The organism is Blautia sp. BCRC 81119 (assembly GCF_003184505.1).
In the GTDB taxonomy this organism is placed as follows: Bacteria; Bacillota; Clostridia; order Lachnospirales; family Lachnospiraceae; genus Blautia_A; species Blautia_A fusiformis.
This window is the reverse complement of record NZ_QJHD01000010.1, coordinates 1-57671: the sequence shown is the minus strand read 5'-3', so window position 1 is coordinate 57671 and position 57671 is coordinate 1. Positions and strand designations below refer to the sequence as shown.

The 57671-nt window shown below is 44.3% G+C and carries 55 protein-coding genes and 1 pseudogene (1 of these 56 running past the window's edge); 50 read left to right on the top strand and 6 right to left on the bottom strand.

What is annotated here, in order from left to right:
* The 27 genes from gltX to feoB all read left to right on the top strand — a co-directional run.
* Positions 1–642 carry the 3' portion of a glutamate--tRNA ligase gene (gltX, locus tag DMI82_RS07840; RefSeq protein ID WP_015524432.1) on the top strand. It extends 813 nt beyond the left edge of the window, so the window shows 642 of its 1455 coding nt (coding positions 814–1455); its start codon lies off the left edge, out of view; its stop codon occupies positions 640–642.
* Complete coding sequence (locus DMI82_RS07835) at positions 629–2491, top strand: ATP-dependent helicase (protein WP_330409222.1); 1863 nt, start codon at positions 629–631, stop codon at positions 2489–2491. The genes gltX and DMI82_RS07835 overlap by 14 nt, the downstream gene beginning before the upstream one ends.
* Positions 2488–3036 (top strand): 4'-phosphopantetheinyl transferase family protein, encoded by a 549-nt coding sequence (locus DMI82_RS07830; RefSeq protein WP_110103006.1) that lies wholly within the window; start codon positions 2488–2490, stop codon positions 3034–3036. Before DMI82_RS07835 ends, DMI82_RS07830 begins: the two co-directional genes overlap by 4 nt.
* A gap of 17 nt (positions 3037–3053) precedes the next feature.
* A complete protein-coding gene (locus DMI82_RS07825) occupies positions 3054–4202 on the top strand; it encodes a YncE family protein (RefSeq protein ID WP_022426373.1) in 1149 nt (382 codons plus the stop codon).
* Between the two features lie 84 nt (positions 4203–4286).
* Positions 4287–5219 (top strand): stage III sporulation protein AA, encoded by a 933-nt coding sequence (spoIIIAA, locus tag DMI82_RS07820; RefSeq protein ID WP_110103005.1) that lies wholly within the window; start codon positions 4287–4289, stop codon positions 5217–5219.
* Positions 5204–5722, top strand: a complete 519-nt coding sequence (locus DMI82_RS07815) for a stage III sporulation protein AB (RefSeq protein WP_158526436.1) — start codon at positions 5204–5206, stop codon at positions 5720–5722. The genes spoIIIAA and DMI82_RS07815 overlap by 16 nt, the downstream gene beginning before the upstream one ends.
* 58 nt (positions 5723–5780) lie before the next feature.
* On the top strand, positions 5781–5975 hold the full coding sequence (spoIIIAC, locus tag DMI82_RS07810; protein WP_021650700.1) for a stage III sporulation protein AC: 195 nt from the start codon (positions 5781–5783) through the stop codon (positions 5973–5975).
* 15 nt (positions 5976–5990) lie between these two features.
* The gene (locus tag DMI82_RS07805; protein ID WP_110103003.1) at positions 5991–6377 is read left to right on the top strand and encodes a SpoIIIAC/SpoIIIAD family protein; all 387 of its coding nucleotides are present in this window, start codon (positions 5991–5993) and stop codon (positions 6375–6377) included.
* Positions 6374–7516 (top strand): stage III sporulation protein AE, encoded by a 1143-nt coding sequence (locus DMI82_RS07800; RefSeq protein WP_110103002.1) that lies wholly within the window; start codon positions 6374–6376, stop codon positions 7514–7516. The genes DMI82_RS07805 and DMI82_RS07800 overlap by 4 nt, the downstream gene beginning before the upstream one ends.
* Entirely contained in the window at positions 7513–8085 is a 573-nt protein-coding gene (locus DMI82_RS07795) for a stage III sporulation protein AF (RefSeq protein WP_158526435.1), read from the top strand. The genes DMI82_RS07800 and DMI82_RS07795 overlap by 4 nt, the downstream gene beginning before the upstream one ends.
* Complete coding sequence (locus DMI82_RS07790) at positions 8051–8365, top strand: stage III sporulation protein AG (protein ID WP_021650696.1); 315 nt, start codon at positions 8051–8053, stop codon at positions 8363–8365. The genes DMI82_RS07795 and DMI82_RS07790 overlap by 35 nt, the downstream gene beginning before the upstream one ends.
* Before the next feature lie 11 nt (positions 8366–8376).
* Positions 8377–9201 (top strand): SpoIIIAH-like family protein, encoded by an 825-nt coding sequence (locus DMI82_RS07785; RefSeq protein WP_110103000.1) that lies wholly within the window; start codon positions 8377–8379, stop codon positions 9199–9201.
* 87 nt (positions 9202–9288) lie between these two features.
* Complete coding sequence (locus DMI82_RS07780; protein WP_022426368.1) at positions 9289–10878, top strand: peptide chain release factor 3; 1590 nt, start codon at positions 9289–9291, stop codon at positions 10876–10878.
* 80 nt (positions 10879–10958) lie between these two features.
* On the top strand, positions 10959–11345 hold the full coding sequence (locus tag DMI82_RS07775; RefSeq protein ID WP_015524453.1) for an Asp23/Gls24 family envelope stress response protein: 387 nt from the start codon (positions 10959–10961) through the stop codon (positions 11343–11345).
* Between the two features lie 32 nt (positions 11346–11377).
* Positions 11378–11854, top strand: a complete 477-nt coding sequence (gene nusB / locus DMI82_RS07770) for a transcription antitermination factor NusB (protein ID WP_015524454.1) — start codon at positions 11378–11380, stop codon at positions 11852–11854.
* Complete coding sequence (gene xseA / locus DMI82_RS07765) at positions 11851–13056, top strand: exodeoxyribonuclease VII large subunit (RefSeq protein ID WP_022426367.1); 1206 nt, start codon at positions 11851–11853, stop codon at positions 13054–13056. The genes nusB and xseA overlap by 4 nt, the downstream gene beginning before the upstream one ends.
* A complete protein-coding gene (gene xseB, locus DMI82_RS07760; protein WP_021650691.1) occupies positions 13056–13274 on the top strand; it encodes an exodeoxyribonuclease VII small subunit in 219 nt (72 codons plus the stop codon). The genes xseA and xseB overlap by 1 nt, the downstream gene beginning before the upstream one ends.
* Positions 13264–14151: a polyprenyl synthetase family protein gene (locus tag DMI82_RS07755; RefSeq protein ID WP_044960972.1), complete on the top strand. Its 888-nt coding sequence runs from the start codon at positions 13264–13266 to the stop codon at positions 14149–14151. The genes xseB and DMI82_RS07755 overlap by 11 nt, the downstream gene beginning before the upstream one ends.
* Positions 14152–14173: 22 nt before the next feature.
* Entirely contained in the window at positions 14174–16060 is a 1887-nt protein-coding gene (gene dxs / locus DMI82_RS07750) for a 1-deoxy-D-xylulose-5-phosphate synthase (protein WP_182465472.1), read from the top strand.
* An 84-nt stretch (positions 16061–16144) separates the two neighbouring features.
* Positions 16145–16954, top strand: a complete 810-nt coding sequence (locus DMI82_RS07745) for a TlyA family RNA methyltransferase (RefSeq protein WP_021650688.1) — start codon at positions 16145–16147, stop codon at positions 16952–16954.
* A gap of 23 nt (positions 16955–16977) precedes the next feature.
* On the top strand, positions 16978–17838 hold the full coding sequence (locus DMI82_RS07740) for an NAD(+)/NADH kinase (RefSeq protein WP_015524460.1): 861 nt from the start codon (positions 16978–16980) through the stop codon (positions 17836–17838).
* A gap of 16 nt (positions 17839–17854) precedes the next feature.
* A complete protein-coding gene (argR, locus tag DMI82_RS07735; RefSeq protein WP_021650687.1) occupies positions 17855–18316 on the top strand; it encodes an arginine repressor in 462 nt (153 codons plus the stop codon).
* Positions 18317–18358: 42 nt separating this feature from the next.
* On the top strand, positions 18359–20044 hold the full coding sequence (gene recN, locus DMI82_RS07730; protein WP_110102999.1) for a DNA repair protein RecN: 1686 nt from the start codon (positions 18359–18361) through the stop codon (positions 20042–20044).
* A 150-nt stretch (positions 20045–20194) separates the two neighbouring features.
* The gene (spoIVB, locus tag DMI82_RS07725) at positions 20195–21400 is read left to right on the top strand and encodes a SpoIVB peptidase (RefSeq protein ID WP_110102998.1); all 1206 of its coding nucleotides are present in this window, start codon (positions 20195–20197) and stop codon (positions 21398–21400) included.
* A 324-nt stretch (positions 21401–21724) separates the two neighbouring features.
* Positions 21725–22531 carry a sporulation transcription factor Spo0A gene (gene spo0A, locus DMI82_RS07720; protein WP_015524464.1) on the top strand — a complete coding sequence of 269 codons (807 nt, stop codon included), beginning with the start codon at positions 21725–21727 and terminating at the stop codon, positions 22529–22531.
* Between the two features lie 58 nt (positions 22532–22589).
* On the top strand, positions 22590–24035 hold the full coding sequence (gene glgA, locus DMI82_RS07715) for a glycogen synthase GlgA (protein WP_015524465.1): 1446 nt from the start codon (positions 22590–22592) through the stop codon (positions 24033–24035).
* A 409-nt stretch (positions 24036–24444) separates the two neighbouring features.
* On the top strand, positions 24445–26823 hold the full coding sequence (gene feoB / locus DMI82_RS07710) for a ferrous iron transport protein B (protein ID WP_110102997.1): 2379 nt from the start codon (positions 24445–24447) through the stop codon (positions 26821–26823).
* A gap of 10 nt (positions 26824–26833) precedes the next feature.
* Here the strand turns inward: feoB and DMI82_RS07705 are convergent, their stop codons facing one another.
* Entirely contained in the window at positions 26834–27709 is an 876-nt protein-coding gene (locus DMI82_RS07705; protein WP_110102996.1) for a LysR family transcriptional regulator, read from the bottom strand.
* 171 nt (positions 27710–27880) lie between these two features.
* Between DMI82_RS07705 and DMI82_RS07700 the strand changes: the two genes are divergently transcribed.
* From DMI82_RS07700 to DMI82_RS07690, 3 genes are read left to right on the top strand one after another with little or no spacing between them, the layout of a single operon-like run.
* Positions 27881–29347 carry a UbiD family decarboxylase gene (locus DMI82_RS07700; RefSeq protein ID WP_110102995.1) on the top strand — a complete coding sequence of 489 codons (1467 nt, stop codon included), beginning with the start codon at positions 27881–27883 and terminating at the stop codon, positions 29345–29347.
* Entirely contained in the window at positions 29344–29913 is a 570-nt protein-coding gene (locus tag DMI82_RS07695) for a UbiX family flavin prenyltransferase (protein ID WP_173733886.1), read from the top strand. Before DMI82_RS07700 ends, DMI82_RS07695 begins: the two co-directional genes overlap by 4 nt.
* Positions 29898–30278 (top strand): prenylated flavin chaperone LpdD, encoded by a 381-nt coding sequence (locus DMI82_RS07690; protein ID WP_110102993.1) that lies wholly within the window; start codon positions 29898–29900, stop codon positions 30276–30278. The genes DMI82_RS07695 and DMI82_RS07690 overlap by 16 nt, the downstream gene beginning before the upstream one ends.
* A 122-nt stretch (positions 30279–30400) precedes the next feature.
* On the opposite strand, the gene DMI82_RS07685 is transcribed toward DMI82_RS07690, so the two are convergent.
* The gene (locus tag DMI82_RS07685; protein ID WP_092070399.1) at positions 30401–31774 is read right to left on the bottom strand and encodes an MATE family efflux transporter; all 1374 of its coding nucleotides are present in this window, start codon (positions 31772–31774) and stop codon (positions 30401–30403) included.
* 277 nt (positions 31775–32051) lie between these two features.
* Between DMI82_RS07685 and DMI82_RS07680 the strand changes: the two genes are divergently transcribed.
* The 3 genes from DMI82_RS07680 to DMI82_RS07670 all read left to right on the top strand — a co-directional run bounded on the left by DMI82_RS07680 (position 32052) and on the right by DMI82_RS07670 (position 35390).
* A complete protein-coding gene (locus tag DMI82_RS07680; RefSeq protein WP_110102992.1) occupies positions 32052–33542 on the top strand; it encodes an AAA family ATPase in 1491 nt (496 codons plus the stop codon).
* 225 nt (positions 33543–33767) lie between these two features.
* Positions 33768–34799 carry a LacI family DNA-binding transcriptional regulator gene (locus DMI82_RS07675; protein WP_110102991.1) on the top strand — a complete coding sequence of 344 codons (1032 nt, stop codon included), beginning with the start codon at positions 33768–33770 and terminating at the stop codon, positions 34797–34799.
* An 87-nt stretch (positions 34800–34886) separates the two neighbouring features.
* On the top strand, positions 34887–35390 hold the full coding sequence (locus tag DMI82_RS07670) for a gamma carbonic anhydrase family protein (protein WP_059086860.1): 504 nt from the start codon (positions 34887–34889) through the stop codon (positions 35388–35390).
* Positions 35391–35497: 107 nt separating this feature from the next.
* Here DMI82_RS07670 and DMI82_RS07665 read toward each other — a convergent pair whose 3' ends face one another.
* A complete protein-coding gene (locus tag DMI82_RS07665; RefSeq protein WP_021650672.1) occupies positions 35498–36880 on the bottom strand; it encodes an alanine/glycine:cation symporter family protein in 1383 nt (460 codons plus the stop codon).
* Between the two features lie 216 nt (positions 36881–37096).
* Entirely contained in the window at positions 37097–38005 is a 909-nt protein-coding gene (locus tag DMI82_RS07660; RefSeq protein WP_059085489.1) for a LysR family transcriptional regulator, read from the bottom strand.
* A 114-nt stretch (positions 38006–38119) separates the two neighbouring features.
* Between DMI82_RS07660 and DMI82_RS07655 the strand changes: the two genes are divergently transcribed.
* The 3 genes from DMI82_RS07655 to DMI82_RS07645 all read left to right on the top strand — a co-directional run bounded on the left by DMI82_RS07655 (position 38120) and on the right by DMI82_RS07645 (position 42846).
* A complete protein-coding gene (locus DMI82_RS07655; RefSeq protein ID WP_021650670.1) occupies positions 38120–39424 on the top strand; it encodes an NCS2 family permease in 1305 nt (434 codons plus the stop codon).
* A gap of 15 nt (positions 39425–39439) precedes the next feature.
* Positions 39440–41176: an adenine deaminase C-terminal domain-containing protein gene (locus DMI82_RS07650; RefSeq protein ID WP_092070388.1), complete on the top strand. Its 1737-nt coding sequence runs from the start codon at positions 39440–39442 to the stop codon at positions 41174–41176.
* Between the two features lie 203 nt (positions 41177–41379).
* Positions 41380–42846: a sensor domain-containing diguanylate cyclase gene (locus DMI82_RS07645; RefSeq protein ID WP_110102990.1), complete on the top strand. Its 1467-nt coding sequence runs from the start codon at positions 41380–41382 to the stop codon at positions 42844–42846.
* Between the two features lie 90 nt (positions 42847–42936).
* Here the strand turns inward: DMI82_RS07645 and DMI82_RS07640 are convergent, their stop codons facing one another.
* Positions 42937–44322 (bottom strand): MATE family efflux transporter, encoded by a 1386-nt coding sequence (locus tag DMI82_RS07640; RefSeq protein WP_110102989.1) that lies wholly within the window; start codon positions 44320–44322, stop codon positions 42937–42939.
* 572 nt (positions 44323–44894) lie between these two features.
* Here DMI82_RS07640 and DMI82_RS07635 point away from each other — a divergent pair.
* From DMI82_RS07635 to DMI82_RS07570, 14 genes and pseudogenes are all read left to right on the top strand, one after another.
* Positions 44895–46361 (top strand): aminotransferase class I/II-fold pyridoxal phosphate-dependent enzyme, encoded by a 1467-nt coding sequence (locus tag DMI82_RS07635; RefSeq protein WP_015524484.1) that lies wholly within the window; start codon positions 44895–44897, stop codon positions 46359–46361.
* Between the two features lie 5 nt (positions 46362–46366).
* Entirely contained in the window at positions 46367–47221 is an 855-nt protein-coding gene (gene speE, locus DMI82_RS07630; protein WP_015524485.1) for a polyamine aminopropyltransferase, read from the top strand.
* A gap of 3 nt (positions 47222–47224) precedes the next feature.
* Complete coding sequence (gene speB / locus DMI82_RS07625; RefSeq protein ID WP_110102988.1) at positions 47225–48082, top strand: agmatinase; 858 nt, start codon at positions 47225–47227, stop codon at positions 48080–48082.
* Between the two features lie 42 nt (positions 48083–48124).
* Positions 48125–49384, top strand: coding sequence for a saccharopine dehydrogenase family protein (locus tag DMI82_RS07620; RefSeq protein ID WP_022426348.1), 1260 nt, complete (start codon positions 48125–48127; stop codon positions 49382–49384).
* Positions 49384–50601, top strand: coding sequence for a carboxynorspermidine decarboxylase (locus tag DMI82_RS07615; protein WP_092070382.1), 1218 nt, complete (start codon positions 49384–49386; stop codon positions 50599–50601). The genes DMI82_RS07620 and DMI82_RS07615 overlap by 1 nt, the downstream gene beginning before the upstream one ends.
* 315 nt (positions 50602–50916) lie before the next feature.
* Positions 50917–52437, top strand: coding sequence for a putative basic amino acid antiporter YfcC (gene yfcC / locus DMI82_RS07610; RefSeq protein WP_021650661.1), 1521 nt, complete (start codon positions 50917–50919; stop codon positions 52435–52437).
* A gap of 32 nt (positions 52438–52469) precedes the next feature.
* Complete coding sequence (gene iadA, locus DMI82_RS07605) at positions 52470–53618, top strand: beta-aspartyl-peptidase (protein ID WP_110102987.1); 1149 nt, start codon at positions 52470–52472, stop codon at positions 53616–53618.
* An 84-nt stretch (positions 53619–53702) separates the two neighbouring features.
* Positions 53703–54737 carry an alcohol dehydrogenase gene (locus DMI82_RS07600; protein WP_015524494.1) on the top strand — a complete coding sequence of 345 codons (1035 nt, stop codon included), beginning with the start codon at positions 53703–53705 and terminating at the stop codon, positions 54735–54737.
* Between the two features lie 27 nt (positions 54738–54764).
* Positions 54765–55127 carry a hypothetical protein gene (locus DMI82_RS07595; protein WP_110102986.1) on the top strand — a complete coding sequence of 121 codons (363 nt, stop codon included), beginning with the start codon at positions 54765–54767 and terminating at the stop codon, positions 55125–55127.
* Between the two features lie 646 nt (positions 55128–55773).
* Positions 55774–55929 (top strand): annotated as a pseudogene (locus DMI82_RS20650) (SymE family type I addiction module toxin); the annotation flags it as partial.
* Positions 55930–56139: 210 nt separating this feature from the next.
* A complete protein-coding gene (locus DMI82_RS07585) occupies positions 56140–56331 on the top strand; it encodes a DUF6440 family protein (protein WP_110102984.1) in 192 nt (63 codons plus the stop codon).
* Positions 56332–56395: 64 nt separating this feature from the next.
* The gene (locus DMI82_RS07580) at positions 56396–56743 is read left to right on the top strand and encodes a DUF2116 family Zn-ribbon domain-containing protein (protein WP_110102983.1); all 348 of its coding nucleotides are present in this window, start codon (positions 56396–56398) and stop codon (positions 56741–56743) included.
* A 63-nt stretch (positions 56744–56806) separates the two neighbouring features.
* Positions 56807–56998, top strand: coding sequence for a DUF6019 family protein (locus DMI82_RS07575; protein ID WP_110102982.1), 192 nt, complete (start codon positions 56807–56809; stop codon positions 56996–56998).
* A 21-nt stretch (positions 56999–57019) separates the two neighbouring features.
* Positions 57020–57400 (top strand): DUF4825 domain-containing protein, encoded by a 381-nt coding sequence (locus DMI82_RS07570; RefSeq protein WP_110102981.1) that lies wholly within the window; start codon positions 57020–57022, stop codon positions 57398–57400.
* A gap of 25 nt (positions 57401–57425) precedes the next feature.
* Here the strand turns inward: DMI82_RS07570 and DMI82_RS20155 are convergent.
* On the bottom strand, positions 57426–57671 hold a 246-nt coding region (locus tag DMI82_RS20155), incomplete at its 5' end, for a hypothetical protein (RefSeq protein ID WP_207657400.1).

Sequence of the window (57671 nt, the reverse complement as noted above, 5' to 3'; positions counted from 1 at the left end):
ACAGAGGCAGTGATTAACTATGTTGCACTCCTTGGATGGAGCCCGGCAGACAACCGTGAGATCTTTTCTCTTCCGGAGCTTGTGGAGGCATTTGATTATCATCATATCAACAAATCACCGGCAGTTTTTGACATTGCCAAGCTGAAATGGATGAATGGTGAGTATATCAAGAAGATGGATCCGGAGGCATTCTATGAGAGAGCACTTCCGTATCTGAAAGAAGTTCTGAAAAAAGACTTTGATCTTAAGAAGATCGCAGGAATGGTTCAGACCAGAATTGAAGTATTCCCGGATATTCCGGAGCTTGTAGATTTCTTTGAGGCAGTTCCGGAGTATGACAGTGCGATGTACCGTCACAAAAAGATGAAAACAACAGAGGAGACTTCTCTTGCAGTTCTCAAGGAAGTGCTTCCGGTACTGGAAGCGCAGGAGGATTATACCAATGATCCGCTGTATGCATCTTTAAGCGCTTTTGTAAAGGAGCACGGATATAAGAATGGTTATGTTATGTGGCCGCTTCGTACAGCAGTATCCGGCAAGCAGATGACACCGGCCGGTGCAACAGAGATCATGGAGATCATTGGCAAGGAAGAGACACTGAAACGTGTACATGCAGCAATCGAAAAGCTTGAAAATAAATAAGAGTGTGATCGATAATCCAGTTATGAAACGAAATCCATCTCAGAAAAGGGCGATCGCCCACCTGTCAGGACCTATGATGGTTCTGGCAGGCCCCGGTTCGGGGAAAACTTCCGTCATAGTAGAAAGAACAGCACATATGATCCAGGAAGGGAAGATACCGGCTTCCTCTGTTCTTGTTGTGACTTTTTCCAGGGCAGCAGCAGTGGAAATGAAAGAACGGTTTCTGAAATTTACCGGTGTTCAGCGAACCGGCGTTACTTTCGGGACTTTTCACGGAGTGTTTTACGGGATCCTCAAACAGGCTTATGGTCTGAATGGAGGAAATATCCTGTCAGAAGAAGAAAAATATGCGATCTTAAGAGAACTGGTGGTAAACTGTGCTGCAGAACAGTCCCAGGAAGGGGATTTTGTGGAAGATATTGCCAAGGAGATCAGTGTTGTAAAAGGTGGAAGGATCTCTCTGGAACATTATTATTCTTCCTGCTGCCCGGATGAAGTATTCCGACAGATTTTTCAGGGATATCGAAAAGTCCTGAATGAAAGAAGAAAACTTGACTTTGATGATATGCTGTTAAGCTGTTATGAACTTCTGAAAAAGCGAAAAGATATCCTGTCTGCATGGCAGAAGAAGTTTCACTATATTCTGGTGGATGAGTTTCAGGATATCAATCATCTTCAGTATGATATCGTGAAGATGCTGGCAGCACCGGAGAACAATCTGTTTGTGGTGGGAGACGATGATCAGTCTATCTATCATTTCCGTGGCGCTCACCCGGAGATCATGCTGAATTTCCCGGAAGATTTTAAAAATGCGGAGACGGTGATCCTGAATATCAATTACCGGTGCAGTGGAAATATCTTGGATACAGCCATGAAGGTGATCGATCATAATGAAAACCGTTATGTGAAAAAACTTTCCACACCAAATGAACCGGGAGAGCCGGTGCAGATAAAAGAATTTCGAAATCCCAGAGACGAATATATGGCAGTTGCAGGCCTGCTGCGGAATCGGATGGAAGAAGGGGATAATATTGAAGATACAGCGCTGCTTTTCAGGACTAATCAGGAAGCCGAAGGACTGGTCGCTGCGTTGATGGAGTATGGGGTTCCTTTCACTATGAAGGAAAAACTGCCCAACCTGTTCCGACACTGGATCTGCCGGAATATGATCGCTTATTTGAAAATGGCAGAAGGAGACCGGAGCCGCAGTACATTTCTGGAGATCATGAACCGGCCAAACCGATACATAGCCAGAGACGCTCTGACAGAAAAAAACATTGATTTTAAAGCATTGGGAGAGTTTTACAAAGACAAGGACTGGATGTGTGACAGGATCACAACGATGGAGACACATCTTCGGATCTTAAAGACTATGGCCCCTTATGCAGCCATTAATTTTATCCGGAATGGCATGGGATACGAAGAATACTTGCAGGAATATGCAAGGTATCGTAAAATAAAACCGGAAGAGCTTATGGAAACCCTGAACCGGATCCATGAAAGTGCCAGAGGAATGAAAACATTGGAAGAATGGATGGCCTATATGGACGAGTATACCAGAAAGCTGGAAGAACAGGCGAAGAAACAGGATGTGAAACGGGAAGGAGTGGTGATATCCACTCTTCATGCGGTCAAAGGTCTGGAATATGACAATGTATATATCATGAATGTAAATGAAGGCAGCATGCCTTATCGGAAGGCAGTCCTGGAGGCACATCTGGAGGAAGAACGGAGGCTTTTCTACGTTGGTATGACACGGGCAAAGAAGAAACTCTGCCTGTATTATGTAAGACAGCAGTATGAGAAGGAACGGGAACCGTCCCGTTTTCTTGAGGAGGCCGGATTATGAATGGGATTATTTATTATACGAAGATCAGAGATGAATATAACAGCAAGAACATGGAGCATATGATCGGGGAAAAGCTTCTGGAAATCGGACTTGAGCGGGAATTTGGACGGAAGCTTGCTTTTGAGCCTCGGTCAAAGGGGGAACATGGGAAACCGTTTTTTACCCTGCTTCCAAGAATTCATTATAATATCACACATTCCGGAAAATATGTGATGTGTCTGTTTGCCGGAGAAGAGGTGGGCATTGATGTGCAGATCCACAAGAAGGTAAATTACGAACGGCTCCTTGAAAGAATGGTGCCGGCAGATATGATACGGGAAATCCTGGATGCAGATGATATGGAGAAAGCCTTTTTTGCCCAGTGGGTTTTGAGAGAGGCATATATCAAATGGACCGGAGAGGGACTGTCCAGGGATCTGCGTACGATTTCCATGGATAAGGGAAATTACATAATGCTGGAGCTGGAACCGGGATACAGTGGTGCGATCTGGTCCAGAGACAGCCTGGAATTACGATTTGAATACGAAGACATCATTTTGAGATAGCAAATAGAGACGATGAAATGAACAAAGAGATGAAACACAGCTTCAGGATTTTCATTCTGAAGATCCTGGCAGTTGTTTTTGTGCTGTGCATATGTTATTTTTTATATGCATTTGTTTACCGTGCAAAAACTGAGCTGCCCACAAAAGCTGTGGTGACAAACCGAGGTGCTGCAGTGTATACACTGCGGGGACAGAAACAGATGCTTTCCCAGAAAGAGGATTTTTCTTATTTTGCCTTTGATGGGAGAGAAAAAGAGAAGGAATATGGAACATATGTCATTCCCGGGCTGAAGAATACCAGGACGCTGCTCACAAAAAAAGGTGCCACTCCTGCCATGTGTACATCCATGACGCCTCAGGGACTGGCGGTTACAGAGGATTATGTGCTGGTCAGCGCTTACTGCAGCACACAGAAACATAATTCGGTCATTTATGTGATCGATAAGGAAAAGCATAATTTTATTAAAGAAGTGATACTGCCTGGACAGCCTCATGTGGGAGGACTTGCCTATGACCCGGAGCATAAGTTATTATGGTATTCCTCCAATATCAACGGGATCGCACAGGCAGTGAGTATAAAGATGGATACAATAGAAGCCTACGATTATGATGACAGCCATCTGCCGGTGGATACTTTCCAGATAGTCAGTCTTTATGGGATCGTGAGAGATTCTTTTATGACCTTTTATGAGGGGTGTCTGTATGTAGGCTGCTTTGAAAAATATAACGAAAGTGTAATTGCACGATACGGAGTTGACGAAGAGGGAAAACTGATCAATACCATGGACGAGAAACTGGGCATGGATTTTGAAATGGCAGTTCCGTTGGATTATTCCACCATATCGGAGCAGGTTCAGGGAATTGCTTTTTATAATGATAAGCTTTTGATCTCTCATTCTTTTGGAATCCTGCCATCCAGGCTGGTATTTTATGAACAATCCGATAAGCGTTTGTATGTAAACGAGAATTCTGCCAGAACTTATCGTTTTCCGGAACGACTGGAACAGATCGTGGTGGAGGGTGACAGTCTTTATGTGATGTTTGAATCCTGTGCCTATGCATACCGTGCGTCCTCCGTAAATATTGTGGATCGGGTCCTGAAGCTGAATCTTTCGAAGATGGAGACCTATGACGAAGAAGAAAGTCTTTTTTTTCTGTCGGAATAAAGAAAAAACGAGAGAGCATCAAAAAAGACAACAGGTACTAAATCCGGCATGTCCGCAATATATTTAAGTGTAAGAGGTGAAAACATGGACGCAAACCAGATCCAGAACCTGTTTGCCAGTAATGTCCGCCAGCTTCTGGTGGATGCAGACCTTGATTATGATAAATTATATGAGATACGTCTCCGCGTAGGAAGACCTCTGTTCCTCACTTATGATGGGGGAGAATGTTTCCTCCGGCAAAAAGATACAGAACCTTATCTGGTTACGCGGGAAGATCTTAAGGAAACACTGGAGTATGTCAGCGGTTATTCCCTGTATGCTTATGAAGATGAGATTCGCCAGGGGTTTTTGAGTGTACAGGGTGGGCACCGTGTAGGAGTTACCGGAAAGGTGATCCTGGACGGAAACCGTATCCGTGGGATGAAATATATTTCCTGCATCAATGTCCGTCTGGCACATGAGATCCAGGGATGTGCAGAAGAAGTGCTGCCATATATCCAGACAAGAGAGCAGATCATGCATACCTTGATCGTCTCTCCGCCCAGATGTGGGAAGACCACGCTTCTTCGGGATATCATCCGGCAGATGAGTAATGGATGGGGAAATATTTCCGGTGTTACGGTAGGAGTAGTCGATGAGCGCAGTGAGCTGGCCGGATGCTATCAGGGGATCCCTCAGAATGACCTTGGAATGCGTACGGATATCCTGGACGGCTGTCCGAAAGCAGAAGGGATGCAGATGCTGATCCGGTCAATGTCGCCGGTTGTGGTTGCTGTGGATGAACTTGGAAAAGAAGAAGATTTCAAGGCTGTGGAATCAGTTATCCACTGTGGATGTCGTCTGATCGCAACTGCACATGGAGCTTCCATGGAAGAAACATTATCCCAGCCGTTTTTGCGGAAATTGTGGGAAGCGCGGGTTTTCCAGAGATATATTTTTCTGGGAAAGCATGAACGTGCAGGAATCGTGGAAGGAATCTATGATGAAAACGGGAAATGCCTATGTACCGGATTGTAGGATGTATTCTGGTAGTGGTTGCAGGAGCCGGAATGGGATTTTCCGGAAGTATGAGACTTTCGGAGCAGATTCGTATACTGGAAAAACTGCTTCAGATGGTGATCTGCCTGAAAGGCGAGATCCGCTGCGGGAATGCATCACTGCCGGATGCTTTTTATGGAGCAGCAGGAAGAATGAATGGAAAATACAGAGAGTTTCTCATCAGTGCCGCGGACAGGATGAAAGCGGGAACAGGAGAAAAACTTTCACAGATATGCAGGGAATGTGCGGAAAGCGCCCTGAAAAAAAGCTGCCTTACCCATGGGGAAAAGGACGCTTTTTTTTCTTTCGGAGAATATCTGGGCTATATGGATCTGGAAATGCAGATGCGACAGCTTTCCCTGTATGAAAATAATCTGGAAGCAGAGATTTTGAAGCGGAAAGCGGAGGTTTCCGGAAAGAAAAAACTGTACCAGGGAATTGGGATTCTTGGAGGCCTGCTGCTTGCGGTTCTCCTGGTATAGTATTGTTTATCAGACAGTAGTAAGAAGGACAGGCTTTCAGAAGAAAAGGAGGGATCATTTGGAGGTCAGTATCATATTTAAGATCGGTGCAGTAGGGATCCTGGTCTCTGTTCTTTCTCAGATCCTGAAACATAGCGGAAGGGAGGAACAGGCTTTTCTGGTGAGTTTTTCAGGACTTCTTTTAGTACTGTTCTGGATCGTGCCGTATATTTATGAACTTTTTAAAAATATCCAGCAGCTTTTTGTACTGTAGGGGAGGGAAAGAACCGTGGATATTCTGAAGATTTCTGTTCTGGGAGCGGCAGGGGTTCTTCTGGGGATTCTTCTGAAAGACCGCGCACCGGAGTATGTAAGCCTTGTTACGATGGGAATAGGTCTTGTGATACTGGGATTAGTGGTAGGGAAGATCAGCTATCTGTTCCAGTCCCTGGAGAGACTGAAACAGAGTCTCCCGATTGATGGAAGCTATATCACTACTTTGCTGAAGATGATCGGGATCACCTATATCGGACAATTTTCATCCGGTATATGCAGAGATGCAGGATATTCCTCCACTGGTGCACAGATCGAACTGTTCTGCCGGTTATCTGTAATGGTTTTAAGTATGCCGGTTCTTCTGGCACTGCTGGATACTATACAGGGATTTCTTGCATGAAAAGATATTGGTCAGAGATTTGTGCAGCCCTGTTTCTGGCTGTAGTTATAAACTGTTTTGGCGGTGTGATCGTTTATGCTTCTTCGGCGGAACAACAGATCACAGATCAGATGGAGCTTACCAACCTGCAGTCCATGGTAGATGAGATGCTTGGAGAAAAAACATTTTCTGTTACAGAAGCGTTTCACAGACTGTTGTCAGGGGAAGAGGTGCTTTCGGAGGAGAGTGTGCGGGAATTTTTGCACAGTCTCCTTTTTTATGGCATTGAAAGAGAAAAAGAGCTGATCGTGAAGTTACTGCTTCTGCTGTTGTTCGCTGCCGTTTTTTCCGGGTTTGCCGGTGCCTTTGATAACGGGCAGGTGGGAGAGATCAGTTTTTATGTGGTGTATCTTCTTGTTTTTACTCTTCTGATGAACAGTTTTTCCGGTTTGAGTGCATCACTGCTTTCAATGCTTGCGTGGATCACGGAGTTTATGAAGGAACTCTCACCGGTGTATTTTATGGCAGTGGCAGCAGCGTCAGGTGCATCCAGTGCAGCTGCTTTTTATCAGGGAGTACTGCTTCTGGTGTGGCTTTTTCAATGGATCCTGGAACGAGTACTGCTTCCCGGAGTGAGTTTATATATTCTTCTGAGATTTGTGAATCATCTTTCCAGGGAAGAAATGCTGGGAAAAATGGCTGAGCTGATCGAGACTGTGATTTCCTGGGGGCTTCGGACATTACTTGGAGTGGCAGCAGGACTGCAGGTGGTGCGTGGGCTTGTAGCTCCGGTAATGGATTCTCTGAAGCGGAGTGCTGTGGGAAAAACTGCAGGTGCTCTTCCTGGGATTGGGAGCGCGGTAAATGCAGTTACGGAACTGGTCCTTACCACAGCTGTTCTTGTAAGAAACAGTCTGGGCATTGCGCTTTTACTGGTGATCCTGGCGGTGGGGGCGGGGCCATTGGTCCGATATGGACTTTTGTCACTGACCTATCGCTTTCTGGCGGCTGCGGCGCAGCCTGTATCAGACAAACGGCTGGTAGAAGCCTTTGGCACCATGGCAGAGGGATGTGCACTTCTGATGAGAATCCTGTTTACTGCGGAAATTTTATGTATGCTTACATTTCTGATCCTGATGGCAGGAGGAGGCTTGGGATGAGAACAGAACTTTATCAGTGGATGAAAAGCCTGGCTTTTTTTCATGTACTTACTACAGCACTTCTGCATATTCTGCCTGATAAGCGTTATGAGCAGTATATACGGCTGTTTATGGGGCTTCTGTTGGTGCTTTTGATCTGTACGCCTATATTTGCCGTAGTGGGAAAAAGTGAAGAACTTCTGTCCGGATTCAGCAATAATTATGGGAGAGAAGAACAGGTACGTATGAAGACAGAAGCAGAAGGAATAAGGGAAACATTTCTTAAAGGAGCATATGAACAGGAGTTGAAGGATCAGGTTCAGGGTATCCTCAGGAAAGAAGGGGTTTTTTCGGCAAAAACAGAAGTAGATATGGAGAAAGAGCTTCAGCTGACCATAACACTTTATGGAACAGTCACAGAAAAACAGAGGGAGGCGGTGAAAAATGAGCTCGAAAGAATCTGCGGACTCAGGAAAGGACAGTATCAGATCCTGGCTTCTGAGGATGGGATGGAAGGAGTGGGGAGTTTTCCTTCTTCTGGGAATCCTTCTTCTGGTGGCAGGACTTCCGGTAACCCGAAAGAACAGTAAAACAGCAGAGGATCAGAATGCGGAGAAAACCCGCCTGGAGAGCCGCCTTGAGGAACTGCTTTCCAATGTGGAAGGAGTCGGAGAAGTGGAAGTGATCATTATGACCGGGGATGAGGGAAATACGGAAAACTTTTCCATAAGCAGCAAAAATGAAGTTACCGGTGTGCTGGTGGCGGCTCAGGGAGCAGGCAGCGCAGTGACAGTCCAGAATATTCAGCAGGCAATTATGGCATTATTTCAGATCGACGCTAATAAAATTAGAATAATGAAAATGAAATGAGGAGAGTAGAAGTGAAAAAGATCATGAAGAAAAATCAGGTAATCATCACCTCGCTGGCCATTCTCATTGCTGTGGCCGGATATCTGAATTTCGCAGATGTGGATCTGGGATTTAAGGATAAGGAGACGAGTACAGACAGCAGCAGTATCCTGGATGATGTGGATTATGACCTGACCGATGAAACAGCCCTTCTGGATGAGAACGGGGCAGATGGCACAACCCAGTCGGAGGTGATGGATACCGCATCCCCGGGCGAGGCCGTACTTACCGGTGCTTCGGATTTTGCAGCACAGGCAAAAGTCAGCAGGGAGCAGGTGCGTTCCCAGAACAAAGCGGACCTGCAGGCGATCATCAGTAATAAAGACATCAGCGATGAGGAAAAACAGAATGCCATTAACACAATGGTTTCCATGACAGATCTTACAGAAAAAGAGGCGGCTGCAGAGCTTCTTCTGGAGGCGAAGGGCTTTGAAAATGTGATCGTAAATCTGACGGGTGAAACTGCGGATGTTGTGGTGCCGGATGCAGATCTGGAGGATGCAAAACGTGCACAGATCGAGGATATTGTAAAGAGGAAAACCGGTGTGGCAGCAGAGAGCATTGTGATCACGCCTCTAAGTCAAAGTAAAAATGCATCGGATGTCATAAATACTGCAGATGAAGCTGAAAAAAATACGGGAGGTGCAGAGGATAATGCGGAAAGTACAGGTGAGGAGGTGCAGGATACCGCTGCATCTGTGGAAAGCGATCCGGCGGATCAAACATCTGAGGACGCAGAGACGGCTGCAGATATCCAGAACGATCAGACTATTGATACAGAGGGAATTTACGACTGAATTGCCTTGACAGCAAAGCCTTGTCTATACTAGAATAGGAAAGGTTATAGTAAAATAGAGATATCAGAGAATATACAGGAGGCTCACGTGTCGAAGTATACGAAAGAAATAGAAAAAAGAAGAACATTTGCCATCATCTCTCATCCGGATGCTGGTAAAACAACATTAACAGAAAAATTTCTGCTGTATGGAGGGGCCATCAATCTGGCCGGAAGTGTAAAGGGTAAGGCTACGGCCCGCCATGCAGTATCAGACTGGATGGAGATCGAGAAGGAAAGAGGTATTTCCGTTACTTCATCCGTTCTTCAGTTCCATTATGACGGATATTGTATAAACATTCTGGATACACCTGGACATCAGGATTTCTCCGAGGATACCTACCGTACATTGATGGCTGCGGATTCAGCAGTTATGGTCATCGATGGATCCAAGGGTGTTGAGGCACAGACCCGTAAGCTTTTCAAGGTCTGTGTTATGAGACACATTCCGATCTTTACTTTTATCAATAAGATGGACAGAGATGCCAACGATACTTTTGATCTTCTGGATGAGATCGAAAAAGAGCTTGGTATTGCAACCTGTCCGATCAACTGGCCAATCGGCTCCGGTAAGAAATTCCGGGGTGTGTTTGATCGTAATACAAAGAAGATCCTTACCTTCTCCGATACACAGAAGGGCACCAAGGAAGGTGTGATAGAAGAGATTGATATTAATGATCCCCGTGCAGATGAGGTCATGGATCCTGAGCAGAAAGAGCAGCTGATGGAAGAAATCGAGCTTCTGGATGGCGCAAGTGCGGAGTTTTCTCAGGAAGAGGTCAGCAAAGGACAGCTGACACCGGTATTTTTCGGTTCTGCTCTTACCAACTTTGGTGTGGAAACATTTCTGGAGCATTTCCTGAAGATGACCACTTCTCCGCTTCCGAGAACTGCAGACTGCGGACCGGTAGATCCTATGAGTGATGATTTTTCAGCCTTTGTATTTAAGATCCAGGCGAATATGAACAAGGCTCACAGAGACCGTATCGCATTTATGAGGATCTGTTCAGGCAAGTTTGATGCGACCAAAGAGGTTTATCATGTGCAGGGAGACAAGAAGATGCGACTTCTTCAGCCGCAGCAGATGATGGCAGAATCCCGTCATGTTGTGGAGGAGGCTTATGCAGGTGATATCATCGGTGTCTTTGACCCGGGTATTTTTTCTATTGGAGATACCATCTGCGCACCTGGAAAGAAATTTGCCTTTGAGGGGATCCCGACCTTCGCGCCGGAGCATTTCGCACGTGTGCGTCAGATCGATACCATGAAGAGAAAACAGTTTGTAAAAGGTATCAACCAGATCGCTCAGGAAGGTGCAATCCAGATATTCCAGGAGTTTAACACCGGTATGGAAGAGATCATTGTGGGTGTTGTAGGTATCCTGCAATTTGATGTCCTGAAATACCGTCTGGAGAATGAGTATAATGTAGATATCCGCCTGGAAACACTTCCATATGAGCATATCCGCTGGATTGCCAACAAGGAGACTGTAAAAGTAGACAAGATCGTGGGAACTTCTGATATGAAGAAAGTCACAGACCTTAAGGGAAATCCGTTGCTGCTCTTTGTCAATGCATGGAGTGTTGGCATGGTTGAGGACAGAAACCCTGATCTGGTACTGACAGAATTCAGTAAATAAGCCCTTTTATTTCATAACTTTTTTTGATATAATAGTATAAAATTACGAACAAAAATATTATATCCGTAGGAGGGTTTCCCATGGCAGAAAAAAGAACAACATATAAGATACAGGATTTGGGCGGAATCGGTGAAGTTCACATTGCAGATGAAGTTGTTGCAATCGTTGCAGGACTTGCAGCAACAGATGTGGATGGAGTTGCTTCCATGGCAGGAAATATCACCAATGAGCTGGTAAGTAAACTTGGAAAGAAGAATCTGTCCAAGGGCGTGAGAGTAACCATTCTGGAAGGAGTCGTTACCGTGGATCTGTCATTGAATATCGAGTATGGCAGAAACATTCTTGAGACAAGCAAGAAGGTTCAGGAGAAGGTTAAATCCGCTATTGAGAATATGACAGGGCTTGAGGTTGCAGATGTAAATATTCATATTGCCAGCGTGGATATGGAGAACGAAAAAGGAAAGTAAACCTTTCCTTTTTTCCGTCTTAGGAGGAAATTATGAGAAGAAGAGAACAGAGAGAACATGTATTTAAACTTATGTTTATGACAGAGTTTAATTCAGAAGAAGAGATGACAGAACAGCTCTCTCTTTATTTTGAAGGTCTTGGAGAACTTTCAGAACAGGACCAGGAATATATGAAGAAGAAGTACGCACATGTGAAAGAACATCTGGAAGAGATCGATGCACAGCTGAACAGTGCAAGCCGTGGATGGAAGACAAAGCGTATGAGCCGTGTGGATCTTGCGGCACTTCGTCTAGCAGTATATGAGATGGAATATGATGCAGACGTACCGACAGGAGTAGCTATCAACGAAGCGGTAGAACTTGCCAAAAGATTTGGCGGAGATGCTTCCGGCTCCTTTGTAAATGGAGTACTGGGTAAGATCGCATCTGAGAAGGATGAAAAGAAAAACGAGGAGGAGACTGCTGACACAGAAGAGAAGGCAGCAGAAGCCCCGGAAGAGAACGCATGAGAAATGTCTATTCTGTCGGTCAGGTAAACCATTATGTCAAAAATATGTTTACCCAGGATTACTTTCTCCGGAAAGTCTATGTAAAGGGAGAGGTATCCAACTGTAAATACCATACCAGTGGACATATTTATTTTTCCCTGAAGGATGAAACAGGCACATTAAGCTGTGTGATGTTTGCGGGACACCGTAGGGGTCTTGCTTTTCGCATGAAGGACGGGGATAAGGTAGTTGCAGGCGGAATTGTAGACGTATATGAGAGAGACGGGCGTTATCAGCTTTATGCAAAAGAGATCACACTGGAAGGTGCTGGTGCCCTCTATGAACGGTATCTGGCACTGAAACAGGAACTTGAGGATATGGGGATGTTTGCACAGGAATATAAGCAGCCCATTCCTCATTTTATTCATACCCTTGGCGTGGTGACAGCACCTACTGGTGCAGCAGTACAGGATATCCGCAATATTGCAGGCAGAAGGAATCCATATCTGCAGGTGATCCTTTATCCGGCACTTGTGCAGGGAGAGGGAGCGGCGCAGAGTATCGTAAAGGGAATCCGGATGTTGGATAAAGCAGGGGTGGACGTGATCATCGTCGGCCGTGGAGGTGGCTCTATTGAAGATCTCTGGGCCTTTAACGAGGAGAGCGTTGCCCGTGCTATTTTTGAGTGCAGGACACCGGTGATCTCGGCAGTGGGACATGAGACGGATTTTACCATTGCGGATTTTGTAGCAGACCTGCGGGCACCTACACCATCTGCTGCAGCAGAGCTGGCAGTGGATGATTTTCGCAGTGTTCTGGAGAGCTTTCATATGTACGGAGACCGTCTGCAGCGTGCCATGAACAGTAAGACAGAACTTTTTGCCGCAAAACTTAAGGCCTATGAGAACAGATTCCAGTATCTGAGCCCGGAGTCCATGTTACGTGAAAAACGTCAGTATGCATCGGAGCTGGAGGAATGCCTGCGTTCTTCCATGGAACAAAAGCTTACAGAGAAAAGACATGAACTGGCAATATGGATCCAGCGGTTTGAGGGACTTTCTCCATTAAGAAAGCTAAATGGAGGATATGCATTTGTGTCCGACTCAGACGGACATGCGGTGACAGAGATCAGTCAGATAAAAAAAGGTGACAGGATCTCCATTGCAGTAACCGATGGAGTCATAGAAGCAGTTGCGGATCGCATCAGGAAGGAAGAGCGATAATGGCAGAAGCAAAGAAAGAAGAGAAATCCATAGAAGATACTTTTGGGGAGCTTGATCTGCTTGCCCGGAAGCTGGAGGATAAAGAAACACCTCTTGAGGAGTCTTTCCGCCTCTACAGACAGGGAATGGAGCTCCTAAAGGATCTGAACGGAAGACTGGATACTGTAGAAAAAAAGATGCTTCAGATGAATGAGGATGGGACATTTCGTGAATTTTAAGGAAGAACTGAAAAGAAGAACAGAAGAAGCAGAACATGTGATCCGGGAATATCTTCCGGAAGAATCCGGTTTTGCAAAAACCATGGCAGAGGCCATGAATTACAGTATGACGGCAGGTGGAAAGAGACTCCGCCCGATCCTGATCAGGGAAACCTACGAGCTGTTTGGAGGAAAGGATAAGCTTTGTGAGCCTTTTATGGCGGCTATGGAGATGATCCATACACATTCGTTGATCCATGATGATCTCCCTGCACTGGATAACGATGATTACCGAAGGGGAAGGCTGACCACACATAAAGTATACGGAGAGGCCATGGGCGTTTTAAGCGGTGTGGCACTCCTTAACAGAGCTTATGAAGTGATGCTTTCCGCCTTTGATCTGACCGAGGATAAAGACCGTGTGATAGCCGCCATGCGGATCATTGCAGATAAGACCGGCATCAACGGTATGCTTGGTGGACAGAGTGTTGATGTGGAGAATGATGGGAAACCTCTGGAACACAAGATGCTGGATTATATTTACAAAAACAAGACCTCCGCATTGATCGAGGCTTCCATGATGACCGGTGCTGTGCTGGCAGGGGCATCTGAGAAAGAACTTAAGGTTGTGGAGCAGGCTGCAGAAAACATCGGGCTGGCTTTTCAGATCCAGGATGATATCCTTGATGTGACCAGTACCCAGGAGGAACTGGGAAAACCGATCCACAGTGATGAAAAAAACAACAAGGTTACCTATGTAAGCCTTGTTGGAGCCCCGGCAGCAGCCAGCAGGGTTAAAGAACTTTCTGACCATGCGGTAGAACTTTTAGACGACCTTGACAGGAAGAACGGATTTCTGGATCTTCTTGTGGAAAGTCTTGTCAGCCGCAGGAAATAGAAAGAACAAAGGAAGGGTACAAATGATTCTGGAAAAAATTAAAAAGCCAAATGATATTCATAAAGTTTCATTGGAGGATTTTCCGCGCCTTGCCGAGGAAATCAGGAGCTTTTTGATCCAGAGTGTAAGTGAGACAGGTGGCCATCTGGCATCCAATCTGGGTGTGGTGGAGCTGACTCTTGCTCTGCATAATGTGCTTGATCTTCCACAGGATAAGCTGATCTGGGATGTGGGACATCAGGCTTATACACATAAAATCCTTACAGGAAGAAAAGACGGCTTTAAGGATCTTCGTAAAGAAGGAGGTTTAAGCGGTTTTCCAAAAAGGAATGAAAGTGACTGTGATTCGTTTGATACCGGACACAGTTCCAATTCCATTTCCGCAGGACTTGGCTATGTCCGTGCCAGAGACCTGATGGGAGAGAAATACCATGTGGTTTCCGTGATCGGAGATGGTGCGCTTACCGGTGGGATGGCTTATGAAGCATTGAACAATGCGGCTGAGCTGAAGACTAATTTTATTATTATCATCAATGATAATAACATGTCTATTTCCAAGAACGTAGGAGGAATGTCCACCTATTTAAGCGCTCTGCGTACAGCTGAGACTTATACAGGAATGAAGATCGGCGTGACAAAAACACTCAAAAAGATTCCCCATGTTGGAACCGCCGTGGTAGATACGGTCCGAAAGACCAAGAGCAGCATCAAGCAGCTGATCATTCCCGGAATGCTTTTTGAAAATATGGGGCTGACTTATCTGGGACCGGTAGATGGCCATAATATGCGCCAGATGATGAAGCTTTTTAATGAGGCAAAGAGAGTGGAGGGACCGGTTGTTGTCCATGTCCTTACAGAAAAAGGCAGAGGCTATGGACCGGCATCTTCCCATCCGGAGCGTTTTCACGGAACAGGTCCTTTTGACATCCAGAGTGGCAGACCTCTTACAGCAAAAACAGCGCCGACATATACAGATCATTTTTCCGGTGCAATATGTTCTTTGGCAGAGAAGAACAAAAAAGTAGTTGCTATTACAGCTGCTATGCCAGATGGAACCGGACTGAACCGATTCCGGAAGAAATTCCCGGAGCGTTTTTTTGATGTGGGTATTGCGGAAGAACATGCAGTAACCTTTGCGGCAGGCATGGCACTTGGGGGAATGATCCCGGTTTTTGCGGTATATTCTTCGTTCCTGCAGAGAGGGATCGATCAGATCCTTCACGATGTATGTATGCAGGATCTTCATGTGATCTTTGCCATTGACAGGGCAGGATTTGTCGGAGCAGATGGTGAAACACATCATGGATGCTTTGATTTATCCTATCTGTCCATGATTCCCAATATGACAGTTATGGCTCCCAAGAATGGAAAAGAGCTTGAGGAGATGTTGAAATTTGCAGTAGAAGAGCTGGATGGTCCCTGTGCGATCCGATATCCGAAAGGATCGGCATGTACCGATATGGAAGAATGTCATGAGCCACTTAAGAAGGGAAGAAGTGAAGTGATCACTCCAGGCAGTGAGATTGCAGTTCTCGGGGTTGGCAGCATGGTTTCTGTCTGTCAGAAGGTCTGTGAAGAGATAAGAGATCACAAAATAGCAGGAGCTACGTTTGTCAATGTCCGTTTTGTAAAGCCTCTGGATACAGAGCTTCTTGATCGGCTTTCGCAGAACCACAGTCTTTTGGTCACTGTGGAGGAGAATGTAAAAAGCGGTGGGTTCGGAGAACATGTATCTGCTTATATGGAAGCCTGTCATCCGGAAGTAAGAGTTCTTCCACTGGCAATACCGGATCATTTTATTGAGCATGGAACGGTGGACCGTCAGCGAATGAAAATAGGTTTAAATGTACAGGGAATCCTGGATGCGGTAGAACAGAGCTGGGAAAATCTTGTGAATAACAGAAAATAAAGGACATAGCCTTTGCAGAAGAATACGAAGCTGTGAGGCATTTTACAGCCCGGCACATAAAGAGCCGGGCTGTTGGAGGATAATATGAAAAAAAGACTGGATATCATGATGGTGGAACAGGGACTTGCACCGTCACGCGAAAAAGCAAAAGCGTATATCATGGCCGGGGAAGTATATGTCAACGGTCAGAAGGAAGACAAGGCTGGCTCCATGTTTGCTGAGACTGTCAAGCTGGAGGTAAGAGGAAAGACTCTTCCTTATGTCAGCAGAGGCGGACTGAAGCTGGAAAAAGCCATGAAAAATTTTGGCGTGACACTGAAGGATAAGGTGTGCATGGATGTAGGCGCATCCACCGGTGGTTTCACAGATTGTATGCTTCAGAACGGAGCGGTCAAAGTCTATTCCATTGATGTGGGATATGGACAGCTGGACTGGAAACTCAGGAATGATCCAAGAGTTGTATGCATGGAAAAAACAAATATCCGCTATGTGGTACCGGAAGATCTGGAAGGTCCGGCAGCATTTTCTTCGATCGATGTTTCTTTTATCTCCCTTACAAAAGTGCTTCTTCCTGTAAGAAACCTTCTCACAGAGGACGGAGAGATCGTATGTCTCATCAAACCTCAGTTTGAGGCCGGCAGAGAAAAAGTCGGAAAAAAAGGCGTTGTCCGTGATCCGAAGGTCCATGAAGAAGTCATTGAGAAAGTCAGAGATTATGCCATGAGCATTTTTATGGAGCCCTGTCATCTTTCCTTTTCTCCCATCAAGGGACCTGAAGGAAATATTGAATATCTCCTTCATCTGAAAAAACATCCGGAAGGAACAGAAGTACCTGTGAGTCTTGACGTATCCGTAGAGGATGTGGTAAAGGAAGCCCACGGACAGCTGGACTGATGTTTGGAAAGGACTGAAGCAATATGGACAGATTTTATATAATTCCAAACAGTGCCAAGGATCCGGAACTGACATTTTCTAATAGGATCATTGCCTATCTGGAGAAGCATGGTGCCAGGTGTCATGTGCAGAAGATCACCGAAAAAATGGAAGGACCGTATCATTATACGGACCCGGATGGGATTCCGCAGGATACACAGTGCATTATTGTACTGGGTGGAGATGGAACACTTCTGCAGGCTGCAAGGGATGTGGTGCATCTGGATATCCCTCTTCTTGGAATCAATCTGGGAACTCTGGGATTTCTTGCCGAGGTGGATAAAAATTCCGTGTATCCGGCTCTGGATCGGCTTCTGTCAGATGACTATGAGCTGGAAGATCGTATGATGCTGGAAGGAAAGATCTATCGTGGAGAAGAACTTATTGGAAAAGATATCGCATTAAATGACATTGTGATCGGAAGAGAAGGACATCTCCGTGTGATCCGTTTCAAGAATTATGTTAATGATGCATATATGAATTCATACAATGCAGATGGTATCATCATTTCCACTCCGACCGGTTCTACCGGATATAGTCTGTCAGCGGGAGGTCCCGTGGTTTCTCCCAGTGCCAGTATGATGATCATGACCCCCATCGCTCCCCATACCATGAACACCCGAAGTATCATTCTTTCCGGGGAAGAGGCAGTTACAGTAGAGATCGGTGAGGGAAGACATAATACCATTGAGAAAGCGGTGGCCTCTTTCGACGGGGATACCCAGATATCCATGGTCACCGGTGACCGGATCGTGATCCGGAAAGCCACAGTCAGGACAAAAATCCTCAAGCTGAACCATCTGAGCTTTGTGGAGGTTCTGAGACAGAAAATGAGTAACAGCTGATGCAGGAGGTTCAATTTTGAAAGTAGCAAGACATGAAAAAATTATCGAACTGATCCGTCAGTACGAGATCGATACACAGGAAGAACTTGCAGCAAGACTGAATGAGGCCGGTTTTAAGGTTACGCAGGCTACCGTATCCAGAGATATCCGTGCTCTGAAAATGACAAAGGTTGCAGGCAGCAACGGAAAGTCCAGATATGCGATCCTGGAAGAACATACACCGGATGTGTTAAGTGATAAATATTCCAGAGTTTTGAAAGATGCAGTGATCGCTATGAACATCGGACAGAATATCGTAGTGGTAAAAACAATTCCGGGAATGGCCATGGCGGCAGCAGCAGCTCTTGATGCCATGAAATGGCCGGAAATCCTGGGATGTATTGCCGGAGATGATACCATTATGTGTGTGGTGAAAACCTCTGAACAGGCACCGGGTGTAGTTCAGAAGCTTGGCGGGATCTTATCCAGAGGAAAATAAAATGACAGAATATGTAAATGCTTTATACCAGAAAGGAAATCAATGTTAGTACATCTGCATGTAAAAAATCTTGCACTGATAGAGGAATCAGAGGTGGAATTCGGACCAGGCTTAAATATCTTAACTGGTGAGACCGGAGCCGGAAAATCCATTCTGTTAGGATCCATACAGCTTATCCTGGGTGGAAAAACTTCCAGAAGCATGATTCGTGAAAATGCTTCCTATGCCCTGGTAGAGTTGCTGTTTCAGGTTGAAAACACGAAAGCCAGAGAGTCCCTTGCGGCGCTTGACATCTATCCGGAAGACGGACAGGTGCTGATGTCCCGCAAGATCATGGACGGCAGAAGTATCAACAAGATCAACGGAGAGACAAGTACTGTCAGCCAGATGAAAGCAGCAGCAGCCTGTCTTCTGGACATTCACGGACAGCATGAGCATCAGTCACTTCTTTATGGAGACCGCCAGCTGGCTATTTTGGATGTATATGGAAAGGAACAGATCCTTCCTGCCAGGGAGAAGGTCCGGAAAGCTTATCAGGAGTATCGGGACTGTGTGGATCAGCTGAAAGCACTGGATATGGATGAGGAACAGCGCAACCGTGAAAAAGCCTTTCTGGAATTTGAGATCAATGAGATCGAGGAGGCAGCTCTTATTCCGGGAGAGGACGAAACACTGGAGGATCGCTACCGGAAGCTGAGCAATGCCAGAAGGATCATGGAAACAGCACAAATGGTTCGTGGGATGACCGGATATGAACAGGGCGCCGCAGATATGACCGGAAATGCCCTGAAAGAGTTTTCAAGAATTGCAGATTACGATAAGGATCTTGCACCTTTACAGGAAGCTCTTATGGAAATCGATTCACTTCTCAGTGACTTCTGCCGTGATCTGTCCTCTTATATGGATAGTTTGACTTTTGACGAAGAAACTTTTTTTGAAACAGAAAAAAGACTGGATCTGATCAATAGTCTGAAGGCAAAGTATGGACAGACGATCCATGAAATTTTGTCTTATCAGAAGGAACAGCAGGAAAAATTAGAAAAACTTCAAAGATTCGAAGAAAATTTCCGGTTACTGAAAGAAAAACTTATGCAGGCAGAAAAGATTCTTGAGGAAGCTTCGCATGAACTTTCAGAGATCCGGAAAAAATACAGTAAACAGCTGGATGAAAAGATTATCGAAGGATTGAAGGAACTGAATTTTGAGGATGTGGATTTTTCTATCCGTTTTGACCGCAGAAAAAATTATACAGATAATGGTTATGATGCGGTGGAATATGAGATTTCCACAAATCCAGGTGAGAGCAGAAAACCGCTGGGACAGATCGTATCCGGTGGTGAGCTTTCCAGGATTATGCTTGCCATCAAAGCGATCCTTGCAGATAAAGATCAGATCGATACATTGATCTTTGATGAGATCGATACAGGGATCAGTGGGCGTACTGCACAGAAGGTCTCTGAAAAAATGGCAGTGATCGGACAGCACAGGCAGGTGCTTTGTATCACACATCTTCCACAGATCGCAGCAATGGCAGATACCCATTTTGAGATTGAGAAACATGTAGAAGGAACAGAAACCATCACCCAGATCCATCCTCTGGAAGGAGAGGAATCTGTTCGTGAGCTTGCCAGACTTCTGGGCGGTGCCCAGATCACGCCGGCTGTTCTTGGAAATGCAAGAGAGATGAAGGAATTGGCACAGCAACAAAAAAATACAAGACTGAAATAATTTATACGTTACATACTAAGAGAGGACGACCGAAAGGTCAGTCCTCTTTTTTAACCGAATCAAGTCAGTTTCCTGCTTCAGTTGCGAAAAGCAATAAGCAGTGGGTGGGGATTTGCTTGTATCAGAAAATTACAAAGGATGTGACGTAAGATGAACAGAAAAAGAAAATACCGATGTTGGCTCCTTGTATTTCTTGCGCTGGATCTGATTCTGATGGGATGGCTGGGCTACCGGCTTCTGGACAGAAAGATCCCGGATCAGATCCTGGTGGATCATGAGGACAGCCGGGAAGTAGCCAATCTTCTTAAACGCCCTTTTATCAGCTTTGATGATGCGATCACCGTTTCAGGAAAAGACAGCTATAAGTTGCACTGCAGACTCTTGGGAGTGATCCCTTTTAAGGATGTGAAGGTAAAAAATATAACTGCAAAAGAAGTATATGCAAGCGGAGATGCAGTAGGTATTTATATGCAGACGAAAGGAGTTCTGATCATTGATACAGGCGAGATCCTTTCGGAAAGTGGTGAGATGGAAGAACCGGCCCGGGACATTGTAAAGCCGGGAGATTATATTGTGGCTTTTGATCAGAACCGGATCCAGTGCAAGCAGGATCTTCTGGAGGATCTTGCAGATCTTTGCGGAGAATCTGTAACACTGAAGGTCCGCCGGGGAAAAGAGACGATTCCCCTGTCCCTGACGCCGGTGAAAGATGAGAAAGGAAAATACAAGCTTGGCATCTGGGTGAGGGACGATACACAGGGAATCGGAACCCTGACTTATGTGGACGAAAATGGAGGGTTCGGTGCTCTTGGTCACGGGATCAGCGATGTGGATACCGGCGAACTTTTAAGTATCGCAGATGGAAATCTTTACAACGCCCAGATCCTGGGGATCCGGAAAGGAGAAAAAGGAAATCCCGGAGAACTATCTGGTCTGATCCGATACGAAGCTGACAATATCCTGGGTGAGATTTCCGAAAACAGTAAAAACGGCATTTTTGGAACTGTGGATGCTGACCAGGTGAAAAATCTGGATCTGAAGAAGATTCCTGTAGGTTACAAACAGGATCTGAAAATTGGACCCGCATCTGTTCTCTGCTGCACAGACGGCGAAGTAAAAGAATATGCCGCAGAGATCACCAGGATCGATATGAACCATGAGGATTCTAATAAGAGCTTTGTGATCCAGATCACAGATAAAGAACTCCTGGAAAAAACAGGTGGGATCGTTCAGGGAATGTCTGGAAGTCCTGTGCTTCAGAACGGAAAACTCTTTGGTGCCGTGACGCATGTATTTGTGCAGGATTCTACCGGCGGATATGGGATTTTTATTGAAAATATGACAGGCAATGCATAATCTGCAGTTGAGGTAAGAGGCACAAAAACATGGAAAAAGTCCGGGAAAAGTGCCTCTTTTTTATATGGGGAAAAATGCCGGATACAGATTGAAATACCTGCATTTTGGTGAATTTTGTGATATATAAGAGAAAAAATGTCGAAAAATATCGTACGAAAGTGTGATAAAATAACTATTTTTATCTTGATTTTACTACAGGATTTCCACTATAATAATTTTGTCGCCAGCAAGGGGAAAGCGCAGGCAGCTAACAGTGTCGGTTACTGCCGTGGTGACAGGGGGTATGTCTGGAAACCCAAGGAGATAGAAGTTAGGAGGGTCCTCATGGACAAATTAAATGTTGCAATTGCTGATGATAACGCGAAAATGACAGACATGCTCGGTCAGATGATCGAAGAAGATAAAGACCTTGAACTGGTCGGAAAAGCACACAACGGAGAAGAAATCTGTAACATAATCAAAGATAAGGAGCCGGATGTGGTGATTCTCGACATCATTATGCCGAAGATGGACGGCCTTTCCGTTATGGAGAAATTTTCCCATAACGCAAATGTCAAAAAAGTTCCAGTGTTTATCGTATTATCTGCAATTGGACAGGAGAGGATTACAGAGGATGCATTCAGTCTTGGAGCAGACTATTATGTTTTGAAGCCTTTTGACAACACCACACTTTTAAACCGGATCAAACATATTCGGAAGATTGGGGACAGAAGAGTGCGGGAGATTGCAAGGCCAGGTATCACAGAAACCAAAAAGCCTCAGCCGGAGAGGAATCTGGAAACCGATGTGACGAATATCATTCATGAGATCGGAGTTCCGGCACACATCAAGGGGTATCAGTATTTAAGGGATGCGATCATTTTGTCTGTCAATGACATGGAAATGCTCAATTCCATTACCAAGGTATTATATCCAACCATTGCGAAACGCCATCAGACAACACCGAGCAGAGTGGAGCGGGCGATCCGACATGCGATCGAGGTGGCATGGAGCCGGGGAAAGATGGATACCATTGATGAATTGTTTGGATATACTGTAAGCACCGGAAAAGGGAAACCCACGAATTCTGAATTTATAGCACTGATCGCAGATAAAATCAGACTAGAATATAAAAATCGGTCTTTAAATTAGATGAATTTTGGAGTATAATCATAAATAAAAACGGGTGTACCCAGGGAGGGGAATACAGATGAAAAAAATTCTGTTTGCTACATCAGAAGCAGTACCTTTTATCAAAACAGGAGGGCTCGCTGATGTTGCCGGCTCACTGCCTAAGTGCTTTGACAAAAAATATTTTGATATACGCGTGATCTTACCGAAATATGCCTGTATGAAACAGGAATGGAAAGACAAAATGGAGTATGTGACCCATTTTTATATGGATCTGGGATTTAAGAACTGCTATGTAGGCATTATGCAGATGCAGTATGACGGGATCCAGTTTTACTTCATTGACAATGAATATTATTTCAGCGGTCCGAAACCATATGACAGTGCACCATGGGATCTTGAGAAATTTGCTTTCTTTTCCAAAGCTGTGTTATCGGTTCTTCCGGTGATCGGATTCAGACCGGATATCATCCACTGTCATGACTGGCAGACAGGACTTGTTCCGGTTTACCTTCACGATTCTTTCCAGGAGAATGAATTCTTCCGTGGAATCAAGACTGTTATGACAATACATAACCTGAAATTTCAGGGTGTATGGGATGTTAAGACTGTTAAGGATATCACAGGCCTTTCCGATTACTACTTTGCGCCGGATAAACTGGAAGCATACAAGGACGCAAACTTCCTGAAGGGCGGTATGGTATTTGCAGATGCCATTACCACAGTAAGTAATACCTATGCAGAAGAGATCAAGACACCGTTTTATGGTGAGAAGCTGGACGGACTTCTCAATGCGAGAGCCAACAGCCTGCGTGGTATTGTAAATGGTATTGATTACAATGAATTCAATCCGGAGACAGATCCGAATATCACCAAGAACTACAATGCAAAGAACTTCCGCAAGGAGAAGATCAAGAACAAGATCCAGCTTCAGAAAGATCTTGGACTTGAGCAGGATCCGAAAGCTATGATGATCGGTATTGTATCCCGCCTGACAGATCAGAAGGGATTTGATCTGATCGCTTATATCATGGACGAACTGTGTCAGGATGCGGTTCAGATCGTTGCTCTTGGTACCGGTGAGGAACGTTATGAGAATATGTTCCGTCATTTTGACTGGAAGTATCATGGCAAGGTATCTGCACAGATCTACTATGATGAGGCAATGTCTCACAGAATTTATGCAGCATCTGACGCATTTCTGATGCCGTCACTGTTTGAGCCATGTGGCTTAAGCCAGCTGATGAGCCTTCGTTATGGAACTCTTCCGATCGTCAGAGAGACCGGTGGTCTGAAGGATACAGTTGTCCCGTACAATGAATTCGAGGGAACCGGAACAGGATTCTCCTTCGTAAATTATAATGCACATGAAATGCTTGCTACGATCCGTTATGCAGAGAGTGTATATTATGACAAGAAACGTGAATGGAATAAAATGGTAGATCGCGCGATGGCTGCAGATTTTTCCTGGAACAATTCCGCACGTCAGTATGAGGAAATGTACAATTGGTTAATTGGTGAGTAAGGATTCACCGAAGCGGTTCTCGCAATAAAAAGGCGCAGACGACAGATAATATGTCGTTTGCGCTTTTTTATTGCGGGAATATACATGGATGTTATTGTATGTCTGCAAAAAAAATATGAAGATGTTTGTTTATCAAACAGGAATTGTGCTAAAATGAGAAAAAATATAAATGTTAATGATAAATAACTTTTGAATTGGTATTATTTATATGAAACTTATCAGATTAATCAGTTATTGTCAAATAACTTAAATTGTGTTACATTTATATTAGTACATCGTTTTTGAAATAACTATACCATTCACTTGTCTGTGAATCCGATTGATATAGTTATTTACGAAACGATGTAACAGTGGATAATACAGATATATGTATTGACCATGTAAATTGTACTTAAGATGAGGTGACAATATGACACTGGACAAATTAAAGACTGGAGAATGTGGCAGAATCATCAGTGTTCGTGGCGAGGGGGAGCTGAGACATCATCTTCTGGATATGGGGCTTACACCGGGGACAGAAGTGTCTCTTCGTAAAACAGCTCCTATGGGAGATCCGGTACAGCTTGTGCTGCGCGGATATGAGCTGACATTGCGGCTGGCGGAAGCTGCAAAGATTGAGATCGTATCGATCGAATCCATGACGGAAACGAAGAAAGAAAATGAACGGCATCAGCCGATTGCTCATCCTGGTGTGGGAGAACTTGGAAAGGCTCGAGATTATCGTAAGAACCGGATCGGTGATACGATTCCCAAAGGGGAACCGATCACGTTTGCACTGGCAGGTAATCAGAACTGTGGAAAGACAACTCTTTTTAATCAGCTGACAGGTTCCAATCAGCATGTTGGTAACTTTCCGGGTGTAACTGTTGACAAGAAAGAAGGAAGCATCCGGAGGCATCCGGAGGCAACGGTAACGGATCTTCCTGGAATCTATTCACTTTCCCCGTATTCCAGCGAGGAAATCGTAACAAGAGATTTTCTGCTGAATGAGAAGCCGACAGGAATCATTAATATTGTAGATGCTTCCAATATTGAGAGAAATCTTTATCTTACCATGCAGCTGATGGAGCTTGGAATCCCAATGGTGCTGGCCTTAAATATGATGGATGAGGTAAGGGCAAATGGAGGCTCTGTTCGGATCAATGAACTGGAGGAGATTTTAGGAATTCCGGTTGTACCTATTTCAGCAGCGAAGAATGAAGGAATTGATGAGCTGATCGATCATGCAGTCCATGTTGCAAGATACAGAGAAGCACCGGGAAGAATTGATTTCTGTACTGACAATCAGTCACCGAAGGATCCGGTAGGCGCACTTCACAGATGTATCCATGCAGCCGTTCATCTGATCGAACCCTATGCAAAAAAAGCAGGACTTCCTGTACGTTTTACAGCTACGAAGATCGTAGAGAAAGATTCTCTGATCGAAAAACGTCTGGCTTTGCCTGAAGGTGAAAAAAAGGTTCTTGATGGGCTGGTACATGTTATGGAGAAGGATGGCGGTCTGGACCGTGAGGCAGCTCTTGCGAACATGCGCTTCAATTTTATTGAAAAGCTTTGTGAGAAAACTGTGGTAAAACCGGCAGAAAGCCGTGAACATAAACGAAGTGTCGCCATAGATCGTATCCTTACCGGAAAATATACAGCAATTCCCTGTTTTGTAGGAATTATGGCAATTGTATTTGTGATGACGTTCAATTATCTGGGAGCCTGGCTTTCAGACGGAATGACTATGGTCGTGAACTGGGTAATTGCACTTATTGGCAGGGGACTGGAGTCAGCGGGTGTCAGCTCAGTACTGCAGTCACTGGTTGTGGATGGAATTTTAAGCGGTATCGGAAGCGTGATCGGATTTCTTCCTACGATCGTTACTTTGTTTTTCTTCCTGTCAATCCTGGAAGATACCGGATATATGGCTCGTGTAGCCTTTGTTATGGACAAGCTCCTTCGAAAGATCGGACTTTCCGGAAGAAGCTTTGTGCCGATGCTGATCGGATTCGGCTGTTCGGTGCCGGCCATTATGGCAACCAGAACATTATCCAGTGAACGTGACCGGAAAATGACGATCCTGCTTACTCCGTTTATGAGCTGCAGTGCCAAGCTTCCAATCTACGGACTTCTCACCAGTGCATTTTTCCCGAAGCAGTGGAGAGGAGTTGTGATGATCAGCCTTTATTTTGCAGGAATTCTCTGCGGGATCCTGTATGCGCTGATCCTGAAAAAGACGAAATATAAGGGAGAGCCGGTTCCGTTTGTCATGGAGCTTCCCAATTACCGACTTCCTTCTGCAAAAAGTGTAGGACAGCTGATCTGGGAAAAGGCGAAGGACTTTATCCAGAAAGCGTTTACAATTATTTTTGCGGCAACGCTGATCGTGTGGTTCCTGCAGAACTTTGATGCAGGTCTTAACCTTGTTACCAGCACAGATCAGAGCCTTCTGGCAAGGATCGGAAGCATCGTGGCACCACTTTTTGCTCCGCTGGGCTTTGGTGACTGGAGAGTATCCACCGCATTGATCACGGGCTTTATGGCAAAAGAGAGCGTTGTGTCTACGCTGACAGTCCTTCTGGGCGGAAATACGGCATTGCTTCAGACTTTATTTACACCGTTTACTGCTTACGTATTTTTGATCTTTACCTTGCTCTATACACCCTGTGTTGCAGCTATTGCAACTGTGCGTCGGGAGATGGGAACTGTAAGAGCTGCCGCTGGTATTGTAGCAGTACAGTGTGCCACTGCATGGATCGTTGCGTTTGCGGTACACGGTGTGGGAATGATGCTTGGATTATAGAAAAAATACCTTACATATGGCTTTTCACAAACTGCAGAAAACATTCTGCAGAGGCTGTGAGAGCCATATTTTTTTTATGGGCAATTCCAACAGATAGCTTTTCTAGTCCATTAACCGGGACAGCAACAAGCGAAGGCTGACGAAAGAACTGAAAGCTGCTTTCTGTAAGAAGGCTGATCCCTTCGCCAATTTCCACTGCGCTGACAATAGATTCTGCGCGGGCAGTACGCAGAAGCTGAGGGTGGATCCCTGCATTATGAAAACTTTGCATACAGAAACGGTAAATGGAGGTGTGCGGAGGCATCAGGATAAAAGATTCTTTTTTCAGTTCGGAAAGAGAGACCGATTTTTTGGACGCAGAGGGATGCGCTTCAGGAAAAACAGCAACCAGACGATCTTCTGTGAGAGCATGAAAAGTATAAAGCTCCGGGTCTATCATGTGTTTTCGTACAAAGATCAGATTAAAAAAGTCTTTTTCAAGACCGGAAAGAAGTTCTTCGTCTTCTACCTCCTTCAGAGAAAAAGAAAGCTCCGGGTGTGTATCACAAAAACTGTGTATCACAGAAGTAAGATGGTACTGAGAAAGAAAAGGAAGTGTTCCAATATGAAGTGCCTGGAGCTTACTGTCCTTAAAATGGTACACTGCTTCCAGAGAACGATGATACTGTCTGGAAATCTTAAGTGCTTCTTTGTAAAAAAACTCTCCTTCAGGAGTAAGCACAGCAGTACGCTTGCTGCGGTCCCATAAGGTAAGCTCCAGTTCTTTTTCCAGTTTCATGATCTGCTTGGAAAGGGAGGACTGGGAGATATGCATAGCTTCTGCAGCATCAAAAAAAGTCCGGGATTGAGCTGCACAGATAAAATAGTCGATCTGTTCAAGAGTCATGGTAACACCTGCCTTTTAGAAAATAGTGACGAATCATTCCATATTGGAAACAATTATATCATAGAAAGAATTGATTCACCATGTAAAAAAGAGATAAAATAACATAAGAAAATAAAGATGTTACTGAGAACGGAGTGAACAGTAATATAAAGATAACGCAGGAGGTTTTTTATGGCAGAAAAAGTAAGAGATCTGAGAAGTGCTCTGGCACTTCTGGAGCAGATGCCAGATCAGCTGATTGAAACAGAGGTGGAAGTTGATCCGATGGCAGAGCTTGCAGGGGTATATCGTTATGTAGGAGCCGGTGGAACGGTGAAGCGTCCCACAAAGGAAGGACCTGCCATGATCTTTAATCGTATAAAAGGACACCCGGATGCAAGGGTAGCTATCGGTCTTCTGGCAAGCAGAAAAAGAGTTGCTGCTTTACTTGACACTCAGCCGGAAAATCTTGGAAAGATGCTCTGCAAAAGCGTGGAGAATCCAATTCCACCGGTCGATCTTGAAGGCGATGCACCGTGTCAGCAGGTGGTGCATAAGGCAGCAGATCCGGATTTTGACCTCTATAAGCTGGTTCCTGCGCCAACGAACACACCGGATGATGCGGGCCCGTATATCACACTTGGCATGTGCTACGCCACACACCCGGATACTGGAGTTCACGATGTGACCATTCACCGTCTCTGCATTCAGGGAAAAGATGAGCTTTCCATTTTCTTTACACCTGGTGCCAGACATATCGGAGCAATGGCAGAGCGTGCTGAGGAGCTGGGACAAAGGCTGCCGATTTCTATCAGTATCGGAGTTGATCCTGCTATTGAGATCGGTTCCTGTTTTGAGCCGCCTACAACACCACTGGGGTATGATGAGCTGTCTGTAGCCGGTGCACTGCGCAAAGAGCCGGTGGAACTCTGTAAATGTTTAACCGTTAACGAGCGTGCCATCGCCAATGCGGAATACGTGATCGAGGGAGAAGTGATCCCGGGTGTGCGTGTAAAGGAAGATCAGAACAGCAATACCGGATACGCCATGCCGGAGTTTCCGGGATATACAGGGCCTGCAAGTGATCAGTGCTGGCTGATCAAGGTTACAGCAGTGACACATCGTGAAAATCCGATCATGCAGACCTGTATCGGGCCAAGTGAGGAGCACGTATCCATGGCGGGAATCCCTACAGAGGCCAGCATCTATGGCATGGTGGAAAAAGCAATGCCTGGAAGGCTTCAGAACGTATACTGCAGCAGTGCCGGAGGTGGAAAGTATATGGCTGTCCTTCAGTTTAAAAAGCTTTCTCAAAGTGATGAGGGAAGACAGCGTCAGGCTGCACTTCTTGCATTTTCCGCCTTTAGTGAGCTGAAAAATGTATTTCTGGTAGATGAAGATGTGGACTGCTTTGATATGAATGATGTACTTTGGGCGATGAATACGAGATTCCAGGGGGATGTGGATGTGATCACCATTCCGGGTGTCCGTTGTCATCCTCTTGATCCGTCCAATGATCCTGCATTTTCTCCAAGTATCCGTGATCATGGAATTGCATGCAAGACTATTTTTGACTGTACGGTGTCTTATGATCTGAAGGAAGATTTTCACAGAGCCCGTTTTATGGAACTGGATCCGGAGAAATGGCTGAAAAAATGAAAAAGAGAATTATAGTTGGTGCGACAGGTGCAAGCGGCCTGCCGCTCCTTGTAAAATGTCTGGAGATCATCCGGGAGAATCCGGATTTTGAGTCTTATCTGATCATGAGTTCCAGTGCAGAGATGACTCTTCGCCAGGAGACGGAGCTGGAACCGGAGGATGTGAAACGATTGGCAGATCATGTATGTGCACCGGGAGAGATCGGGGCAAAACCGGCCAGTGGTTCTTTCAAAACAGAGGGGATGCTGATCGTGCCCTGCAGCATGAAGACGATCGCGGGGATCCACAGTGGCTATGCGGATAATCTTATTCTGCGTGCGGCAGATGTGACGGTCAAGGAACAGAGAACACTGGTGCTGGCAGCCAGAGAAACACCGTTAAGCGGGATTCATCTCCGAAATCTTTATGAGCTATCCATGCTTCCGGGAGTACGGATCATTCCGCCGATGCTGACGTTTTATCATAAACCGGAGAGCATTGATGATATGGTGTATCATATTGCGGCAAAGCTTTTGGAACCGTTTGGGATCGAAGCAAAGGAGTATCGCAGATGGAATGGATTGTAAAAGAGTGTGTGGAGACTGCAGGCTGTAAGCTGGAGGTCAGTGCTGCATTTGTCGGAGAGGATGTGCTTATCTGTCTGAAAGGCGGAGAGAGACCTCATCTGGGATGTGTGGTGCAGACGGAACCGAGAGTGTCTCTGACAGGGGATGGTTCTGTGAGTGCGACTTCTTCAGTTTTGAATTTTCCGGGACATAAGGACGAGGTGATCTGCCGGTGGATGGCGGAGAAGGTTTCGAAAGAGCTGGGAAAGAGAGTGGTTTGCACCGGGGGATTTCATAAGGATGGTATTTCGGAGAAAGAGATCCGGGAGGTACAGGGAAGTGTTGTGCGTCTGACGGAGATGGTGATAGAAGGACTGCAGCGGTAGTTGAGTAACGAACGGCTGGAACCTGCTAAAGTTATTTTCCAAAAGTCCGAGACTTTCTTCGCTCAAACAGCGAATTTTTGAAAAATAACGCAGATTCCAGCCGTCTAAAATGTTTCTGTATTCTATTTATTTTCAAATATATTCTCGCGGGTAATATTCTTAGCCCACTTCCCACTAAGATACCTTTTGATCACCCATGGCCACTTCACAAATTCATCCGTACAGAGCAGAAAATACACCCACATAACCGGCAGCTTCAGTACAAAAGCAGCGAAGAATCCAAGGGGTACTGCATATACCCACATATCAATGGTATCACAGATCAGACCAAACTTTGTATCACCACCTGCCCGGAACACACCGGCGATCAGGGTTGTATTTACGGCAGACCCCATAATATAATAGCTGTTGATCAGAAGCATATATTTCAGATAATGCATGGCAGTGGGTGTCAGGGACGCAAATCTCATTACGAACGGTGTGATGGCAAGAACGATAAGTCCGCCCAAAAAACCTGCAATAACAGTAAGCTTCAGTGTTTTGGAAGCATAACGCCTGGAACGTTCCAGATCGCCCTGCCCCATAACATTGCCTAGAAGGATACCTCCTGCACTGGCAATACCGAAACAGAAAACAGAGCCGATATTACGGACTACTACAACCAGAGAATTGGCAGCAACCGCATCCGTACCAAGATGCCCCAGGATCACAGAGTACATGGAAAAACCAATACTCCAGGAAATATCATTGCCAAGAGCCGGCAGGGAAAGCCGCACGAAATCACTGAACAGCAGTTTGTTTTTTGTGAACATACATCGGAGATCCAGTCGGACATTTTTGCTGAAAGCAGAAATAATAAAACAGGCAATCAGCTCGATCATTCTGGAAAGTGCAGTAGCAATAGCCACACCGGTAGCACCAAGCTTGGGTGCTCCGAACAATCCGAAGATAAAAGTCGCATTCAAAAGGATATTCAGTCCAAATGCCAGCATATTCATCGCCATGCTGGTAGTTACCCGGCCAATGCTTCGAAGGACAGCCAGATAAACCTCCGTCATACCCCAGCAGATATAGGTGATACCCATAATGCGGATATAGGAAGAACCAATGGCCAGAAGCTCCGGATCGTTGGTGAACAGTCTCATCATCATCTGTGGCATGGTAAATGCAACGAGTGCCACGAGAACAGAGATGATCATGGAAAAACGAAGAGCGATTCCCTCGATGATCTGAATGGCTTTGTAATCTCCCTTTCCATAATACTGGGCACAAAGCAGGGTGGCTCCCGTACCAAGACCGTAATAAACCATAAACAGGACATTGGAATAATTCGCTGCCAGGGATACTGCGGAGATGGATGACTGACCTACAAAGTTCAGCATGATAACATCGGCGGAATTGACCGCTGCACTTAGCAGATTCTGAATGATGATGGGGATGACAAGCTTAACGATCTGTGGATAAAAATCATCCTGCTGTGAAAGTTGATTTCTCATTTCCTCCTCCAAAAAAATACAATTACAATGACGTGAAAAACAGTAAATCACATACATGGTAACTGTGTCAGCTTTCGTAAAAGTGAAAGCAGACATGATTGCACGATAACATAGTTTACAGGCAGTGTCAATCGGCAAACTGCAAAATTGTTTAAACAACTTACGGAAAAATGACGAATACAAAAAATGCATAAAAAATTATATCAGCAGTTGTTGAGATTTCCAATCCATGATAAACTGAATGAAGATATTTTTCAGAGAAAGAGGAGTAAAAAATATGCCAGTTTTTGATTTCAGCGCAGCGCCGGCAGATAAAAAAGAGACAAAAAGCCAGTGCACATATACAACATTTCGTTCTAATGAAACAAAAGCCACACCGGAGAAACCGATGCTGATCCTGGATAACAGCAAAAGAGAGTGGAAACATCATTCCTGCGGATATTTTTCCAATCCTGCGAAGCAGACTGCATTTGAGTTTAAGGAAGAGGACGGTGTTTTTCCGGCAGACATCCTGAAGATCGATTCCCGTTTTACAAGCCTGATCAAATGGCTCGGAGAAAATCATATCAACATCCGTCTTTCAGGACAGAATACAGAGGAAGGATATGCTGTTTACAAAATCCGTGAGATCGCTTTTGGCGGAGGCACCAAGCTTTCTGCTGAGGACGGATTTCTTCAGTTTATGATCGAGCGTCTGTTTGCAAGCAGTGCGCCGGCAGAAGAAAATGAGAACGATGAGGAGGAAGAAGACGGTGACGATATGAAGCTTACCAGTATTCAGAGTATCACCGACTTTATGAACTGTGCCGGAAAGACTATGCCGGATAATATCCGTCTCTGGGCAAGAAGAAATCTGGCAGTTGCCCGTTCTCATGAGGTTTCTCAGGAGGAAAGACGCCATGCCCAGAGAGCACTTTCCATCATGATGAATATTCAGTGGAAGCATAATTATTTTGAGTCTATTGATCCGAAGGAAGCACGTCGTATCCTGGATGAGGAGCTTTATGGAATGGAGCGTGTAAAACAGAGGATCATTGAGACGATCATTCAGATTAATCGTACTCATACACTTCCTGCCTACGGACTGCTTCTTGTAGGACCTGCAGGTACCGGTAAATCTCAGATCGCTTATGCAGTTGCAAGAATCCTGAAAATGCCGTGGACAACCTTGGATATGAGTTCGATCAATGATCCGGAACAGCTTACAGGAAGCTCTCGTGTTTATGCAAATGCCAAGCCTGGAATCATCATGGAGGCTTTTTCCATGGCAGGAGAATCCAATCTGGTATTTATCATCAATGAGCTTGACAAGGCTGCATCAGGTAAAGGAAACGGAAATCCGGCAGATGTGCTTCTGACACTGCTGGATAACCTTGGTTTTACAGATAACTATATGGAATGTATGGTTCCGACAGTTGGTGTCTATCCTATTGCCACAGCCAATGATAAGGCACAGATCAGCGCACCTCTGATGTCACGTTTTGCAGTGATCGATATTCCGGATTACACACCGGAGGAAAAGAAGATCATCTTTTCCAGATTTGCGCTTCCCAAGGTTCTGAAACGTATGAGTCTGAAACAGGAAGAATGTATCGTAACGGATGAGGCGCTGGACGCAGTAATTAAGAAATTTGAAGATACCACAGGAATCCGTGATCTGGAGCAGGCTGCGGAGCATATTGCGGCCAATGCCCTGTATCAGATCGAGGTGGATCATGTGAAGGCTGTAACCTTTACCCCCGAGATGGTACAGGAGCTTCTGGACTGACAAAGGGATCTGTTTTGCAATGATAAAAATGCTTCCGGAGATTTTTTCGGAAGCATTTTTGGCTGAGGGAATGCACCTGTTTATGCCGGGCCTGTCTGATCGTAAAGGAAAATTATAAAAATAATGAAATCAGGGATTGCCTGAGAAAGTGTAAATGTGTATAATGGGATAAAAGAGCGTGCGCGTGAACACAAAGCACACAGGAGAGGTTTTGGAGGGTAAAATATGGCAGTAACATTACAACAGATTGCGGAAGCAGCAGGAGTTTCAAGAGGCACTGTGGACAGGGCACTGAACAACAGAGGCCGTATCCGCCCGGAAGTAGAGGAAAGGATCAAAAGGATCGCCCGGGAGATGGGATATCAGCCCAGCCGTGCCGGTCGTGCCCTTGCCATGGCAAAGAGGAAAATCCGTATCGGTGTGATCCTTCAGTATATGGAGACTCCTTTTATGCAGCAGGTTTTAAATGGGGTCCTGGAAGCAAAAGAAGAAGTGGAGAGCTTTGGCGGAACAGTAAAGATCTATGAGATCGAGGGCGTGGAACCAGAAAAAGTAATGGCTGCAATGGAAGAACTCCGGGAAGAGGGCTTTAATGGAATCGCGCTGACTCCATCAGAAGATCAGCTTTTGAGAGCGAGGATCAATCAGTATCAGGAAGAGTATGGAATTCCGGTAGTTACCTTTAATGCGGATCTGGAAGATACAAAAAGGTTATGCTTTGTGGGACAGGATACCTTTCAGGCCGGTCGTACGGCAGCAGGCCTGATGGGGGAGATGACAGGCGGAAACGGGCAGGTTGCCATAATTTCCGGACAGGTTGCCAATCCTGGTCTGATCAGCAGGCAGAAAGGATTTACGACAGAGATTAAAGAAAGCTTTCCGGGAATCGAGATCGTGGATATAAGGTATTCTTATGATGACGAATGGGTGGCATCCAAGATCGTGGAAGAATTTCTGGAGCTATATCCGGAGCTGACCGGGATCTATATTACGGGTCATGGCGTAAAGGGTGTCTGCCAGACCTTGCAGAAGCTTGGAAAGGATAAAACCATGCATGTGATCGCCAATGATTTCCTGGAAGAAAATCTGAAATGGCTGAAAGAGGGGACGATCAATTTCCTTATCGGTCAGGATGCGGCTGTACAGGGACATTCTCCGGTGATTATTTTGTTCCAGCTTCTCTTTGACAGCAAGGCACCGGAAAAGGAATACCAGTATACAGATATTGTGATCCGGACGAAATATAATATGGGTTAAAAAGGAATTGCTGTTGCGTATAGAACCCATGATCAGAAATATCATATGGCAGAATCCTGTACAGGGAAAGCAGATTCAGGAGGAAAAATGAATTATAAAAATGTAAAGATCGCAGAAGGTGCCAGGATCGCAAAGCAGTCTGTGATCCTTGGAAATGTAACGATCGGCCGTGACAGCTGTGTATTATATTATGCGGTGATCCGCGGGGATGATGCGCCGGTAGTGATCGGAGAAGAAACAAATATCCAGGAAAACTGTACCATTCATGTGAGCCACAACATGCCGGTCCATATCGGAAACAACGTTACTGTGGGACATAATGCGGTGATCCATGGATGTACCATCGGAGACCGGACATTGATCGGAATGGGAGCCGTGATCCTGGATGGTGCAAAGATCGGAAACGACTGTATCATAGGAGCCGGCAGTCTTGTGACTAAAAATGCGGTGATCCCGGATGGTTCTCTGGTAATGGGAAGTCCGGCCAGGATCAAACGAAATCTTACCTGGGAAGAGAAGCTTGGTATCGTGGAAAACAGCAAAGAATATCTTGCTGTGTCCGAAGAGATGAAAGCACAGGATGTATTATAAAAAAGTGAAGAAGACATTTGTAAACGGACAGCTCCGACTGCTTTGTAATATGAGAAGCAGTCGGAGCTGTAACTTTGTTATATAAAATGCTTATATTTATCGTTTTTTTATTTATCGATCACTTCCACCGGTGTGTCATCCCGTGCATCCAGATCGTTGATATATTTTTTGGTCTCTTTTACGATCACATTGGAAAGCAGTAGTACTGCGATCAGGTTTGGAATAGCCATCAGTGCATTCAGGATATCCGCTACGGTCCATACCAGGTTCAGAGAAATAACAGGGGAGATGGCAGCTACCGCAATATACAGCACACGATAGGGGATGAGTCCCTTTTTGCCGGAGAAATACTCCACGCACCGCTCGCCATAATATGCCCATCCAAGGACTGTAGAATATGCGAAGGAAATGATACCCACTACAAGGATCACAGGACCAAGAACCGGGATCTGCTGAAAAGCCAGTGTAGTAAGAACACCGCCATCAGTGATATTTCCCATGTCGATCGAAGGATTTTTCATAATACTGGTTACCAGAACAAGACCGGTCATCAGACATACCACAACGGTATCCCAGAATGTACCGGTGCTGGAAACGAGAGCCTGACGAACCGGATTTCTTGTCTGTGCGGCAGCAGCGGCGATGGGGGCAGAACCCATACCGGATTCATTGGAAAAAAGTCCTCTTGCGATTCCATACTGCATGGCCATCATGATACCACGTCCTACAAGACCTCCTGCAGCAGCACCAGGGGTAAAAGCAAATTTGCAGATGGTTTTTACTGCGGGAATGATAAAATCGAAATTGATCCCCAGGATGATGATACATCCGATCACATAGAAAAATGCCATAAACGGAACAAGACGTTCACATACATTGGCGATGGATTTGATCCCGCCGAAAATAACAAGGGCAGTAAGAACTGCCACAGCAATGCCGATCGCTGCCGGCGAAATATGAAGGTTCTCATTACATACCGTTGCAATGGCATTGACCTGGGTAGCACATCCGATTCCAAAGGAAGCAAAGCCACCGAAAAAGGCAAAGATCAGACCAAGCCAGCGCATATTTAATCCGCGCTCTAGGGCATACATAGCACCACCCTGCATACGGCCGTCTTTGGTTTTGACGCGGTATTTTACAGCGATGAGAGACTCACTGTATTTGGTGGCGATTCCGAAGACACCGGTAAGCCAGCACCAGAGGACTGCACCGGGACCGCCAAGAGCAATGGCAGTACCGACACCGATGATATTTCCGGTTCCAATAGTGGAAGCAAGGGCTGTTGTCAGGGCGCCAAACTGGCTTACTTCACCTTCCGCATTGGTATCTTTGGTGACAGACAGGCGAATGGCGGTACCAATCTTACGCTGGATCACACCGGTACGGATGGTCATGAAAATATGGGTGCCCAGAAGTAAAATGATCATCCACCAGCCCCACACCAGACTGTCGATCTGGTTTATCACACTTCCGATTGCATTCATCATAGAAATCTCCTCCCTTTCTCAAAGCGAAATATCCGCAGGACTGCAGAAATAACACAAAGGCGTACAGACACAGGAAATATGTGCTGTACGCCCTTGTACGTTACGCTCTTAAGTTTTGATTATTGTGTCAATTATACAGGAATATTCAGAATAATGCAATAAAAATATTCCCTCTGAACAGAAGATTTTTTGCTTCAATATATGTTGATCAAAACACTACAGGACCTTCTTCGCAGTACATATAAAATCCCGGGCGTACTGTGGGAGATAGGTACCTCTTCGGTATGCAATTGTCAGTGTGCTGAAGACGCCATCTTCACCAATGGAAAAACAGGCTGGTTTTACAGGGAGGTCCATATTTTGAACATAGGTTTCCGGGGTGAAACACATACCAAGTCCTTGCATGCAGAGTTTGACACAGGTTTCTGTGTTGCGGCTCTGTATTGGCACATAAGGCTTGATATGGGCAGCTTTCAATGCTTCCAGCGAAAGCTGTCCGGTAGTCTGTTCCGGAAAATGCAGGATAAAAGGCTCTTCTGCCAGAAGTGAGAGATCAAGCTTCGGGTATATGCCGTGAGTGGATACACTGCCGGCAGCAGCCAATGGGTGCTCCGGAGGCATGATCAGAAGGATTTCTTCTTTTTTCAGCAGTTCGTATTCCAGCTTGGGGTGTTTATGTACTTCATTGAAAATGCCAAAATCAAGCTGATCATTGAGCAGAAGTTTTTCCTGGATAGAATATGCCTCTTCCAGGATATTGACCTTTACTTTAGGATATTTTTGAAAAAAAGAGGTCATGATCTGAGGAACCATACAGGTACTCCTCATCAGTGGGAAAGCAACGTTCAGTTCTCCTTCATTATTTTCTGTAAGATCTTTCAGCTCTTTTTCCCAGTCCTGTTGTATCTGCAGGATCTTTCGGGTATACTCCATATATTTGCGGCCCGCAAAGGTAGGTGTATAGCTGTTTCCGCTGCGGCTGAACAGCTTGGTCCCCATTTCTCGTTCCAGTTTCTGGAGATGCTTGGTCAGGGTTGGCTGGGAAATATAAAGCTCCTGTGCGGCTTTTGTAAGATTCTGATATTTGGCAATGCAGAGAATGTACTTCAGTTCATGATAGTTCATGTTTTCCTCCAACTATTCCATTTTGGCATAATTTTTATGTATAATATGAATTTGACTTCCTGATATGCATATTTTACAATACATCCTATCATCATATCAAGGGGGAAAAAATAAATGAAAAACTGGCTGGAAAAACAGTTCAGACTGTCTGAGTTCAATACAAATATAAAAACAGAACTTCTGGCAGGACTGACAACTTTTGTAACTATGGCGTATGTGCTTGCTACGATCCCAAATATTCTGGCAGGCGCCGGTTATGATAAACACACGACTCTGACAGCTATGATCATTCTGATCATTGTGACCAGCTGTGCAATGGCATTGGTTACCAATCGACCGTTTGCTCTGGCTCCGGGACTTGGAAGCGTTGGAATTATTGCATCTATGATTACCAATGAAGGCGTAAGTATGCCGATCGCAGCAGGTGTGATATTCTGGAGTGGTGTTCTTTTTATCATAATTTCATTCTTTGGTCTGCGAGAAGCCGTGGTACGTGTGATCCCGGTAAGCCTGAAACAAGCGGTTAGTGCCGGTATTGGTCTGTTTATCGCACTTCTTGGTGCAAAAAACTGTGGACTGATCGTGGCAAATGATGCAAAAAACTGTCTTTCCTTTGGAGATCTTGCATCTCCATCTGTGATCGTAGCAGTGATCGGATTTCTGATTCTTCTGGTGATCAAGGTACGAAATATTCCGGGTGGTATGATTCTTGCGATCCTGCTGACCACTCTGGCAGGAATTCCTTTCGGTGTTACACATGCTCCGGAATCCATTTTTGCATTTCCGGCAGGTATCGGCCATCAGTTCCTGAAAGTTGATTTTATGGGAGCGCTGAATTTTGCTTATATTCCATTTCTGATCGCTCTGTTTGTACCGGATTTCTTTTCTACATTCGGAACAGTTCTGGGAGTAGGAGCAAAGGCAGGCTATCTGGATAAGGATGGAAATCTTCCGGGTATTGATAAATGCTTTAAGGTAGATGCGATTGCAACAAGCTTTGGAGCATTGTTTGGAATGCCGAGTCTTACTACTTATCTGGAGTCATCTGCAGGCGTAGAAGCAGGAGGAAAAACGGGACTTACGGTTATTTTTACAAGCATTTTCTTCGGACTTTCGCTGTTTCTGGCACCACTGGCTCTTGTGATCCCATCTGCGGCAACCGGTCCGGTGCTGATCTATATCGGCATCAATATGCTTGGTGCTATGAGAAATATTGATTATTCGGATATTACAGAGTATATTCCGGCATTTTTATGTGTAACCTTTACGATTTTTGCAAATAATATCGCAAATGGTATCTGCGTGGCGCTTCCGGCTTATCTCGTTATGAAGATCGCAGCAGGAAAGATCAAAAAGGTTGAACCGGTCATGTATGTACTAGTAGCAGTCTGTCTGTTGTATTTTTATTCAATTATCTAAGGATGGTGAAATGGTATGGAGCAGGTTCATCTGCTGATCAAAAACGCAAAGGTATTTAATTCCTATCTTAAGAAATTCATATCTGCCAATGTTGCGGTGAAAGATGGAAAATTTTATTACATAGACAGAAAACAGGATACGGATCTTCAGACTGACAATGTGATCGATGCAAAGGGATCATACATGATTCCAGGACTGACAGATATTCACATGCATATTGAGAGTTCTATGGCCACACCGGCTTTTTTTGGAAAATGTGCAGGAGAAAATGGGGTGACGACGGTGGTTTCAGAGCCTCACGAAATGGCCAATGTCAAAGGGATCCGAGGGATTCTGGAAATGATCTCTGCGGCAAAGAATGCACCTATCGATATTTTTTACGGGATTCCAAGCAGCGTTCCGTCAACCAGTGAAAAGCTGGAAACAACAGGCGGGATCATTGACTGCAGTGCAATGAAGCATCTGCTGGAAGAAAAAGATGTGGTATGTGTAGGCGAAATCATGAATTACCGGCAGATCATCCGGGAAAATGATCTGGAGATCAGCCGGTTTCTGGAATATCTGAAAAAAGACCATCCGGGATATGTGATCGAGGGACACTGTCCGTCATTACTGGATCTGGATCTTGCAAAGTTTCTTTATCTGGGTATTAATGGTGATCATACAGAACATACTCTTGAGGAAGTAAAGCAGCGGATCGAAAACGGAATGTTTTTTGAGATCCAGGATAAAATGTTGAAACCGGAAATCCTGGAATATATCTGCCAGAACCAGCTCTACGAGTATTGTTCCTTTGTAACAGATGATACTATGGCAGATGTTTTGTATGAGCAGGGACCGCTGAATGCAGTGGTACAGAAAGCGATCGATATGGGATTTCCGATGGAACAGGCAATCTACTGTGCCACATATACACCATGTCAGCGGATGCATTTTTATGACAGAGGAGCTATCGCACCGGGAAAACTTGCGGACTTTATGCTGCTTAAAGATCCGTCCGTTCTTAAACCGGAAGCTGTATTCAAAAATGGTGTTCCGATTTATGCAAAGGATGAACCGCAGTTGCCGCTGTCTGCTTCCACATATGAATTTCCGGCAGATTTTTACCGGAGTGTACAGCTTCCGGAGATTTTTCTGAAAGATTTTCAGGTGAATGCTCCTTTTCAGGAAGGATATGCAACGGTTCGTGTGATAGAGATCAATCCGGATCGTACCCACACTACTGAAAAACTGGTGGAAATGCCGGTGAAAGCCGGAAAGATCTGTTGGGAAAACAGCGGATGTCTTCTGGCTATGGTGGTGGAACGTCATGGGAAGAACGGAAATATCGGCTATGGATTTCTTACAGGCTCCTGCTTGAAAAAGGGAACTGTGGCAACAACATATTTTCATGATCATCATAATCTCTTTGTGGCAGGAAGCTCTCCGGATGATATGTTATTTGCTGTAAATAGGATCCGGGAACTGCAGGGGGGATTTCTGACAGTAAAAGATGGAAGGATCCTTTCTGAACTTGCACTTCCGGTATGTGGGCTTTTATCCGAAAAATCAATCAGGGAGAATGGCCTTGCATTGAAGGCGGTAAGAAAAAGCCTTACAGATCTGGGATATGTGCATAATAATCCGATCATGTCAGTGGCAACACTTGGATTACCGGTAAGCCCGGCACTGAAGCTGACTGATAAGGGACTGGTGGATGTAAAAAAAGGAGAAATTGTTCCGCTGATCGTAAACACAAAGAAAAATAAATAACGTTGTTCTTATTGCAGCAATATAAGCCGGACGTGAGTTGCGGAAGGCAGCATAATAAGGCATAATAATCAGATATCGTTGTAAAAAATCTGCATTTTTCAATCTTATGATTGGAATCTGCAGATTTTTTGTTATAGAGAAAAAACAAAAATCATGGTAAAATAAAAATGCATGACAAAAAAGGTTAGATCAGGAGAAAACGTATGAAAAAGAATCACTTTGAATTAAAAAATTATGTTATGGCAACCGGCGTTTTTATCTTGGCGGTTATAGCAGGGATTCTTATTTTTTTCGAGTGTGTGCAGAGGGCTGTACAGGTGAATTCTCAGAATACATTGAAGATAAATGTGCAGAGACAAAGTGAACATTTGCGGACGATACTGGATATTAATTATCAATATCTGAATGAGATTGCCTCTGCAATGGGAAGATCAGAAGAACTTTTTTCAGAAGAAAATAAAGAACGACTGATATCCATTTATGAAAAGACAGACCTGGAGAGGGCTGCTCTTATTGATAAGAATGGAGATGCATACTACGACAATGGAGTAACCAAGAATGTTTCTCATCGCAGATATTTTCAGGAGGCTATCAGTGGAGCGCAGACCATCAGCGATCCCCTGGAAAGCAGTGTGGACCATAAGGTGCGGGTGGTTTTAGGTGTGCCGGTATACAAAGACCATAAAGTGATCGGTGTGTTGGGCGGATCCTGTAATGTTACAGCGCTGAGCCATATGCTTTTTAATGATCTTTTTGATGGAGCGGGAAACAGTCTTCTGGCTACAAGTGATGGAGAGATTATTGCCTTTGACAGTGGTTCGGCGTCTGGTACGGAGATCACATATGGAATCAATCTTTTTAAATATTACGGAGAAAAAAATCTCAAAGGAAAGCATGCTCTTCAGGATATTCAGGAAGATTTTAAAGTTGGCGAAAGTGGTCTGGTGAAGCTTAGTCTCAAAGAGAGAAAAGAAGCAGACCGGTATCTGGCATATATGCCTCTTGGATACAACGACTGGATGATCTGTTATGCAATTCCTGTAAAAAGTGCACAGCAGGCTTATGAATTCATTTCCGGTTATGAAATCCTATTTATGGGAAGCTTCTGTATTCTGGTGCTTCTCCTGCTCCTGTATATTGTTGTAAGAAATAATCAGGAGAAAGCGGAATTGGTGCGTTCTGCCCAGAAGGATGCGCTTACAGGCGTTTATAACAGAGAGAATACGCAGAAGGTGATCGATGCTATTCTGAGAGAAAAAGCTCCGGAAGACTTTCATGGCTTCCTGATCCTGGATATGGATCATTTTAAAGAAGTGAATGATGTTTACGGACATGTCATGGGAGATAATGTATTAAAAATGCTGGGAGGTTTTCTTAAAGAGCAGTTCCGGGAACAGGATGTGATTGGGCGTATCGGCGGGGATGAGTTTGTAATCCTGCTCTGTAATATCGGTTCACGGGAAAATATGGAGAGCAGAATAAAAAAACTTCATGAAAAGCTCAGGGAGATCCGTATGGAAGGCATGGGAGAGCATACATTTACTTTTAGTGCAGGAATTGCTTTTGCACCACAGGATGGAGATACCTTTATGGAACTGTATCAAAAAGCAGATTTTGCCCTTTATCAGGTAAAACGCTCCGGAAGGGATGGCTACCGGATCTATAAATAACAATAAAAAAGACAGAAGATATCCTGAAGAGAAAAAAGGAAATCTTCTGTCTTCTTTTTGTATAAATTGGAATGGGAAGCTTTGATGTCCTTAGGCTTCCGGAATTTTTTGAATGATCGTTCTGTTTATGACAACCAGGAAAGCTACGGACACGATCAGAGAAATGATCTCCGCAATGGGGAAAGACCACCATACTGCGTGAAGTCCGCCGATGGAAGCAAGGATATAAGCAGCAGGTACCAGGACAAACAGCTGACGCATGATAGATACGATCATACTGAATACAGCTTTTCCGAGTGCCTGGAATACAGTTCCCGCAATGATACAGAACCATGCGATCAGATAGTGGATTCCTATGATACGAAGTGCAGGGATTCCGATGGTAAGCATATCTTCGGAAGCACTGAACAGCCCCAGCAGTGTTTTCGGAATAAATTCAAAGGCAAGAAAACCAATGAATGTAAAACAGAATGCGATGAACATGCTGACTTTGACAGTTTTAAGCATACGCTTTCTGTGGCGTGCACCATAATTATAGGCAATGATCGGTGTAATGCCGTTGTTAAGTCCAAATACAGGCATGAAGAAAAAACTCTGCAATTTGAAGTAAACACCAAATACTGCAGTTGCAGTGACTGTAAACTGTACCAGGATCAGATTCATGCAGTAGGTCATGATAGAACTGATGGACTGCATGATGATCGATGGAATACCTACTGCATAAATATGGCCGATGATCTTAAGGTCAGGACGGAAGCCCCTGAAGCTGAGCCGGACTTCATGATTAAATTTATGGTTGCAGATTCCTGCAACGATGCAGGCTACACACTGTCCGATCACAGTAGCTACAGCAGCTCCGGTAACACCCATTTTCGGAGCACCGAACAGACCAAAGATCAGGATCGGGTCAAGGATGATGTTGGTGATGGCACCGCACAGCTGAGAAGTCATGCTGAATATGGTTTTTCCTGTGGATGTGAGCAGACGTTCAAAGAAAAACTGTCCAAGCAGACCAAAGGAGAATATCATAACTGTGCTCAGATATTCAATCCCAAATTTAAGGATCTCAGGGTCTGCGTTATGTACCTGGCTGGCATAAAATGGTTTTACTACTGTAAATCCAAGGATCAGGAAAACCAGATAGCTTAAGCCATACAGGAAAGCAGCATTGCTGGCTGTCCGATCAGCTTTTTTAAAATTCTTTTCTCCAAGGGATTTGGAAAGCAGTGCGTTCATACCCACACCGGTACCTGCACCTACTGCGATCAGAAGTGTCTGCAGTGGAAAAGCCATGGAAACTGCCGTCAGAGCATTTTCGGAAAGCATGGCAACGAAAACACTGTCTACAATATTGTACAATGCCTGCACCAGCATGGAGATCATCATTGGCAGAGACATGTTTAGTACAAGCCTTCCTACGGGCATGGTCCCCATTTTGTTTTCTGCTATGGGAGCAGATGTACTTTTTTGATTCATATTTCCTCCATTTTGTATTTTGTAGTTTTTGACCTAATTATACATATTAGCATGAAAATATGAGGGATTCAAGAAAAGAATATCCTTCTGACATTATTATAAATGGTTCATACTATAAGTATTTAAACGATTTTGATAGTTGACATGAATTTTCAGATATGCTATGATTATGAAGATTTTGAAGGACAAGAAAGAGTCTTTTCAAAGCAATTATTTTGGACCACTCCATTTTGGGGTCAAGGCCATACGGACAGCCGGGTCCACTGCCGCTGATGGTAACTTTGGTTGCCTTATTGATTGAGTTAGAAGCTCAAATTTTATAAGTTGGTTCCTTTGATAACCGTCATGCGCCTGTTGCGCAGACTTGTGAAACGGTCAATAAGAGTAGTAAAAGTATGATTGCTATATAGACTCTGACATATATCATCCGGATTCTGATCTCATGTAAATATGGGGATTCTCATATTTATATGCGATGAAAATAAAATCAGGAAGAATGATCTAAGCAGGTTTACGGTTTTGTATCGGCCTGCTTTTTTTGTGCGGATAAAGGAACTGGAAATGGAGAAGCAATGAACAGAAGTCGTTTTAAACTGGACCAGAATCATGCTCCAATTCATGAAGCTCTGGAAAAATTCCTGCGTATGAGAGTAGTACCTTTCGATGTGCCGGGACATAAAAGAGGGAGAGGAAATCCGGAGCTTACTGAATTTCTGGGACAAAAATGTGTAGGTGTGGATGTAAACAGCATGAAGCCGCTTGATAATCTCTGTCATCCCGTATCTGTGATCCGGGAGGCGGAAGAGCTGGCAGCAGATGCCTTTGGAGCAGCGCATGCATTTCTTATGGTTGGAGGAACTACAAGCTCAGTACAGACTATGGTGCTAACAGCCTGTAAGAGGGGGGATGAGATCATTCTTCCCCGAAATGTCCACAGAAGTGTGCTGAATGCGCTGGTTCTGTGCGGAGCAATCCCGGTCTATGTGAATCCGGAGGTGGATCAGAGACTTGGGATTTCTCTTGGAATGCGACGTGAACAGGTGGCAAAGGCAATTAAGGAGCACCCAAATGCGGTGGCTGTGCTGGTGAACAATCCCACCTATTATGGAATCTGCAGTGATCTTCGCGCAATTGTACGCATGGCTCATGAAGCAGGAATGCTGTGTCTGGCAGATGAGGCACATGGAACCCATTTTTATTTTGGCGGAGGTCTGCCGGTTTCGGCAATGGCAGCCGGTGCAGATATGGCGTCTGTATCCATGCATAAAAGCGGCGGAAGCCTGACCCAGTCCAGCCTTCTTCTTACAGGACCAGGTGTTCATGCCGGTTATGTCCGTCAGATCATCAATCTGACTCAGACTACTTCAGGCAGCTATCTTCTGATGTCAAGTCTTGACATTTCGCGCCGGAATCTTGCACAGCGAGGACGCCAGATTTTTCATCAGGTAGCAGATATGGCAGAGTATGCAAGGGAAGAGATCAATGCTATTGGCGGCTATTATGCATTTGGAAAAGAGCTGGTGAATGGAGATTCGGTTTTTGATTTTGACATTACGAAATTAAGTGTACATACCCTGGATATCGGACTTGCAGGGATCGAGGTTTACGATATACTGAGAGATGAATATGATATTCAGATCGAATTTGGTGATATTGGAAATATTCTGGCTTATCTGTCGATCGGAGATCGTGCCCAGGAAATAGAGCGGCTGGTAAGTGCTCTTGCGGAGATCCGCAGGCGATTCCAAAAGGATAAATCAGGATTGCTGGATCAGGAATATATCGATCCTCAGGTAGTGACAAGTCCTCAGGAAGCTTTTTATGCAGAAAAATGCAGCCTTCCTCTCAGAGAAACCGAAGGCAAAGTATGCAGCGAGTTTGTAATGTGTTATCCTCCGGGAATCCCGATTTTGGCTCCGGGGGAACGAATCACTCCGGAAATCCTGGATTATATTGAATATGCCAAGGCAAAAGGATGCAATATGACAGGCCCTGAAGATCCGGATATATTGCGTTTAAACGTACTGGCAGGGAGGTAAAGAAAATGGAAATGTGGTTTTCGGAATTTCATACACCGGATGTGAAGCATAGTATCCGGGTAAACCGTCAGCTTTATTCAAAGCAGAGTGACTATCAGAGAATTGATATTTTTGAGACACCGGAATTTGGCAGGGTGCTCACACTGGACGGTAATGTAATGCTCACAGAGCGTGACGAATTTATTTATGACGAAATGATCACTCATGTACCTATGGCTATTCACAAAGAAGCCAAAGATATTCTTGTGATCGGAGCAGGAGACGGCGGAGTTGTACGTGAACTGACCAGGTATGACCGTGTCAGCCATATTGATCTGGTAGAGATGGATCCTATGGTAGTAGAAGCCTGTCGCGCATATCTTCCGGGAAATGCCTGCAGGCTGGATGACAGGAGAGTGCACCTTCATTATGAAAATGCGTTGAAATATATACGCCGCTGCGAAAATAAATATGATCTTATTATTGTAGATTCCTCGGATCCCTTTGGCCCATCGGAGGGATTATTTACCCGTGAATTTTACGGAAACTGCTATAATGCGCTGAAGGCGGATGGAATCATGGTTAATCAGCAGGGAAGTCCTTTTTATTCCGAGGATGCGCATGCCATGCAGCGCAGTCACAAAAGAATTGCCAGTACTTTCCAGATCAGCCGTGTTTACCAGGCTCATATTCCTACCTTTGCTGCCGGCTACTGGCTGTTTGGCTTTGCAAGTAAAAAATATCATCCTGTGGATGACCTGGATTCGAAGGCATGGAATTCACTGAATCTTCGTACCCGTTACTATACTACAAGGCTTCACAAAGGTGCATTTTATCTTCCGGCTTTTCTGGAGGAAATGCTTCAGGAGGTGGAGGACTGATTTATGATCTTACCAAATATTGAAAATTTTATCGGTTGTGACAGCAGCTTTGAGGAAGCAGAAATTGTTCTTTACGGAGCTCCCTTTGATTCGACCACAAGCTTTCGTCCGGGAGCCAGGTTCGGTCCTTCTGCCATTCGTCATGAAAGCTTTGGACTGGAAACCTACAGCCCTTATCAGGATCGTGACCTTATGGATATCCGGGTATTTGACAGTGGAGATCTGGAGCTTTGCTTCGGCAGCAGTGAAAAGGCGCTTGCTGATATACAGGATCGTGCAGAGGAAATCCTGAAAGAGGGAAAAATGCCGCTGCTTCTGGGGGGAGAGCATCTGGTGACACTGGCTGCTGTGAGAGCTGTCGCCGGGAGATATTCGGGACTTCATATTATTCATTTTGATGCGCACGCAGATTTAAGAGACGATTATCTTGGTGCCTATTTAAGTCATGCGTGTGTTATCCGCAGATGCTATGATATTCTGGGAGATGGGAGGATACATCAGTTTTGTATCCGAAGCGGTGAGAGAGAAGAATTCCGGTTTGCAAAAGAGCATACAGATTTTCATCCCTTTACCTTTGAAGGCCTGGAAGAAACCGTACAGGAATTGGCCAGGAAGCAGGTTCCGGTATATTTTACCATTGATCTGGACTGTCTGGATCCATCTGTATTTCCGGGAACCGGTACACCGGAGGCAGGAGGCGTAAGCTTCCTTGAATTGCTCGCTGCTATCCGGAAGGTATCAGAATTAAATATTGTGGGAGCAGATGTCAATGAGCTGGCACCTATGCTGGATCCAAGCGGTGTTTCCACAGCTACAGCATGTAAGGTGGTCAGGGAACTGCTGCTGGCGGTGGCAAAATAAAAACAGTTACGAAAATTGAGTATAAAAAAGGAGACAAAAAACATGAGCAGAGTACTTGTAATCGGCTGCGGCGGAGTAGCCAGTGTAGCAATTCAGAAGTGTTGTCAGGCAGATACTGTATTTACAGAACTGTGTATAGCAAGCAGGACAAAAGAAAAATGTGATGCACTTGCCCGGAAACTGGAAGGAAAAACAAAAACAGTTATTACCACCGCAAAGGTGGATGCGGATGATGTAAACCAGCTGATCCAGCTGATCAATAGTTACAAACCGGATCTGGTAATGAACATTGCGCTTCCGTATCAGGATCTGACCATCATGGATGCATGTCTGGCATGTGGTGTAAACTATATGGATACGGCAAACTATGAGCCGGAGGATACGGATGATCCCAAATGGCGTGCTATTTACGAAAAACGCTGCAAGGAAGCGGGATTTTCCGCATATTTTGATTATTCCTGGCAGTGGGCATACCGGAAGAAATTTGAAGAGGCAGGACTTACAGCACTTCTTGGCTGCGGATTTGACCCGGGTGTTACCCAGGCATATTGTGCATATGCATTAAAGCATGAGTTCGACCAGATCGATACCATTGATATTCTGGACTGCAATGGAGGAGACCATGGATATGCATTTGCAACCAACTTTAATCCGGAAATCAATCTTCGTGAGGTAAGTGCGCCCGGAAGCTACTGGGAGAATGGACATTGGGTGGAAATTCCTCCGATGGCGATCAAGCGGGAATATGATTTTGATCAGGTCGGCGATAAAGATATGTATCTTCTGCATCACGAGGAGATCGAGTCCCTTGCCCAGACAATTCCGGGAGTAAAGAGAATCCGTTTCTTTATGACCTTCGGACAGAGCTATCTGGATCACATGCGCTGTCTGGAGGATGTGGGAATGCTTTCTACTACTCCGATCAACTATAATGGACAGGAAATCGTTCCTATCCAGTTTTTGAAGGCTCTTCTCCCGGATCCGGCCAGCCTGGGTCCACGTACTAAGGGAAAAACTAATATTGGCTGCATTTTCACCGGGGTAAAGGATGGAAAAGAGAAAACCTATTATATTTATAATGTTTGTGACCACCAGGAATGTTATAAAGAGGTTGGAAGTCAGGCAATCAGCTATACGACAGGCGTTCCGGCTATGTGCGGAGCATTAATGATGCTTACCGGAAAATGGATCCGCCCGGGAGTGTACACAGTAGAAGAATTTGACCCGGATCCGTTCCTGGAAGCACTTGACAAATATGGACTTCCACGCAGCGAAAATCATGATCCGGAGCTGGTGGATTAATGGAAAGAACAGATACAAGACCACCCTTTGCAGCGTCCGGCGGAATTATTCCGCCGGAGCTGCGGAAGATCAAAACACCTTGTTATGTTCTCGACGAAGCGGCACTTATAAAAAATGCAGAATTAATGGGGAATATTGCCAAGAGAACAGGCTGCAAAATGCTCCTGGCACAGAAGGCTTTCAGTAATTATGACTGCTATCATCTTTTGGAACCATATTTGACAGGAACAGAAGCAAGCGGACTGTACGAAGCCAGGCTTGGTGCCCAGGAGATGCCCGGAAAAGAGGTACATGTATTTTGCGCCGGATATCGTGAGGATGAATTTGAGGAGCTGCTTAGCTTTGCAGATCATATAGTGTTTAACTCTCCTTCTCAGCTTCTTCGCTTTGGAAAAAGAGTGAAGGAGGCCGGGAAAAGTGCAGGGCTTCGGATCAATCCGGAATGCTCTACCCAGGAGGGGCATGCTATTTATGATCCCTGTGCCCCAGGCAGCCGCATGGGTACCACAAGAGCACAATGGGAGACTGCTGTGAGAAAGCATCCGGAGCTGATCGGATTATTGGATGGTATTCATTTTCACACCCTTTGTGAGCAGGACTCTTCTGATCTGGAAACTACTCTTACAGCAGTAAAGACGAAATTCGGAGATCTGATTTCTCAGATGAAATGGCTGAACCTGGGAGGTGGACATCATATTACAAGACCAGGCTATGATATTGCACGGCTTGAGAAGTGCATTAGAGCAGCAAAGGAAGAATGGAAGGTAGATGTTTATCTGGAGCCCGGAGAGGCATGGGCCTTAAATGCAGGATTCTTTTTGACAACTGTTCTGGATGTGCTGCAAAATGGTGATACCCGGCTTGCAATTTTGGATGGAAGTGCTGCCTGTCATATGCCGGATGTTCTGGAAATGCCTTATCGTCCTCCTCTTCTTGGAGCAGATGAACCGGGAGAAAATGCAGTCACAATCCGGCTCGGAGGACCAACCTGCCTGTCAGGAGATATCATAGGAGATTACAGCTTTTCAGAGCCGTTGAAGTACGGAGATATCCTCATGTTTGGTGATATGGCCATTTATACAACCTGCAAGAACAATACCTTTAATGGAATGCCTTTGCCTGATATATGGCTGAGACATGGCGATAAAACCATGGAACGTCTTACTGATTTTGGGTATGAAGATTTTAAAGGCAGACTTGGACGCTGCAGGAAATAAGAGCAGTTTTTTTGAAAAATAATATTGACAGGTTTAATGAAAAATGGTGCTGAACATAATATCCAACATCATTTTTTTATATAGTCTGGTCCAATGATCATAATCTGACATGGTGTAGCTATTGGTGTCATAAATACAGGAAATACTGGGATTATTTCATGTTTCAAAAAGGTGTGGATCTGCATTTGGTTAAGATGATTTGACAGGTTCTTATAAAATAAATAAATTTGATAAAATATGTAAAGTTTTAGTTGGATTTTAAGCATTTTGTGGTACACTAATATAGTATATCAAAAATGGGAGGGAGATTCAAAAATGAGCAAAAACGAAGGAAAAGGGTTAAAGTCTTTTAACAAGGGATTCCAAGTGCCTGATACCTACATTATCATCTTTTTTGTAGTTGTTTTCGCAGCACTTATGACATTTCTTGTACCAAAGGGATTTTACGAAACACAGGATATTTCATATATGATCAATGGTGTTGAGAAAACCCGTACAGTAATCAAAGACGGAAGTTTCCAGTATCTGACAGATGATACAGGAAATGTAGTAACAGAAGGAGTAGCACTCTTTAGTGGAGATGGTGGAACAGGATTTTTTAACTATATGTATAACGGAATCGTAAATAGTTCTGCAATCGAGATTATCGCATTTCTTATGGTAGTAGGTGGTGCATTCGGTATCATGATCCGTACAGGTGCGATTGAATCCGGATTGATCGGATTGATCCGTAAGGCAGAGGGAGCAGAAAAACTACTGATTCCGATACTTTTCGTACTGTTTTCTCTTGGTGGAGCAGTTTTCGGGATGGGAGAAGAAGCGCTTCCGTTTACTATGATTCTTTGTCCGTTGTTTGTAGCAGTTGGATATGATTCAGTTATCGCAGTTCTTGTTACTTATGTTGCAACACAGATTGGTTTTGGTTCATCTTGGATGAATCCATTCTCTGTAGGTATTGCACAGGGTATTGCAGGTATTGACGTATTCTCCGGAGCAGGATTCCGTATGGTAATGTGGGTAGTATTTACAGCACTCGGCTGTGGAATGACTATGTTCTATGCATCAAAGATCAAAAAGACTCCGACAATCTCAATCGCATATAAGACTGATTCATATTTCCGTGAGCAGAATGAAAAAACAGGAATTGACGAAGGACATTCATTTGGTCTTGGACACATTTTAGTTCTTCTGACACTGGCTGCTACAGTAGTATGGGTAGTTTGGGGAGTTATGACTCAAGGATACTACATGCCGGAGATTGCTACACAGTTCTTTATTATGGGAATTGTTTCCGGTGTGATCGGAGTTATCTTTAAACTGAACGATATGAAACTAAATGATATTGCAATATCATTCAAAGATGGGGCAAAAGATCTGATTGGTGCTGCACTTGTTGTTGCTATGGCACAGGGTATCATGCAGGTTCTTGGTGGATCTGATCCGACCACACCTACAGTTATCAATACAATTATGTATAATATTTCAAATGCATTGTCTGGAGTTTCCGGAGCGGTTGCAGCAGTACTTATGTATCTGTTCCAGTCCGTATTTAACTTCTTTGTTGTATCCGGAACAGGACAGGCTGCGATCACAATGCCGATCATGGCTCCACTGTCAGACCTGTTAGGTGTTTCACGACAGACAGCTGTAGTTGCATTCCAGCTTGGTGATGCATTTACAAATCTGATTGTTCCTACATCCGGATGTCTGATCGGATCTCTTGCAATTGCAAAGATCGAGTGGTCTAACTGGATTAAATTCATGTGGAAATTCCTTGGCGTCTTAATGATTGGTGCAATCATTACAGTTCTTATTGCAGTTGGGATTGGATTCTAAAACATGCATTGGATAATTGGGAGTGATTTATGATGAAATTAATTCAGAATATTGATGTTTATGATCCACAGCATCTGGGGAAAAAAGATGTACTTGTGATCAATGATAAGATTGTTAAGATTAAAGATCCAGGTTCTATATCCGCAGACGGATTTCTTTCTGAGGCAGAAATGATCAATGGAGAGGGGTTACTTTTAACTCCGGGATTCATTGATAGTCATGTTCATGTACTAGGAGGCGGTGGCGAAGGTGGATTCGCCAATCGTACTCCAGAAGCAACTATGGAAGGACTTACGAAGTTTGGAGTAACAACAGTTGTTGGCTGTCTTGGAACAGATGGGATCGGTCGTGATATATGTGCACTGGTTGCAAAGACAAAAGGATTGAATGAGCAGGGAATGTCTGCATACTGTTATACAGGCAGTTATCAGATTCCGGTTCGTACGTTGACTGACAGTATTGTGAAAGATATTATGATGATTCAGGAAATCATTGGAACTGGAGAAATCGCGATCTCTGATCATCGGTCTTCACAGCCGACTTTTGAGGAATTTGTACGTGTCGTTGCGGATACAAGACTTGGTGGTGTTCTTTCCGGGAAAGCTGGTATTGTAAATGTTCATCTTGGTGACAGTCCGAGATGCTTAGATCTTATTGAACGGGTGGTAGATGAGACAGAGATACCGGCTTCTCAAATATTGCCAACACATATCAATCGAAATGAGCTGCTTTTCTGCAAGTCAATGGAATATGCGCTGAAAGGCGGAGCAGTAGATTTTACCGGAAATGAAGATATTGACTATTGGGAAACTATCTGTGATGAGGTACGAGTATGTAATGGTATCAAACGGATGTTAGATGCAGGAGTAAATCCTAACCGCATGACAATTTCTTCTGATGGACAGGGAAGCCTTCCGATGTACAGTAGTGATGGCGAATTCCTTGGAATGGGCGTTGGACAGTCCAGCTGCCTTCTGAAGGAAGTTAAAGAGTGTGTGTTTAAAGCGGATATCCCGTTGGAAATTGCACTTTCAACAATAACATCCAATCCGGCAGAAATCCTTCGCCTTAATGGAAAAGGAAAGATTGAAGAGGGCTATGATGCGGATCTTTGTATCCTGGATCAGGACCTGCAGCTTGTTGAGGTAATAGCAAGAGGTAAAACAGTGTATACAAAATAGAATCAGAAATATCCGGTATAAGAACAGATGTGTTCCGTACCGGATATTTTACTAGCATACATTCTAATAGATGGGGGCAAAATAATGCTGACTTATACATATGTTTCAAAGGGAAAATTTGAACTAATGGAAAAACCGAAACCAGTGCTCATGCATGAACGAGATGCCATTGTAAAGGTGACACTGGCCAGCATCTGTTCCAGTGACCTGCATATTAAACACGGAAGTGTTCCGCGTGCAGTCCCGGGAATTACAGTTGGCCATGAGATGGTAGGTATTGTTGAGGCAGTCGGTTCTAAGGTGACGCATGTAAAACCGGGAGACCGGGTGACTGTAAATGTAGAAACCTTTTGCGGAGAGTGTTTTTTCTGTAAGAAAGGATATGTAAACAATTGTACCGACAAGAATGGTGGCTGGGCACTTGGCTGTCGTATCGATGGGGGACAGGCAGAATATGTCCGGGTTCCTTTTGCAGATCAGGGATTGAATAAAATCCCGGAAGGTGTTACGGACAGACAGGCTTTACTGGTAGGAGATGTTCTTGCTACTGGTTATTGGGCAGCACGTATTTCTGAAATCACAGAGGAAGATACTGTACTAATCATTGGAGCCGGTCCAACGGGAATATGTACTTTACTTAGTGTTATGCTGAAAAATCCAGCGAAGATCATTATATGTGAAAAGGACGAGACACGTATTCGCTTTATTAATGAGCATTATCCGGAGATTCTTACTGTTTCACCGGAAGACTGTAAAGAGTTTGTTAAGACTAATAGTGAGCATGGTGGAGCTGATGCAGTCCTTGAAGTTGCCGGAGCAGAATCGACATTTAAACTGGCGTGGGAATGTGCCCGACCAAATGCAATCGTGACAGTGGTTGCGCTTTACGATAAAGCGCAGATGTTACCACTCCCAGATATGTATGGTAAAAATCTCACTTTTAAAACAGGTGGAGTGGATGGCTGCGATTGCGAAGAAATTCTGAAGCTGATATCAGAAGGTAAGATCAACACGGAACCGCTGATTACGCATACATATCCGTTAAACAGGATTGAAGAGGCATATGAATTGTTCGAAAATAAGAGAGATGGTGTGATTAAAGTAGCAGTGGAATGCTGAGAAACAGGTACGGGAGGCTGAACAATAGTGAGTTTATCACAAGTAATTTTACCCGTGATCATAATGCTTATTATTGGGATAATCTGCAGAGAGAAAAAACTGATCCGCCCAGAGGGAATTGAAGGACTTCAGGCATTGGTTATGAATTTTACACTTCTAATCTCATTGTTTTATACTTTTTATCGGGCAAGTATTAAAGCAGATACTGTGATATTTCCAGTTACCTTCTTCGGAGTGACCGCAGGTGGGATTTTTGCAGGAAGGCTGCTTTGTAAACTTGTAAAAGAAAAGGATATCTATTTTCCCTTTACACTGACAGGATATGAGGCTGGAATGCTGGGATATGCTTTGTTTGGTATTCTGCTTGGAAATGATAAGATCACGCAATAACTTGCTTAATCTTGCCCCATTTTGCCAAGATGGCAGCTAAAACACACATTTCACAAATCCCCGAAATCCATTGCAAAACAGGGCATTTCCGGGCAAATCAAGGAGAAATAAAACAATGATAAAAATATTTTTCATCTGCCACGGCAGAACTCCATGACTACTCGCAATCCTCGGAATAATGGGGCAAACTGGGGCATAATTTGGCGTCCGCCGGGGGTGAGACTACCAGGAGACTACAAATAAACGACTTTAAATTCGGGAATGTAGGGGCAATCGTTAATCGGGTATATATTGTATGCACCCCTTGCTGATAATCGTTAATCGGGTTCTACCAGGTGACTACTACACTTCAAAATTAAAAGTTTTCTTTCCATAATATATGGATTTGTTCTCTTGCACCGCCCATGTGGAGACTGTGTGCCTTTTGGGCAAACGAAAACCAGATGCCAAGGTAAAAATAGGCATTGATATGGATGATTATTACCGTATCAGGGAGAATGCTGAAAGCAAATAAACCTTTACAAAACTGAATAATACACTGAAACAAAGCAAGACAGAAGCTGTTGATGCGTTAGAAGATAACGTGTCAGCGGCTTTTTCTTTTTATCTGAAAATCTATTAGTCAAATTTGAAAGGAGTCAATTCTATGGCAAAGAAAAATGTAAGAAATATGAAGGTTTGTGGACAGAGCGGTTATAAATATGAGACAGTTCCGGCAATTACATTAAAAGGAAAATGGCTGGAAGAACTGGGATTTCATCTTGGAGATTATGTGCGGGTGAAATGTGAAAATGGTCAGCTGATTATCACGCCGGATGTGAATCTGCTGACTATCGGGATGGTGAACGATATGTTTGTGGAGAGCCGGAACGATGAGTATAAGGGATGGAGACAGGTTGCCACACAGGAGGATTTTGACAGGTTTTGATTTGATGAAATGTGGTGACAGGATGATTCAGAAAGGGTATAATGGGTTTATCAAAATTTAACGCTTGAGAAAAGAGGAGTAAACATGGCAAAGAAAGAAGAAAGATTTGAAGTTATATTTAAAGACGGAAGTATGCTTAAAGATGAAGGAATTCGTCAAATTCTTGTAGATAAGGAGACTGGGGTTAACTACCTTTGTTGGAACTCCGGACTTGGAGCCAGTATTACACCTCTTCTGGATTCTGAAGGAAAAGTCATAGTTACAAAGCAAATTTAAGTTTGGAGAATTGAGAAAATCGTGAGCTGTTGAATGAATTTTTGAGGATTACCGAGGAAACAGTATGAAAAAATGTAAATATTGTGGAAAAAAATTAAATGACAATTTTGAGTTTTGTAACAGCAAATGTGAAAATTGTTATGAAAAGATGGTGGATAAAGACAGCCATAAAATCAAGTATTTTATATTAGGCATTATTTTGGGCTTCTTAGTTATGTTTTATGGCATTATTTCTAACAATAATGTCTTAATAGGAATTGGAATTATAGTAATGGGTATAGATGTTGTTTTATTGCCATTTACAACTCCCGAAACAATAAATTTTCTAGGATATAAAAAGTCGAAATTTGCAGGAAGAATATCAGGTATATTGCTTATAGTAGTTGGAGTATGGATGTGGTTTATTCAATGATAAATCCCAGCCTGCAAAGTTGAAAATAAATTGAAAGTCACGAAATCGGAGGAGTTAATGATTATGTGGAATGAATTAGGCATAAGTGGAGGAACCGCAATTGTTATTTTGATCGCACTGTATTTCGTTATCAAATGGGCAGTGAAAAATGGTATCAAAGAAGCCTACAGCGCCATCACTGGAAAGAAAACTGATGAAGATGTCAGAAACGAAAAAGAACTGAAAGAACTCGGATTTGAGTTAGAAGATAAATAAAAATTTTCAGGTGGTGTTTCTATGAAGAAAAAAGTACTTGCAATTATGTTAGTTACGGTATCAATAATGTTGATTTCGACGTGCGGGAAAAAAGAAAAACTGTACGAAATTCTTGATCTGTCGCAGTATAAGACAGATTATGTAGGAGATTCTTCGAATGTTATAAATATTGTAAGTAGTCAAGAGTATCCGGAGGGATATTCATATGACAGTATAGAGATACAGTCTGAAACAGAGCCTTATGGATTAACCGTTTTTCTAAAAGATGAGCCGTCTGCATCCAGGATTGAAGATGAATTGCAGGTTAATGCAGATATGACATTTAACTTGATTGGTAATTTGGGAACACTTGATTATAGAATTGCAGACAGCAAAGAAATCATTGCATCGTATGAACGGTAGAGAGATTGTTCTACAACTTTCAGTTCTATTGATTTAATAAAAGAAGATATGGAAAGCATTTGTTAGGAATGGCAGATGCTTTTTTTGTGCCCGGAGTGATCCGGGTATTTTTGTGCCTTTTTTTATGGGATTTAGGGGGTGAGCCGTATGGCAGGGTAAGCGTCCAATAAGAGGGTGTATCGAAATTTCTGGCTGTTGCATGTAAACTATTGATTAGAGTTTTGGGAGTTGACTCTAAAAACTCTAAATCTAATCTAAGGAGCAGGCTTAT

Bases quoted from the DNA above. Each gene is read 5' to 3' on its own strand.
- DMI82_RS07830 (WP_110103006.1), top strand. From the start codon at position 2,488: ATGAATGGGATTATTTATTATACGAAGATCAGAGATGAATATAACAGC.
- DMI82_RS07825 (WP_022426373.1), top strand. From the start codon at position 3,054: ATGAACAAAGAGATGAAACACAGCTTCAGGATTTTCATTCTGAAGATC.
- spoIIIAA (WP_110103005.1), top strand. From the start codon at position 4,287: ATGGACGCAAACCAGATCCAGAACCTGTTTGCCAGTAATGTCCGCCAG.
- DMI82_RS07815 (WP_158526436.1), top strand. From the start codon at position 5,204: ATGTACCGGATTGTAGGATGTATTCTGGTAGTGGTTGCAGGAGCCGGA.
- DMI82_RS07800 (WP_110103002.1), top strand. From the start codon at position 6,374: ATGAAAAGATATTGGTCAGAGATTTGTGCAGCCCTGTTTCTGGCTGTA.
- DMI82_RS07795 (WP_158526435.1), top strand. From the start codon at position 7,513: ATGAGAACAGAACTTTATCAGTGGATGAAAAGCCTGGCTTTTTTTCAT.
- DMI82_RS07775 (WP_015524453.1), top strand. From the start codon at position 10,959: ATGGCAGAAAAAAGAACAACATATAAGATACAGGATTTGGGCGGAATC.
- nusB (WP_015524454.1), top strand. From the start codon at position 11,378: ATGAGAAGAAGAGAACAGAGAGAACATGTATTTAAACTTATGTTTATG.
- xseA (WP_022426367.1), top strand. From the start codon at position 11,851: ATGAGAAATGTCTATTCTGTCGGTCAGGTAAACCATTATGTCAAAAAT.
- xseB (WP_021650691.1), top strand. From the start codon at position 13,056: ATGGCAGAAGCAAAGAAAGAAGAGAAATCCATAGAAGATACTTTTGGG.
- dxs (WP_182465472.1), top strand. From the start codon at position 14,174: ATGATTCTGGAAAAAATTAAAAAGCCAAATGATATTCATAAAGTTTCA.
- DMI82_RS07745 (WP_021650688.1), top strand. From the start codon at position 16,145: ATGAAAAAAAGACTGGATATCATGATGGTGGAACAGGGACTTGCACCG.
- DMI82_RS07740 (WP_015524460.1), top strand. From the start codon at position 16,978: ATGGACAGATTTTATATAATTCCAAACAGTGCCAAGGATCCGGAACTG.
- recN (WP_110102999.1), top strand. From the start codon at position 18,359: ATGTTAGTACATCTGCATGTAAAAAATCTTGCACTGATAGAGGAATCA.
- spoIVB (WP_110102998.1), top strand. From the start codon at position 20,195: ATGAACAGAAAAAGAAAATACCGATGTTGGCTCCTTGTATTTCTTGCG.
- spo0A (WP_015524464.1), top strand. From the start codon at position 21,725: ATGGACAAATTAAATGTTGCAATTGCTGATGATAACGCGAAAATGACA.
- glgA (WP_015524465.1), top strand. From the start codon at position 22,590: ATGAAAAAAATTCTGTTTGCTACATCAGAAGCAGTACCTTTTATCAAA.
- feoB (WP_110102997.1), top strand. From the start codon at position 24,445: ATGACACTGGACAAATTAAAGACTGGAGAATGTGGCAGAATCATCAGT.
- DMI82_RS07705 (WP_110102996.1), bottom strand. From the start codon at position 27,709: ATGACTCTTGAACAGATCGACTATTTTATCTGTGCAGCTCAATCCCGG.
- DMI82_RS07700 (WP_110102995.1), top strand. From the start codon at position 27,881: ATGGCAGAAAAAGTAAGAGATCTGAGAAGTGCTCTGGCACTTCTGGAG.
- DMI82_RS07695 (WP_173733886.1), top strand. From the start codon at position 29,344: ATGAAAAAGAGAATTATAGTTGGTGCGACAGGTGCAAGCGGCCTGCCG.
- DMI82_RS07690 (WP_110102993.1), top strand. From the start codon at position 29,898: ATGGAATGGATTGTAAAAGAGTGTGTGGAGACTGCAGGCTGTAAGCTG.
- DMI82_RS07685 (WP_092070399.1), bottom strand. From the start codon at position 31,774: ATGAGAAATCAACTTTCACAGCAGGATGATTTTTATCCACAGATCGTT.
- DMI82_RS07680 (WP_110102992.1), top strand. From the start codon at position 32,052: ATGCCAGTTTTTGATTTCAGCGCAGCGCCGGCAGATAAAAAAGAGACA.
- DMI82_RS07675 (WP_110102991.1), top strand. From the start codon at position 33,768: ATGGCAGTAACATTACAACAGATTGCGGAAGCAGCAGGAGTTTCAAGA.
- DMI82_RS07670 (WP_059086860.1), top strand. From the start codon at position 34,887: ATGAATTATAAAAATGTAAAGATCGCAGAAGGTGCCAGGATCGCAAAG.
- DMI82_RS07665 (WP_021650672.1), bottom strand. From the start codon at position 36,880: ATGATGAATGCAATCGGAAGTGTGATAAACCAGATCGACAGTCTGGTG.
- DMI82_RS07660 (WP_059085489.1), bottom strand. From the start codon at position 38,005: ATGAACTATCATGAACTGAAGTACATTCTCTGCATTGCCAAATATCAG.
- DMI82_RS07655 (WP_021650670.1), top strand. From the start codon at position 38,120: ATGAAAAACTGGCTGGAAAAACAGTTCAGACTGTCTGAGTTCAATACA.
- DMI82_RS07650 (WP_092070388.1), top strand. From the start codon at position 39,440: ATGGAGCAGGTTCATCTGCTGATCAAAAACGCAAAGGTATTTAATTCC.
- DMI82_RS07645 (WP_110102990.1), top strand. From the start codon at position 41,380: ATGAAAAAGAATCACTTTGAATTAAAAAATTATGTTATGGCAACCGGC.
- DMI82_RS07640 (WP_110102989.1), bottom strand. From the start codon at position 44,322: ATGAATCAAAAAAGTACATCTGCTCCCATAGCAGAAAACAAAATGGGG.
- DMI82_RS07635 (WP_015524484.1), top strand. From the start codon at position 44,895: ATGAACAGAAGTCGTTTTAAACTGGACCAGAATCATGCTCCAATTCAT.
- speE (WP_015524485.1), top strand. From the start codon at position 46,367: ATGGAAATGTGGTTTTCGGAATTTCATACACCGGATGTGAAGCATAGT.
- speB (WP_110102988.1), top strand. From the start codon at position 47,225: ATGATCTTACCAAATATTGAAAATTTTATCGGTTGTGACAGCAGCTTT.
- DMI82_RS07620 (WP_022426348.1), top strand. From the start codon at position 48,125: ATGAGCAGAGTACTTGTAATCGGCTGCGGCGGAGTAGCCAGTGTAGCA.
- DMI82_RS07615 (WP_092070382.1), top strand. From the start codon at position 49,384: ATGGAAAGAACAGATACAAGACCACCCTTTGCAGCGTCCGGCGGAATT.
- yfcC (WP_021650661.1), top strand. From the start codon at position 50,917: ATGAGCAAAAACGAAGGAAAAGGGTTAAAGTCTTTTAACAAGGGATTC.
- iadA (WP_110102987.1), top strand. From the start codon at position 52,470: ATGAAATTAATTCAGAATATTGATGTTTATGATCCACAGCATCTGGGG.
- DMI82_RS07600 (WP_015524494.1), top strand. From the start codon at position 53,703: ATGCTGACTTATACATATGTTTCAAAGGGAAAATTTGAACTAATGGAA.
- DMI82_RS07585 (WP_110102984.1), top strand. From the start codon at position 56,140: ATGGCAAAGAAAGAAGAAAGATTTGAAGTTATATTTAAAGACGGAAGT.
- DMI82_RS07580 (WP_110102983.1), top strand. From the start codon at position 56,396: ATGAAAAAATGTAAATATTGTGGAAAAAAATTAAATGACAATTTTGAG.
- DMI82_RS07575 (WP_110102982.1), top strand. From the start codon at position 56,807: ATGTGGAATGAATTAGGCATAAGTGGAGGAACCGCAATTGTTATTTTG.
- DMI82_RS07570 (WP_110102981.1), top strand. From the start codon at position 57,020: ATGAAGAAAAAAGTACTTGCAATTATGTTAGTTACGGTATCAATAATG.